The sequence below is a fragment of the Streptomyces ruber genome, from assembly GCF_014648075.1.
GTDB lineage: Bacteria > Actinomycetota > Actinomycetes > Streptomycetales > Streptomycetaceae > Streptomyces > Streptomyces ruber.
Genome location: NZ_BMQK01000010.1, coordinates 171,168 through 228,838 on the forward strand (window position 1 = coordinate 171,168; position 57,671 = coordinate 228,838).

A 57,671-nucleotide genomic window follows, 5' to 3' on the forward strand; every position below is an offset into this window, starting at 1 on the left:
CAGGACCGGGGACTGGACGTACAGGAAGAAGCAGGCCCACACCAGCGGCAGGGTCCAGGTGAGGATGCGGATGGCGCGGGTGCGGCTGTTGACGTCCTCCCACTTGACGACGCCGAGCATGCCGAGGGTGTTGGTCCACAGGCGGGGCACGGAGGCGGTGGAGCCGATCAGGGTGGAGAAGAGCACGGCGATCGCGCCGACCAGGAAGAGGTACTCGGCCCAGGGGCCCATGGTGTCGGTGTAGATGCGCGACAGCGTGGTGATCATCTCGTTGCCCTCGGGCACCAGGCCCTGCGGGTGCAGCACGGCCGCGCCGATGACGTAGAAGGACAGGGTGCACACGACGCACACGGCCAGTCCGGCCAGCACGTCGAGGCGCATGACCTTGATCCAGCCCTCGGCGCGGCGGGCGCGCTCCTCGGTGCCGTCGTCGGGGCCGGTCCAGCGGGCGTAGCCCTTCTCCATGCACCAGTAGGTGTACGTCGTCATCTCGTCGGCGCCGACACCGGTGATGCCGAAGACGGCGAGGGCGATGCCGATGGTGCCGGCCGGGATCTCGAAGCTGAAGCCGCTGCCCAGTTCGGCGGAGCCGAAGCCGAACTCGGTGGCCGGCAGGCCCACCGCGAGGCTCACGGTGATCAGGGTGAAGACGATGACGGAGACCACGCAGGCGCGTTCCACCAGGCCGTACTTGCCGGACTGGAGCAGCAGGACCGCGGCCAGGGTGACGACGAGGGCCCACAGCGCGAGCGAACCGGCGCTGAGCGGTTCGCCGATGACCGGCCAGAGCACGGAGCACGCGGCGGCCGTACCGCCGATGATGCCGCCGCGCTGGAACATCTTGGCGAAGTCCATGCCGATCCACAGCCAGTTGATCCAGCCCAGGCGGCCGACGCGGGGGCCGACCTCGCGGTAGCCCTCCAGGGCGGTGCGGCCGTTGAGGATGGTCCAGCGGGCGAGTTCCATCTGGACCCAGACCTTGACGCCGGTCGACACGATCACCAGCCACAGCAGGGCGAACCCGGCCTTGGCGCCGAGCGCGGTGGTGGTGATCAGCTCTCCGGAGCCGACCACGGCGGCGGACAGCACGAAGCCGGGGCCGAGGTGGCGCAGCCGGTCACGGAAGGAGGCGGGGGCCGGCCGGGCGTCCTCGGGACGCAGGGCGTACGGATCGGCCTGCGCCGGCGCCGCGGAGGGCGTGGAGTCGATGGTCGACATGGGCGGTGTTCCTTTGCTGGATCCGGCGCCGTCGCCGGAGCGGAAGGGGGGCACTGCGTGCGGCTGTACGGGGGTGTGGCGGCGTTGCTGCATGTGGGCCCGGGGGTCCACCGGAGGGCTGGGCGCGGGCCGGGTCGGCCCGCGCCGTGGTTCGGGCGGGCCGGTCGGTCCCGCTCGGTGAGCCGCCGCGCGGGCCGGGTTCGCCCGCGCCGTCGCTCGGGCTCGCCGACCGGTCACACCCGGCGAGCCCACCGCACGGGCCGGACCGGCCCCCGCCATGACTCGGGCGGGCCGGCCGGGGTGAGCCGGTGAGCCGCCGCGCGGGCCGGGTTCGCCCGCGCCGTCGCTCGGGCTCGCCGACCGGTCACACCCGGCGAGCCCACCGCACGAGCCGGACCGGCCCCCGCCATGACTCGGGCGGGCCGGCCGGGGTGAGCCGGTGAGCCGCCGCGCGGGCCGAGTTCGGCCGCGCCGTCGCTCGGGCTCGCCGACCGGTTGCACCCGGCGAGCCCGCCGCACGAGCCGGACCGGCCCCCGCCATGACTCGGGCGGGCCGGCCGGGGTGAGCCGGTGAGCCGCCGCGCGGGCCGGGTCCGGCCGCGCCGTGGTTCGGGCGGGGCCGGCCGGGGTGGGCCGGACCGCGACGCGGGTGCGTACGGGCCGGTCGGTTCCGCGCCGCGGCGGCGGCTTACGCGGGGTTGACCGGAGCCTGGCCGGCCAGGACGCGGAGTACGTCCTCGGCGACCATCAGGCCCATCGCGCGGTTGGCCTCCGGAGTGCAGGCGGCCATGTGGGAGGTGAGGGTGACTCCTGGTGCCGTGCGCAGGGGGTGGCCGTGCGGGAGGGGTTCGGCCGCGAAGGCGTCCAGGGCGGCGGCGGCCAGGTGGCCGGAGTGCAGCGCCTCGGCGAGCGCGGTGTCGTCGACGAGGTCGCCCCGGGCCGCGTTGACCAGTACGGCGCCCCGCTTCATGGTGGCGAGGCGGGCGGCGGTCAGCAGCGGCTCGCCGGCGGGCGGCAGGTGCAGGGTGACGACGTCGGCGCGGCCCAACAGCGTGTCCAGGTCCGCCGGTTCGGCACCCGTGACGGTCACGGCGTCACCGGGCACGTACGGGTCGTGGGCCAGGACGCGCATCCCGAAGGCCTGGGCGTAGCCCGCGACGAGGCGGCCGATCCGGCCGAAGCCGACCACGCCGAGGGTCTTGCCGTGCAGTTCGGGCCCGAAGTGCTTGGGCCAGCCGCCCGCCATGACGGCCGTGTGCGAGGCGGTGATGCGGCGGGTCGCGTCCAGGATGAGCCCGAAGGCGTACTCGGCGACGGCACGGGAGTTGGAGCCCGGCGCGCACACCACGGGGATGCCGCGTTCGCGGGCCGCGTCGAGGTCGATGGTGTCGGTGCCGACGCCGTGCTTGGCGATCACCTTCAGGCGTGGGGCGGCATCCATCACCTCGGCGGTGACGGGGTCCATGCCGGCGATGAGGGCGTCGGCGTCGGCGATCCAGCGGGGCAGTTCGGTGGTCGGGAGCGCGGTCTCCTCGTACGGACGGAGCGGGCCGGCGCCGCCGTCGGCGAGGAGTTGCCACGGTTCGGCCGCGTGCCGCGCGAAGGTGGGCGTGGTGATGAGCGTGGTGCGGCCCCGCTCGCTCGGGTGCGGAGTGGTCATGACGCGGTGCCCCGGGCTGCCTCGAGGTGCGCGGTGGCGACCTGCTGGAGGTGGACGACGTCGGCGGAGACGGTGGCGAAGGTGTAGCCCTCGGCGAGGCGGCGGGCGGCGCTCGCGCCGTCGGCGGTGTGGATGCCGGCGGCGATCCCGGCGGCCTCGGCGGCCTTGCGGATCCGGGTGAGGGCCGCCTCGAACTCCTCCGTCACGTCCGGGTCGGTGGAGGTCCTGCCGCCGATGGCGAGGCGCAGGTCGGACGGGCCGACGTAGATGCCGTCGAGGCCGGGGGTGGCGCAGATCTCCTCGACGTCGGCGAGCCCGTCGGCCGTCTCGATCATCGCGAGGACGGCGGTCTGCTCGTGGGTGTCGGCCGGGTTCGGGCCGATGCGGAGCTGGGCGCGCATGGGGCCGTAGGAGCGGCGGCCGTGCGGCGGGTAGCGCACGGCGGCGACGGCGTCGGCGGCGTCCCGGGCATTGTCGATGAGCGGCACGATGACGGCGGCGGCCCCGGCGTCCAGGGCGCGGCCTATACAGGTGAGGTCGTTGGCCTCGACGCGGACCATGCCGACGGCGGTGGAGCCGCGGGTGTCGGTGGCGATCAGGTTGTTGAGCAGGCCCTGGTAGCCGAAGAGGCCGTGCTGGGCGTCGAAGGCGAGGTAGTCGTAGCCGATGCGGGCCAGGCGCTCGGCGGCGACGGGCGAGTCGAGCAGCGACCAGTAGCCGATGAGGCGCTGCCGGTTGCGCAGGGCGGTGGTGAATTCCGCGGCGGTGGTCATGACGGGGGTTCCTCCGGAGGGTACGGGTTCGCGGCTCGGCGGTCAGCGGCTCGGCGGTCAGCGGTTGTAGGCGGGCATGGGGCCGCGCAGGGCGGCGCCGACGGCGTCGCAGGCCTCGGTCACGTCGGCGGGGAGCGGACCCGCCTGGGCGGCGGCGATGTTGGCGCGCAGGTGCTCCACCTTGGAACCGCCGAGGAGCAGCGCGTCGGTGGAGGGCCGGTCCAGGAGCCAGCGCAGGGCGAGTTCGGTGAGCGGGACACCCGCGCCCTCGGCGATCGCGGTGAGCTGCGCCACCGCGGCGAACAGGTCCTCGTTCCAGTACCGCTGCCTGTACATCGCGGCGAGCCTGGAGTCGCCGAAGCGGCCGGTGGCGGGGTCGGCGTCGAAGCGGTGCCGGCCGGTGAGCAGGCCGCCGCCGAGCGGGTTGTAGACCATGGTGCGCAGCCCGCTGACGGCCGCGTACTCGGTGTACTCCTCCTCGATCCGGCGGGCGAGGAGGTTGTGCAGCTGCTGCGCGATCACGGGGCGCGGGGCGCCGGTCTCGTCGGCGGTGCGGGTCAGCTCCGCGATCTGCCAGGCGGCGTGGTTGGAGACGCCGAGCGCGCGGATCTTCCCCTCGGCGGCGAACTCGGCGACCGCGGCCAGGGTGTCGGCCAAGGGCGTACGGCGGTCCGGCTGGTGCAGGTAGAAGAGGTCGACGTGGTCGGTGCCGAGCCGCTTCAGGCTGCCGTCCAGCGCCGCGCGCAGGCCCGCCGGGGAGAGCGGGGCGTGCTCGCCCTGGTCCGGGTGGGGGATGCCGGCCTTGGTGGCGAGGACGATCCGGTCGCGGCGGCCGGGGAGCAACTCGGCGAGGATGCGCTCGCTCTCGCCGCCCGCGTAGCCGTTGGCGGTGTCGACGCCGGTGATCCCCGCGTCGAGGGCCGCGTCCAGCATGTCCGCCGCGCCCGCGCGGTCGACGGTGTCGCCGAACGTCATGGTGCCCAGGACGAGGCGGGACAGCGGGATCGGGAGAGGCGGGAGTTCCGTCCCCTGCGGGCCGGGGCGAGTGCCGGTGCCGGTGCTCACGAGTGGTTCCTTCCGGTACGGGGGCCGTGCCGGACGCCGCCCGCCCGGCGGGTGGTGGGCGACGGCCGTTGTCGCGTGGAGGAACGCTCGCATGGTTGCGCGTTATGCGCAATACCCCTCGCGCGAATCGCGCAGCCTGTGCCATCATCGAGCGCATCGGCGCCGCGGCCGACGACCGTGGCTCCTCCGCGTTCGGGGTTCGGCGCATCACCGCGCCCGGCCATCGCGTACGGGGTCCGGTCTGAGGAGGTTTCCGTGAGCCCTCACAAGGGCGTGCCACCGGTCATGGCGCTCGCCGACGACCTGTCGGGCGCCGCGGAGGCGGCCGCGCTGCTGCGGCTGCCGGTCCTGCTGGCGCTGGACCCCGCGCAGGCGCCGTCCGCCGGTGACGGGGAGGCCGTGGTGGTGGACCTCGACTCGCGTCATGTGCCGGGCGCGGCCGCCGCCGAGGCCGTACGGACCGCGTCGGCCGGCCGGCCGGACGGTGTGACCTGGTACAAGAAGTCCGACTCGCTGCTGCGCGGGAACGTGGGGGCCGAGGCGGTCGCGTACGCGGAGGGCGCCCGGGCCGTCGTCACCGCCATGGCCCTGCCCGTCGCCGGGCGGGTGGTGCGCGGGGGCGTGGTCCACGTGGACGGCGTACCGCTGCACGAGAGCGGCGCGTGGCGCGCGGAGGAACGGGCGGCGCCCCGTTCCGTCGCCGAGGCCCTCGCCCCGCTGCCCACGGCCGGGGTGCCGCTCGACGCCGTACGGCGGGGGCCCCGGGCCCTGGCCGGCGAGCTCGCCGCGGTGGCCGCGCGCGGACGGCACCCGGTGTGCGACGCCGAGACCGACACGGACCTGGACCTGATCGTCGGCGCCGCGCTGCTGCTGGGGCCGGAGTACCGGCTGTCGGGCAGCGGCGGCCTGGCCGCCGCCCTGGGCCGGCGTATCGGGACCACGGCCCCGGAGGCGGACACCGGCGCCACCGATCGGCCCCTGCTCGTCGTCGCCGGGAGCGCTGAGCCCGGCATCGTTGCGCAGATCGCGCGACTGAAGGCGCTCGGCGCGCACCATCTTCCCCTGGCACCCGAGGAGTTGACCGACGCGGCGCCCGTGCCGCTGCCGCCGCTCACCTCCGACGGCGTCACCGTCCTCTCCATCGACGGGTCCGGCGGCATCCGGCCCGGGACGGCGCGGCGCCTCGTGGCCGGCCTCGCGCGCACCGTCGCGGCCCTGGACGGGGCCCCCGACCTGGTCCTCACCGGCGGCGAGACCGCCCGCCGGGTGCTGGACGCCACGGGGATCACCTCGCTGCGCCCGGTCGGCGAGATCCACCACGGCGCCGTCCACTCCCGTACCGCCGACGGCCGGTCGGTCGTCACCCGCCCCGGCAGCTTCGGCGGCCCCGACTCGCTCCACCGCATCGCCACCGCACTACGGCCGCACCTCCCGTCCCCGTCCCCCGTGTCCCCGGCCTCCCCCGCCTCCCCCGCGTCCCCGACCGCGTCCGCATCCTCGAGCCAAGGAGTCACACCGTGAACCCGCAGCAGCCCCTCCCCCTCATCGGCCTCACCATGGGCGACGGCGCCGGCATCGGACCGGAGGTCATCGTCCCGGCCGTGCTGGACCCGGTCACGCTCGGCCGCTGCCGCCCCGTGGTGATCGGCGACGCCGCACGGCTGCGGAAGGCCGCCGCGATCCTCGGCGTCACGTGCGAGATCGTCGCCGTCGACGCCCCGGCGGAGGCCGAGTTCACCTCCGGCCGCGTCAACGTGATCGACCTCGGCCTGCTCCCCGAGGACCTGCCCTTCGGCAAGCTGTCCCCGGTGGCGGGCAACGCGGCGTACGAGTACGTCAGGCGGGCCGCCGAGCTGGCGGTGGCCGGTGAGATCGACGGCATCTGCACCGCCCCGCTCAACAAGGAGGCGCTGCACGCCGCCGGGCACATGTACCCCGGCCACACCGAACTCCTCGCCCACCTCACCGGCGTCGAGGAGGTGTCGATGATGCTGTCCACCGAGAAGGTGAAGGTCATCCACGTCACCACGCACATCGGTCTGATCGACGCGGTCAACCGCATCGAACCGGGACTGGTCGAGCGGACCGTGCGCCGCGGCCACGAGGCCCTGGTCCGGGCCGGCAACCCGAATCCGGTCATCGGCGTGTGCGGCATCAACCCGCACGCGGGCGAGAACGGGCTGTTCGGCTACGGCGAGGAGGAGGAGAAGATCGTCCCCGCGCTGGAGAAGCTCCGCGCCGCGGGCGTCGACGCCCGCGGCCCGCTGCCCGCCGACACCGCGTTCTTCCTGGCCTCCCGCGGCGACTACGACCTCATCGTGGCGATGTACCACGACCAGGGCCACGGCCCGGTGAAGGTGCTCGGCATCGAGGCGGGCGTCAACCTGACCGTCGGTCTGCCGGTGATCCGCACCTCCGTCGACCACGGCACCGCGTTCGACATCGCCGGGACCGGAAAGGCCGAGGCCGGTAGCATGCTCGAGGCGCTGCGGCAGGCCGCCGACATGTCCACCGCCCGCTGAACCCGCAGACACAGAAGGACACTTGATGCCGCCCACCGCATCCCAGGCCCGGCGCGAGGAGATCCTGCACCTCGCCACCACCACCGGCCTGGCGAGCGTCGAGGAACTGTCGCAGCGCTTCGGCGTGACCGCCTCCACGATCCGCCGCGACCTGGCCCGGCTGACCGCCGACGGCCGTCTCGCCCGGACGTACGGCGGCGCGATGGCGCTGGCCGCCCACCCGGAGGCCTCGCTGCGGCAGCGCACCGGTGAGGCGTACGAGCAGAAGCGGGCGATCGCCCGGTGGGCGGCGGCACAGGTGCAGCCGGGCGAGACGATCCTGCTGGACGCCGGGTCGACGGTGGGCGCCCTCGCGCACGAGCTGCGCACCGCGAAGGACCTCACCGTGGCGACCACCGGGCTGACGGCGCTGCACGAACTGGCGGACGTCGAGACCGTCCACGTGGAGTGCCTGGGCGGCACGCTCCGCCCGCTCAGCCAGGCGTTCGTGGGCCCGCTGACCGAGGCGGCGCTGGAGCGGATGACCTTCGACCGGGTCTTCCTCTCCGCGGACGGCGTCACGGCGGACGGCGGGATCAACGAGGCGGACCTGCGCCAGACCCGTCTGAAGGAGCTGATGGCCCGCCGGGCGGCCCACGTCTACGTGCTGGCCCACGCGGAGAAACTGGGCCGCGCGCCGTTCCACGCCTGGGCCGCCCTGCCCCCCGGCTGGACCCTGGTCACCCACGAGGCGGCGGGCCCCGGCCAGGTGTCGGCCTTCACCGACCGGGGCATCCGCGTGGTCCGGGTCCGGCCGGCCGAGGAGCCGCGGGACCCGGGCGCACCGATGACGCCATAACCGAACGGCGCGAACCCGCCCGCCCCGCCCCGTCCCCTCGGCGCCCCGCCACGGTGCCTCGGGTGCTAATGAACGCCGCAACACCCGACGTCCGGGCGGGGCGTTCCCCTGTCACACCTGCCGGGCGGCCGCGGCCGGTCCCGGGCGGGCCACCGGCGGAGGCGGCCGCCGGGGCCGCGTTCGAGCCCGGCCGGGCCTCCGCCCGGCCGGGAAATCCCGCCGACGGCGACGGCGTACCGGGTACGGTCACGCTGCGAGCCGCCACTTTCGTCCGGCTCCTCCCGAAGGGGGTCGTCATGCGCTGCCTGGTCGTGTGTTGTGACGGTACGTGGAACACCTCGACACAGCCGTCCGTGACCAACGTCTTCCGGCTGTACAACGCGCTCGACACGACGGACGCCGAGGGCAACGAGCAGCCCGCCGTCTACCAGTCGGGCGTGGGCACGAGGGGCGGGCTGCGGGCCTGGCTGCACGGCGGGATCGCCGGGGCGGGCCTGTCCTACGACATACAGGACGTGTACCGCTGGCTGACCACCAGGTACGAACCCGGCGACCGGATCGCGCTGTTCGGCTTCAGCCGGGGCGCCTACACCGTGCGCAGCCTCGCCGGCATGATCGCGACCTGCGGCCTGCCGGACCTCGGGGGCCGGGACGACACCGGCATCCGGACCACCGTCCGGCGCGTGTACGACGAGGGATACCGCCGGTCCCGGCGCGACTCGTCCTGGCGCGACGGACTCGACTTCCTGTACGACCCGCGCACCGCCGCCGCGCCGTTCCCCGTGCACTTCATCGGGGTGTGGGACACGGTCGGCTCGCTCGGCATCCCGGACAACCTCGGTTCCCTCGACCTGGGGGGCGCCCCCGGGCGGTACGCGTTCCACAACACGCAGCTGGACCCGCGCATCCCGTACGCGCGGCACGCGGTGGCCCTGGACGAGCACCGGGGCCCGTTCACGCCCGCGCTCTGGGACGAGAGCCAGAAGGGGCCGCGGCAGGACCTCCTGCAGGCGTGGTTCCCGGGGAGCCACATGGATGTCGGCGGCGGTCACCCCGAGACGGGCCTGAGCGACGGCGCGCTGCTCTGGATGGCCGAGGCGGCGCGGGCGGCCGGGCTCGGCTTCGACAAGGCCATGCTGACGCAGATCACGCCCGACGCCAGGGACGTACTGCACGAGGACGAGCGCAGCTCCTTCCGTCTGCTGGCGCCGCTGTACGACCCGCTGATCGGCCCGCTGCTCCAGCCGTTCTTCGCGACCCGGCCGCGGGCGGTCCCGCTGATCGACGCCGGGGCGCGGACCGGCACGGTGCACGCGTCCGCGTACGAGCGCCGACTGGGCAAGATCCTCACCAGCCCGCCCTACCGCCCCGGCCGGGTGCTGGGGGTGGGCGACGAGGAGACGGCCGAGGTGTCCGCCCGCAGCCCCTGGAACGCGACCGGGCTCTACCTCGCACCCGGTGACTACGAGTTCACCGCCGAGGGCGAGTGGCGGGACGCGCTGGTCTGGTCGGGCCCGGAAGGCACGACGGGACGGGCCCGCTTCAACCCCCTCGGCGAGGGGCTGCGCCTCCTCGGTACGCTCCTCCGACTGCGCCGGGAGGACGACCTGCCGTGGATGTCCCTCGTGGCTGTGGTCGCCAACGGGAACGGCTCCGCACCGCACCAGCGCATCGCCGTCGGCAGGCGGGCCACCGCCCGTGTGGAGGTGGACAGGGGCGGGTACCTGTACGCGTTCGCCAACGACGCCTGGGGGTTCTACGGCACCAACGCCGGAAGCGTGCGCCTCACGGTGACCCGCACCGCGTGAACGCGGCGGCCCCGTTCCCGGCCGCGCCGAGTGGGAACCCGCACTGCTCGTACGCCACACTCGAACGGGAAGGGCAGACCGTGACCAGCATTCCGGTGCACACGCTCAACGACGGCAGGAAGCTCCCCGGCATCGGCCTCGGCACCTGGCCGATGGACGACGGCCAGGCCGAGCAGGCGGTCGCCGAGGCCCTGGAGCTGGGGTACCGGCTCGTCGACACCGCGGCCGACTACCGCAACGAGACCGGTGTCGGCCGCGGTGTCGCCCGTGCCGGTGTCGCCCGCGAGGAGATCGTGGTGACGACGAAGCTGCCGGGCCGCCACCACGGCTACGAGGAGACGCTCGCGTCCTTCGAGGAGTCCCGCCGGCGGCTCGGCCTCGACTACGTCGACCTGTACCTGATCCACTGGCCGCTGCCCCGCGTCGACCGTTACGTCGACTCCTGGAAGGCCATGGTCAAGCTGCGCGAGGACGGCCTCGTCCGGTCCATCGGCGTCTCCAACTTCACCCCCGGGCACATCGACCGGCTGGAGAAGGAGACCGGCGTCCTGCCCGCCGTCAACCAGATCGAGCTGCACCCGCTCCTCCCCCAGGACGAGCTGCGCGCCTTCCACGCGGACAAGGGCATCGTCACCGAGAGCTGGAGCCCGCTCGGCCGGGGCGGCGACCTGCTGGAGGACCCCGCGATCGGCCGGATCGCCGAGGCGCACGGGGTGACACCCGGGCAGGTCGTGCTGCGCTGGCACGTGCAGCTGGGCGCCGTACCCGTCCCGAAGTCGGCGAGCCCGGAGCGGCAGCGGCAGAACCTCGACGTGTTCGGCTTCGAGCTGGACGCCGACGAGGTACGGGCCGTCGCCGACCGCACCCGGCGGCGCCTGGGCGGGGACCCGGAGACGCACGAGGAGTTCTGAGGCGGCGCCGGACTCCGGTCCTCGTCGCTGCGGAGACGCTGTACCCGGAACGGCGGACATGGCGGAAGGACCGCGTGTCCCCCCGATGGCAGCGCGCCGCTCACCCGGCAGACGGTGAAGAGCGCCTTCGAGCTGCCCTGGCCGGCCGCGTTCACCGCGGGCCGGCCCACCGTGCTGCACGGCCGTTCCCGGAGCGGTGCCGGGACCGTGCGCCGGGTGGACGTCAGCGCCGACTGCGGCCGAGCTGGCGGCCGGCCCGGCTGCGCGACACGCCCCGGCCGGGTGTCCGGGTGCGCCGGGAGACCGGCTGGACCCCGGGCCCGCCCGGCTCGGTGGAGCTGCCGGCCCGGGCCACCGACGGCACCGGACGCACCCAGCCGGAGCGGTCGGCGCACAACACCCAGGGCCGTCTGTTCGACGCCGTGGTGCGGCACCCGGCCACCGCCGGCCGGGACCCGGGCTGCACGCTCCTCAGACCACCCGGCCCGTCGGCTGCGGCGCCGGGTCGTAGGCGGCCGTGCGCACGACGTCCCGCAGCCGCACGGCCGCCGTGACCATGTCCCGGTGCGTGGTGTACAGGGCGTTCACGCCGAAGCGCAGGAGGTCGGGGGCGCGCATGTCGGCGATCACTCCCTGGTCCGCGAGGGCCTGCACCAGCCCGTAGGCGTGGGGGTGGCGCAGGGCTGCCTGGCTGCCGCGGCGCGCCGGGTCGGACGGTGTCACGGCCTCGAAGCCCAGAGGTGCCAGCAGTTCGTCGGCGCAGCGGAGGAACAGGCCCGTCAGGGACAGGCTCTTCTTCCGCACCTCGGCCAGGTCGACGCCCTCGAAGGCGGTGAGTGCCGCTTCCAGGGCGAGCAGGGACAGGACCGGCGGGGTGCCGATGCGGGCCCGGGCTATGCCGGGTGCCGGGGTGTAGTCCGCGGCCATGGCGAACGGGTCGGCGTGGCCGGTCCAGCCGGTCAGCGGGGTGACGAGGTCCCCGTGGTGGCGGCGGGCCACGTACAGGAACGCGGGGGCGCCCGGGCCGCCGGAGAGGAACTTGTATCCGCAGCCGACGGCGAGGTCGACGCCGAGGTCGTCGACGCGCAGCGGGAAGGCGCCCGCGGCGTGGCACAGGTCCCACAGGACCAGGGCGCCCGCCCGGTGCGCGGCGCCGGTCAGCGCCGCCATGTCGTACAGCTCGCCGGTGCGGTAGTCGACGGGCGAATAGCTGACCACGGCGACCCGGTCGCCCTCCGCCGCGAGGAACGCTTCGAGGTCGGGCGGGGAGACCCGCCGTACCTCGAGTCCCTCGCGGCCGGCCACCGACTCCGCCAGGTACCGGTCGGTGGGGAAGTGACCGGGGTCGGTGACCAGCAGCGGCCGGCCGGGCCGCAGCGCGGCGGCGGCGGTGAGCGCGGTGAACAGCTGCACGCTCGTGGAGTCCCCCGCCACCGTCTGCCCGGGTGCGGCCCCGATGAGGCGGCCGACGGCGTCGCCGACCCTCAGGGGCGCGTCCCACCAGCCGTGCGTGTTCCACGACCTGATCAGGTCGGCGCCCCACTGCCGGTGCACGGCGTCGGTGAGGACCGGCGGCACCGCGGCGGGCAGGGGGCCGAGGGAGTTGCCGTCGAGGTAGACCAGGCCCTCGGGGAGCAGGAACCGTTCGCGGAGGTGGGCCAGGGGGTCGTCGGCGTCGAGCCGCGCGGCCTCCTCGCCGAGCGGGGCGGGGACGGTGGTCGTCGTCATGACGGCACCGCCTCCCTGACCGCCCGCGCCGGGCGCCGGGGGCCGAAGCCCGCCGTCATGTCCCGGAGGGTGTCGGCGACGGCCTGCGCGCCGGGCGCGCCGGGCTCGATGAGCGTGTAGTGGCCCGTGCCGGGCAGCACGACCGTGCGCAGGTCGCGGTGGACGGCCGCGTAGTCGGCGAACTGGGTGAGCGGCACCTCCTCGTCGGCGGCCCCGTGCAGCAGCACGGTGGGCACCCCGGTCGTGCCCGCGCCGCGCAGCAGGGTGAGCGGGTCGACCGCGGCCAGGCGCTCCTCGAACGCCTCCTCGCCGCCGAGGAGCTGGAGGGCCGCCCCGTCGCTGAGGCCGTCGCGCCGGGTGGCGGTGAGGTCGGTGAGCGGCGCGAGCGCGAGCACGGCCGTCGGCAGGGAGCGCGTGTGCCAGCGCGAACCGGCGGGCAGCAGTCCCCGGGCCGCGCACCACAGGGCCAGGTGGCCGCCCGAGCAGTGCCCGGCCAGGACGTACGGCCGGCCCTGCGGCAGGGTGTCGACGATCCTCGCCACGTCGTCGAACGTCTCCGGGTAGCCGCCCGCGCCGCCGGACCTGCGGAAGCCGGGGAGCAGGACGTCGAAGCCCTGCCCGGACAGCCAGGCGGCGAAGGGCGTGAGGTGCATCCGGTCGTAGCGCCAGTACCCGCCGTGCAGCAGGATCACCAGTGGCGCGTCCGGGTCGGTGGACGGCCAGGCGTCGTAGGTCTGGTGGGGGTGGTCGCCGTAGCTGTCGTGTGCCGGGGCCAGCACCGGCCGCAGGCTCAGGACCCGCCGCTCCTCCTCGGCGGCGAACGCGGAGATGACCCTAGACGGCACCGCGGGCCTCCCACAGCTCGGGGAAGACCGGGCGGGCCGCGCGCTTCTCCAGCCAGGCGAGTCCGGCGGAACCGGCGCTGCCGGGTTTGGCGCCCATCGCCCGGCGTACGACCATGACGTGGTCGAAGCGCCAGCGCGCGACCAGTTCCGCGATGCCGGTGAGCGCCTCCCCCAGGCCGAGCAGCGGGTGGAAGGGCGAGCCGGCGTAGATCTGCCGCCACACCTCGACCACGCCGGGATCCGGGACGTACGGGCCGGCCACGTCCCGGTTGCGGACGTGTTCGGGCACCGGCAGGCCCCGCCGGTGCAGGAAGCGGAGCACCTCGTCGTAGAGGGACGGGGCGTGGTACGTCTCGTTCAGCGCGTCGTGCACGACGGGGTCGCCCCGGTGCAGGTCGAGCATTCTGGTGTCCTTGTCGCCGAGCAGGAACTCCATGTGCCGGTACATCGCCGACTGGAAGCCGGACGCCTTGCCGAAGGCGGCCCGGAAGCCGTTGAACTGACCGGGCGTCAGCTCGGCGATGGGCTGCCAGGAGGCGTTCAGGGCGGTGTGGGCGCGGCGGCTGCGGGTGAGCGCGGCCAGGGCCTCGTCCAGGTCGTCGCCGGCCAGCGCCCGCCCGGCCGACCGCCACTCGTGCACGATCAGCGTGAACCACAGTTCCTGCACCTGGGTGGTGACGAGGAAGCCCATCTCGTCCGCGGCCTCGGTGAGGGGCTGCTGGAGCGAGTTGAGGACGGACGCGTGCACGTACTCGTCGTAGGGGCTCGGGCCGTGGAAGGGCCGGGTCAGGGCGTCGTCCGCGGCCGGCTCGGCGAGGGCGGACGTGCTGTTGTTCATGACATCTCCTTGTGCTGCCGTCGGCCGGGAACGGGGTGTGTCGTCGGCTGACGGGGGTCAGACCCCGAGGTGGACGCCGCCGGAGGCGTCGATCCACTGGCCGGTCACCCAGCGGGCGTCGTCACTGGCCACGAAGGACACGACGTCGGCGATGTCGGCCGGCTGCCCCAGCCGGTCGAAGACGGAGGCGGACGCGTACTTCTGCCGGATCTCGGGGATCCTGAGCGTGGGGTTGATCTCCGTCTCGGTGTATCCGGGCGCGACGCTGTTCACGGTGATGCCGCGGGGGCCGAGTACCTGGGCGAGGGTCAGGGTGAGGTAGTCCAGGGCCACCTTGGTCATGCTGTAGGCGACGATCGGGGGGAAGGCGATGCGGGTGACCGCCGAGGAGATATTCACGATCCGGCCGCCGTCGCGCAGCCGGCCGAGGCCGCGCTGGATGATGAAGAAGGGCGCCCTGGTGTTGATCGCGAACACCCGGTCGTAGTCCTCCTCGGCGACGTCCGCGAAGGGGCGCGGCAGGGTGATGCCCGCGTTGTTGACGAGGATGTCCAGGCCGGGGCCGGCGTTCTGCTCGGCGAGGGCCCGGTCGTAGGCCTCCCACAGCGTGTCGGCGTCACCGGGCACGCCGAGTTCCGCCCGGACGGCGAAGGCCCGTCCGCCCTCGGCCTCGATCTCCTTGACCGTCCGCTCGGCCGCCGCCCCGTCGTGCCCGTAGTGCACCGCCACCAGGGCGCCCTCCCGGGCCAGGCGCCGGCTGACGGCCTGGCCGATGCCGCGGCTGCCGCCGGTGACCAGGGCGGTCTTCCCCTGGTGCCGCTTGCCGGTGCTCTCCGTCTGCTCGGTGGTCATGGTCTTCTCCTTGTCGGGTCGGTGGGTCACGCGTCGAAGTCGAGCGTGACCTCGGCGCTGCGCGGGCGGGCCCGGCAGACGAGCGTGTAACCGGCGTCGATGTCGTCGGTGTCGAGGGCGTACTGGTGGCTCAGCGCCACCTCGCCGGACAGCACCCTGGCGCGGCAGCTGCCGCAGATGCCGTCGCGGCAGGCGTACGGGACGTCGGGGCGGGCCCGCAGCAGCGTGTCGAGGAGCACCTCGTCCCCGGGCCGCGCGGTGACGTCGCTGCGGCGTCCGTCGAGCAGCGCGGTGATGCGGGGCCCGACGCGGGTCTTCCCCGCCGTCCGCACCGGCTCGCCGGTCCCGGGCTCGGGCGGCGCGTCGCCCGGTGCGCCGTCGGTGGTGAACAGCTCCGTGCGGACGGCCGCCGGATCGGCGCCCCACCCGGTCAGCGTCCGCCGGACCGCGGTGACCAGGCCGGCCGGACCGCACAGGGCGTACGTCGTGGCGGGTCCGGGGCGGGCGTCCAGCGCGGTGAGCAGCCGCCGCAGCCGCGGGGCGTCGACGCGTCCGCTGACCAGGTCGCTGCCGCGGTCCTCGCGGGTGAGGACGTGCAGCGCGGTGAACCGGTCGAGGTGGGTGTCCTTGAGGTCGGTGAGTTCGTCGGCCAGCAGGGCGCCCGCCGCCGTGGGCACCGCGTGCAGCAGGGAGACGCGGCAGGCGGGGTCCTCGCGCAGCACGGCCGCCGCCATCGCGGCCAGCGGGGTGATGCCGGAGCCGCCCGCGACGAGCACGTGGTGTGCGCCGGGGAGGTCCGGCAGCGCGAAGGCGCCGGTGGGCGGGGAGAGTTCGAGGAGGTCGCCCGGGGCGAGGACGGTCGTGGCGTGGGCGCCGAAACCGTCGGGGCCGCCGCGCTTGATCACCAGGCGGAACGCGGCCGGGTCGGCCGGCGGGGGGCACACCGAGTAGCTGCGGCGCAGTTCGCCGCCGGCGCGCCGGTGCCGTACGACGACGTGCTGGCCGGGCCGGTGGGCGAAGGTGTCGCGCAGGCCGGCGGGGACGTCCAGGGTGACCGCGACCGCGTCCCCGGTCAGCGGGCGCACCTCGGTGACCTCCAGCCGGTGCCAGCCGGTGCGCCGTGCCGGGGGCGCGGTGGTGAGGGTGGTGGCGGTGTTCACGGTGGGCCTCACAGCGCGGTCAGGTGGGGGAACGTCTCACGGCACGCCGTGCAGCGCCGCACCGACTGGCAGCGGGTCGCGCCGAAGGTGCTGTGCGGCCGGGTGGCCCGCGATCCGCAGTGCGGGCAGGGCACGCCGCCCAGTTCGACGGGGACGGGTCCGCCCGGTGCGGCGGGCGCGGCGGGGACCGGCGGGGCGATGCCGTGGGCCGCCAGCCTCTCCCGTCCGGCCGGGGTGATGCGGTCCGTCGTCCAGGGCGGCGACAGGACCGTGCGTACGCGCCCGTCGGGGTGCCCGCAGGCGGCGAGGACCTCCTGGACGGCGGCGGTGATGGCGGGCAGCGCCGGGCAGCCCAGGAACGTCGGCGTGATCTCCACCTCGAGCACCCCGTCGGCGCCCGGGGCGACGGAGTGGACCACGCCGAGGTCGCCGAGGCCGATCATCGGCAGCTCCGGGTCCGGCACGGCCTCCACCCGCGCCCGCACGTCCGCCGGGGAGCGGCGCTCCTCCGTCCGCGTCGGCGCGTTCACCAGGTGCCTCCGGGGAACTGGCGGTGCACCGACTGGAGTTCGGCGACGAGGGGGCCGAACTCCTCGGTGTGCAGGCCGGTGCGGCCGCCGCGGGCCTCCCAGCCCGGTGCGGGCACGGTCAGTCCGGCGCGGGTGACCACGTCGGTCACCTCCTGCTCCCACAGCGTGCGCAGCGGGCCCGGTGAGGGCACCGTCCCGGCCGCGACGAGACGGCGCAGCACGTCGTCCTCGTCGAACAGCTCGGCGGTGTACGGCCACACCCGGTCCAGGCCCGCTTGCATGCGCCGGGCGCTCTCGGGCGTGCCGAGCCCCAGCCGCAGCGTCCAGTTGTCGGCGTGCAGCCGGTGGAAGGCCACCTCCTTGGCGGCCCGCGCCCCGAACCCGGCCGGCTCCGGGTCCGCGCAGCCGGCCAGGGCCTCGTAGTACAGGACCGCGTAGTGCGTGTACGCGAGCTGCCGGGCCACCGTCACGGCGAAGTCCCCGTTCGGCAGTTCCGTCAGGAGGGCGTTGGTGAACTCGCGGTCCGAGCGGGTGAACGCGAGGTCGTCCTCCGTGCGGCCGGTCCCGTCGCGCCGGCCGGCGAGCGTGAGCAGGGTGCGGGCGTGACCGACGAGGTCCAGGGCGATGTTGGACAGCGCCAGGTCCTCCTCGATCGTCGGGGCCCGCGTGATCCACTGGCACAGCCGCTGCCCGAGGACGAGCGCGTCGTCGCCGAGCCGCAGCAGCTGGACGGCGAGGTCCGGGTCGGTGCGGAGGGCTTCCGGGACGGCGGGCGCCGTGTCACTGGTGAGGGTCACCGTCGGCTCCCTCCACGGTCAGCGGGGCGAACTGCTCCGGGTACCGGTACGGCTTGTGCCGGGCGTTGCTGAAGTAGGGGTCGCGCTCGTCGGGGGACACCGCGTGCACGGAGTCCGAGCGGACCACCCACAGCGACAGCGGATCGCCCCGGCGGATGTACAGGTCGCGGGCGCGGCCGAGGGCCATGGCCGCGTCGTCGGCCCGTACGGAACCCACGTGCTGGTGCGCCAGGCCCCGGCGGGGCCGCAGGAAGACCTCCCAGGACGCCGGGGCGCCCTCCCCCCGTTCCGTGACCGTGCTCGTGCTCGTGCTCGTGCTCGTGCTGGTGCTCGTGCTGGTGCTGGTACTGCTCATGCGTGCTCCTCCGTCCGGCCGGCGGCCTCCTCGCGGGCGGCGTACGCGGCGGCCGCCTCCCGTACCCAGGCGCCGTCCTCGTGCGCGGCGCGGCGGTGCGCGACGCGCTGCCGGGCCCAGTGCGTGTTCTCGCCGAGCGCCCTGCGGTACACCTCCCAGTCGACCGGGGTGAAGTCGTAGTGGCCGCGCTCCTCGTTCCAGCGGATCGCCGGGTCCGGCAGGGTCAGCCCGAGCCGTTCGGCCTGCGGGACGACGGCGTCGACGAAGCGCTGGCGCAGCTCGTCGTTGGTGTGGCGCTTGATGCCCCAGGCCATGGCGCGGCGGGAGACCGAGGCGCCGATCGCGGCGGTGCGCGCGTCGGCCCCGCCCGTCGTGGTGTCCGGCGGGCCGAACATCAGCGCGACGGCGGGCAGCCACCAGCGGTCCACCGCGTCCTGGGCCATCCGCTTCTGCTCCTCGGTGCCCTCGCACAGCGCGCGCATCAGGTCGTACCCCTCGCGCACGTGGAAGGCCTCCTCCAGGCAGACGCGGCGCATGGCACGGGCGTACGGGCCGTACGAGATGCGGGTCATGGGCGCCTGGTTGATCACGGCCGCGCCGTCCGTCAGCCAGGCGACGGCGCCGGTGTCCGCCCAGGTGAGCGCGGGGTGGTTGAAGGTCGCCGCGAAGCGCTGCTGTCCCCGGTGCAGGGCGTCCAGCAGGTCGGCGCGGTCCACGCCCAGCGTCTCGGCCGCCGAGTACAGGTAGAGGCCGTGGCCCGCCTCGTCCTGCACCTTGGCGATGAGCACCGACTTGCGGTGCAGGGACGGGGCCCGGGTCAGCCAGGCGCCCTCCGGCTGCATGCCGATGATCTCGGAGTGGGCGTGCTGGGCGAGCTGGCGGAGCAGCATGCGGCGGTAGCCGTCGGGCATCCAGTCGCGCGGTTCGATCGTCTCGCCGGCGGCGATGAGGGCGTCGAAGTGCGCCTGCAGTTCCTCCATCTCGTCCCGCTCCGTGGTCGGCGCCCCGGCAGTGGCCTGCTGTGCGCTCATGCCGCATCACCCCTCGGCGTTCGGATCCGTCTCCCGGAAAGAGGCCGTGCGCCGGTCCCGCTATCCCCGCCCGCACGAGAACGGCGACGTGACATGGATCACTCGATCTTTTCCGGTGTGCCGGGGAGTGCGGAGCGCCCCGCGCTCCTCTGGTTCGGGTGACACACCGCACCCGCACGGCGGCCGGCACGCCGCAGCGAAAGGGGAACCCATGAGCACCATCAGGGAGTTGCTGGTCGAACTCACCGGTACGGCCGAGTACGCGGAGGCCGTCGGCGACGACGTCGACCTCGCCTCCAGCGGGATCGACTCCGGCGATCTCGTGCGTCTCGTCCTGCTCGTCGAGCAGCGGCTCGGAGTGGAGATCACCGCGGAGGACATGGAGTCCCTGCACACGATCGCCGACTACGAGCGGTTCGTCGCCGAGCGTTCCGTCGCCGGTGCCGCCGGCGGTGTGTGATGTGGCTGACGCAGCTGCTGGAACGCAACCGCCAGTGCTTCCCGGACCGGGCCGCGCTGGTGGACGAGCACCGCAGCGTCACCTGGGCCGAGTTCCACGACCGCACCGTGGAGCTCGCGCACGGTCTCGCCGATCTGGGCATCGAGCGGGGTGACCGGGTCGCGGTGCTCTCCAAGGACCGTATCGAGGTCCTGGAGAGCTACTTCGCGCTCGCCCGGCTCGGCGCGCTGTTCGTTCCCCTGAACCACAGCCTGGCCGTGCCCGAGGTCGCCGACATCATGGAACGCGTCGGCGCGGTGGCCGTCCTCGGCGAGTCCGACCTGCTGGACCGGCACCCGACGCTGCCGCCGTCGGTGAAGGTCCGGATGGCGCTGGACAAGCCCGCGTTCGAGGCGCTGGGCACGATCGCCTCCGAGCGGGAGCTGCCCGACATCACCGACACCGACCCGATCGCCGTCCTGCACACCTCGGCGACCACCGGGCGGGCCAAGGGCGTCACCGTCGACTCCGGGTCGTTCCGCGCCATCGCCCTCGGCTGGCTGGTCATGGCCCGCCCCGCCGACGACATCGTGATGGTCAACTGCTGCCCGCTGTACCACGGCAGCATGGTGGTGTCGCTGACCTACCTGGCCGCCGGTGCCACGGTGGTGCTGATGCCCGGCTTCACCCCGCAGCGCGCCCTCACCGCGGTGGAACGCCATAGGGCCACGCACATGTGGCTGGTGCCGCAGATGCTGCGCTTCCTCCTCCAGGCGAAGGGTTCCCGTACCACGGACCTGTCCTCGCTGCGGGAGATCCTGTACGGCGCGGCCCCGATGCCCCTGGACGTGTACGCGGAGGCCGTGGAACGGCTCGGCTGCGGCTTCCGCCAGGTGTACGGCATGACCGAGGTCGGCGGACCCTTCGTCACCCTCGGCCCCGACGAGCACCCCGCGCCGGGCGACGTCACCGCCCGCATCCCCTGCGGGCGCGTGGTGCCCGGCATGTCGGCCCGCACGGTGGACGGGAGCGGCGCCGAGCTGCCCCGCGGGGAGATCGGTGAGGTCGTCGTGCGCGGTCCGGGCGTCATGCAGGGCTACTGGAACGACCCCGAGGCCACCCGCGAGATCACCCTCGACGGCTGGATCAGGACGGGTGACCTGGGCTTCGTCGACGAGGCGGGCCGCATCCACCTCGTGGACCGGACCAAGGACGTCATCATCCGGGCCGGCCAGAACGTCTACCCCTCGGAGATCGAACGCGCCCTGCTGACCCATCCGGCGGTCCGGGACGCCGCGGTCGTCGGCATGCCCGACGAGGACTACGGGGAGGTGCCGCTGGCGTACGTGGTGACGGAGGAGGACGGCGACACCGACGCGGCGCGGCTCCTCGCCCACGTCAAGGAGCTGCTCGCGCCGTACAAGCGCCCGCGGCGGATCGAGTTCATCGAGCGGGTGCCGCGCAACCCGGCCGGCAAGATCGTCAAGAAGCTGCTCCGGGTGTAGCGTCCCGCTTCTCACGGTCCTGGCCGGCCACCACATGCGTGTGGTGGCCGGCCGGGACCGTGTCCGTGTGTGGATGTACGGACGCCGGGAGCACGCCGCCGCGCCCGGCCGGGGTGCGCGACGGCCGCTCCGGCCCCGCTCCGGCCCCGGGCCGCCCACGCCGGAGCCGCCGCCACGACGATGCCGTCACGGCGGCGGCTCGAGTCACCGGCCGGGCGGCCTGCCGCTGTTCCCGCCCGGTCCGGACGCGTCCGCGTGTGCGGCAGTCCCAGGACCGTCAGACAGGTGACGGGCCGGCCGCGGCGTCAGCGGTCGGCCCGCCCGGCCGGGCTCCCCGCCGCTGCTGCCGGCCCGGCCGGGACACGTCCCGTGTCCGCGCGGGGACGCGTAGGGGGCAACCGCCCTGGCGGTCACCCCCCGTACCGTCACTCCTGCGCGTTCACCAGCACCGCCATGTTCCCCGCCGGGTGCCGGTTGTCGTGGATGAGCTGGTGGGCCAGGCCGATCTCCTCGAAGCCGAACGTCCGGGACAGGCAGGGGTCGATGTGCCCCTGGTCGATCAGCCGGGTGATCTCGCGGGCCTCGCGGACGCTCGCGACGTGGGAGCCCTGCAGGCGCTTCTGGCGCATCCACAGGAAGCGCAGGTCCACGTCGCCGTTGTAGCCGGTGGTGCCGCCGCAGATGACGACCATGCCGCCGTTGTCGCACAGGTACATGGACGTCGGGATGGTGTCCGCCCCCGAGTGCTCCAGCACGATGCGCGGGCTGCGGCGCTCGCCGAGCACCTCCCAGAAGCGCCGGCCGAAGGCGCGCGCCCCCTCCAGCCAGCGGCCCGTCGCCTCCTCGTCGGAGGTGTCCGGCAGCCGGCCCCAGTGGTCGAACCCGCGCCGGTCGATCCACCCCTTGGCGCCGAGCTTCACGCAGTACTCGCCGCGCTCCTCGCTGGAGACGACCGCCACCGGTATGCCGCCGACGTGTTTCACGAGCTGGATGGCGATGCAGCCGAGACCGCCCGCGCCGCCCCAGATCAGCACCGGGTCGCCGGGCCGGACCGTGTGCGGTTCCCAGCCGAACAGCTGGCGGTAGGCGGTCGCCGCGGTCGCCATGTAGCAGGAGGCCGCCGCCCAGGACAGCCGCTTCGGCTTCGGGTGGAGCATGTAGTCGTCGACGACCGCGAACTGCGCGAAGGAACCGTAGTTCTCCTCGTACCCCCACACGCGCTGGGTGCCGGAGAAGGCCGGGTCGGCGCCGAGACGGATGTCCTCCGCCTTCTCGTCCCACCGGTTGGCGAGGACGACGACCTCGTCGCCGAGCCGCACGCCCCGTGCGTCCTCGCCGACGGCCCACACGATGCCGGACAGGTCGGAGCCGCCGATGTGGAAGTCCTCGGTGGCGCCCTGCTTCTGACGCGCGCCGATCACGTCGAGCGGTTCGCCCAGCGCCGCCCACACGTTGTTGTAGTTGATGCCGGCCGCCATCACCTTGACGAGCACCTGGCCGCGGCCGACCGGCGGGACGTCCACCACCTCGGTGCGGAAGGCGTCGACGGGCTGCCCGTAGCGCTCCCGGCGGATGAGGGAGGCGTACATCTGCTTGGGCGCGGTGCCGAGGGGCGGGGCGTCGCCGAGTTCGTACAGGTTCTTGGTCGCGGTCGCGATCGCGTTCACGGGTGGCCTCTCGTGACAGTGGTGGGGACGGTCAGGCGGAGCTCGGCCGCAGCGCCTTGGCGACGACCGCGCCGATGCGGGCGATGGGGTCCGGTTCGGTCATCTCGTAGTGGCTGCACGGCACCCGGTGGTCCTGGAGGGTGCCGTCGACGTGGGGCCGCCAGGCGTCGGCCTTGCCGGGCATCACCGCGAGGTCACCGGAGCCCGCGGGCCCTTCCGCGGCCTCCTCCCCGGTCTCCTCCTCGGCGCTGAAGAACAGCACGTCCCCGTGGTAGACGCCGGGGGCGAACTGCGGCGCGATGCGCAGGTTGTTGCGCATGACCTCGGCGATCGCCGCCGCCTCGGCGCGGGTGACGGGGGAACTCGTGGGGTCGGCCGCGGCGTTCGCCTCGATGCGGTCCAGGACCGCGCCGACGTCCGGCACGTCGGTGGCCGGCCCGGCGTCCAGGCCCGCCACCTTCGTCAGGAGGGCCGCCACCTGCTGTTCGGCCCCGTCGGGGTCGTGGGCGGTGCCGTGCGGCTGGGGTGCGTCGAGCATCGCGAGCATCTCCACCCGCTCGCCGCTCTCCTGCAGCGCGCAGGCCATCGCGTGCGCCACGAACCCGCCGTACGACCAGCCCAGCAGCCGGTACGGACCGTGCGGCTGCACCTCGCGGACGAGGTCGACGTAGTGGGCGACCATGGAGGCGGCGTCCGGGGCCGGCGGCGAGGTGCCGTCGAGGCCCGCGGCCTGGATGCCGTACACGGGCTGGTCGCCGCCCAGGTGGGGCAGCAGGCCCGTGTAACGCCAGGACACGCCCGCTCCGGGGTGGATGCAGAACAGCGGCGTGGCGCCGCCCTCGGCGCGCAGCGGCAGCAGGGGGCCGAGCGCGGCCGGCGGGCGGCTCGCGGGGTCCGCGCTGGCGCCTTCGTTCTTGTCGGCCGCCTCGAGCAGCCCCGCGACCGTGGGGGCGGCGAGCAGGGCCGCGGCGGGCACGTCGAGCACTCCGGTCTGGCGCAGCCGGCCCGTCAGCAGGACGGCGCGCATCGAGTCGCCGCCGAGGTCGAAGAAGTTGTCGAGGACGCCGATGCCGCCGATGCCGAGGGTCTCCTCCCACAGTTCGGCCACGGCCCGTTCTCGGTCGGTGCGCGGGGCCACGTGCTCGGTCGTGAGGCGGGGCCGCGGGGCGAGCGCCGTGACCGGGCCCGCCGCTTCGGGGGCGGCCGCCGTCCCGGGCTCCGTGCGGGCGCCGGGGGCGTCGATCCAGTGCCGGTGCCGTTCGAAGGCGTACCCGGGCAGCGGGACGCTGCGGGGCTCGCCCGGCACCGGCGGGAGCGCGGCGTCCACGCCCGCGCTCCACAGCCGGCCCAGGGCCTCGGCGAGGACGAAGCCGTCCGGGGCGTCGGCCTTGGCGTGCCGCATGGTGGTCACCGTGACCGGTGCGTGCTCCGCGAGCTGGGCGGTGGCGAGCTTGGTCATCGTGTCGCCCGGCCCGATCTCCACGAGGACGGGGGCGAGGCGCTCCCACAGGGCCGTGACGCCGTCGGTGAAGCGGACGGTGTTGCGCGTGTGGTCGATCCAGTGCCGGACGGACGTGGCCTGCTCGTCGGTGGTCCAGGTGCCGGTGACGTTGGTGACGTACGGGATGCGCGGCGGGCGCAGTGTCACGGTGCGCAGATGGCTCTCGAACGTCGCGAGGACCGGGTCCAGGACGTGGGAGTGGGCCGCGGCGGGGATGCGCAGCCGGCGGAAGGGGACGCCCCGGCGCTCGAGTTCCGCCTCGAACCGTGCGACCGCGTCGGCGTGTCCGGCGACGGTGCACGCGGCGGGCCCGTTCACCGCGGTCAGGGACAGCTCCTCGTCCAGCAGCGGCGTCACGTCCCCGGCCGGCGCCGCCACCCCGACGGTCGCGCCGCCCGCGGAGGCGATGAGCCGCATCCGCTCGGTGACCAGGGGCAGCATGTCCTCCAGGTCCAGGACGCCGGCCAGGCAGGCCGCGGTGTACTCGCCGAGGGAGTGGCCGATGAGCGCGTCGGGGCGCACCCCCGCCTCCATCAGGGTGCGGGCGAGCGCGTACTCGGTCACCACCAGGCTCATGAACGCGGCGGTATTCTCGGGTTCCGGCTGCTCGAACAGGGCGTCGCGGACGTCGGCGCCGAGGGCGGGCCGCAGGATGCGCGCGCACTCGTCGACGACGTCGCGGTAGACGCCGTGCCCGCGGTAGAGCTCCGCTCCCATGCCGGGGTACTGGGTGCCGCCGCCCGGCAGCAGGAACGCCACCCGGGCGGGTTCGTCGGTCAGGGGCGGTGTGGCGGGCACGGCGGTGCGCAGGGCGGTCAGGGCCTCCTCGCGGGAGGCGGCCGTGACCGCCAGGCGGTGGCGCAGCGCGGGCCGGTCCGTGCGCAGGGAGTGCGCGAGGTCGTCCAGGCGCAGCTCCGGCCGGCGTTCGAGGTGGCGGGCGACGGCCTCCGCCTGGCCGCGCAGGGCACCGGCGGTGCGCGCGGACAGCGGCAGCACCAGACGGCTTCCGTCCTCGGGCGCGCGGGGCGGGGCGGGTGCGGTCCGCGGTGCCTCCTCCAGGATCACGTGGGCGTTGGTGCCGCCGATGCCGAAAGCGCTCACCGCGGCCCGTCGGGGGTGGCCGTCCGCCTGCCACTCCTCCAGGGCGGTGGGCACCCGGAACGGCCCGGTGGCGAAGTCGATCAGCGGGTTGGGCTTGTCGAAGTGCAGGTTCGGCGGGATCTGCCGGTGTTCCAGGGCCAGGACGGCCTTGATGAAGCCGGCGATGCCGGCGGCCGCTCCCAGATGGCCGATGTTGGTCTTCACCGAGCCCAGGGCGCAGAACCCGCGGCGGTCGGTGCTCTGCCGGAACGCCTCGGTCAGCGCCGAGACCTCGATGGGGTCGCCGAGTTTGGTGGCGGTGCCGTGCGCCTCGACCAGACCGATGGTGCCGGCGTCGACCAGCGCCTGCGCCTGTGCCGCGAGGATCACCTCGGTCTGCCCGGCCGAGCTGGGCGCGGTGAAGCCCACCTTGCGGCGCCCGTCGTTGTTGACGGCGCTGCCCCGGATGACGGCGCGGATGCGGTCGCCGTCGGCGAGGGCGTCCTCCAGGCGCTTGAGGACCACCGCCCCGACGCCGTCGCCGGAGGAGGTGCCGGCCGCGTCCGCGGCGAACGCGCGGCAGTGACCGTCGGGCGAGAAGGGGCCGTCGGGCACGTACCGGTAGCCGAGCATCGCCGAGGGGTTGAGGGAGACGGCGGCGGCGAGCGCGGTGTCGCAGCGGTGGTCGAGCAGGTCCTGGCAGGCGGTGTGCACGGCGACCAGCGCGGTGGAACAGGCCGTCTGCAGGGACACGCTCGGGCCGGTCAGGCCCAGTTCGTAGGAGACGCGGGTGGCGAGCGTGCCGAGGGAGTTGGCGGTGGCCGCGTGCACGAGGGCCACCGACCCGGGCTGCCCGGCGAAGCGCGGGTGGACATGGCCCGGGTAGTAGCGGCTGTCGCCGCTGCCCGCGTACACACCGACCGTGCCCTCGCGCCCGGAGCCGAGGCAGCGGGCGTCCTCCAGGGCGTGGTGGGCCGTCTCCAGCAGCAGCCGCTGCTGGGGGTCCACCACGGCGGCCTCGGCGGGGCTGTAGCCGAAGAACCCGGAGTCGAAGCGGTCGATGCCGTCGACGACCGACGCCATGCGGACCAGGCCGGGGTCCTTCAGGTCGCGCGGGTCACCGCCCGCGGCGAGGAACTCCTCGTCGGTCACGGGCCGCACCGACTCCCGGCCGGCCGCCAGGTTGTCCCAGAAGGCGTCCAGGTCGTCCGCGCCGGGGAAGCGGCCCGCCATGCCGATCACGGCGACGGCGGGTACCTCCTCGTCCTCCTCGATCACCGGTGTGTCCTGCTCGTCCAGCGGGTCGGTGAAGTCATGCATGGCCCCGGTCCTTTCCGTGCCGCGCGGAGCGGCGTGCGCGGGCCGCGCGCTGTCGCTGTGCTTGTTCCTTGGCCTTCTGCAGAGCGCTCGGCCCGGTGTCGGGCTTCTCGTACGGTGTGTCGGTCCCGGCACCCGGCGCGGCGCCGGTCCGCGTGGTGAGGTGCCGGGCGAGGTCGCGCACGGTGGGGTGGGCGAACAGGTCGACGACGGACAGCTCGCAGCCGAAGGTCCTGTTGACCGCGGTCTGCGCGGTGACCAGGAGGAGGGAGTTGCCGCCGAGGTCGAAGAAGTTGTCGTCCCGGCCCACCCGGTCGCGGCCCAGCACCTCGCACCACAGCCGGGCCAGTTCGCTCTCCGTGCGCCGCAGCCGCTCCCCGGCGTCCGGGTCGGCCTGCCGCGCGGCGGAACCGGCAGAGCGCAGCACCCAGCCGTCCGCGAGGCCGCACGCCCGGGCGGCGTCGGCCGCCGCACCGTACAGGGCGCCCAGGTCGGTGCCCTCCTCCAGGGCGACGCGTGCGGCCGGCCGCCGCAACTGCCGTACCGGGCCCTCGACATGGCTGCGCACCCAGGGGGCGCCGCGGTCGGCGCCGATCAGCAGGTGCGGCTCGGCGACGGTGCGGGCCAGGTCGAAGGAGCGCAGTGCGGCAGCCGTGTCGAGCACCCGGTAGCCGCGGGCCTCGCCGAGCGCGGCGAGCCGGTAGCCACGGCTCATGCCGCGCTCCCGCCACATGCTCCAGGCCAGGCTCTGCGCGGGCAGCCCCCGGCCCCGGCGGTGCAGCGCGAGGGCGTCGAGGAAGGCGTTGGCGGCGGCGTAGGCGGCGTTCATGGCGCCGCCGAAGTAGCCGTTCACCGAGGAGAAGGTGGTGAAGGAGGTCACCGGGTGGTCGGCGGCGACACGGTGCAGCGTCCACGCGCCGTCCACCTTGGCCGCGAGGGCCCGGCGCCAGGACGCGGGATCCAGTTCCCGCACCGGCCTCTCGTCGCGGACACCCGCCAGGTGCAGCACCGACACCAGGGGTACGCCCCAGGTCCGGGCGGCCGTGTCCACCGCGGCGCGCACCTGGTCCTCGTCGGTGACGTCGGCGCTCGCGTACCGGACCTCCCCGAGGGCCCGCAGCCGTCGCAGCGCCTCGATGCGGGCGGCTTCGGGGCCCTGCTCGGCCAGGTGCCGCGGCCAGGTGTCCTCGGCGGGCAGCGGGGTGCGGCCGAGCAGCAGCAGCCGGGTGCCGGGCGTCTTGAGCAGATGCGCCGCGACCTCGCTGCCGACGCCGCCCAGACCGCCGCTGACCAGGTGGAACCCGTCGGAGTCGGGGAGTTCGGCGCGGGCCGGCCGGTCGGGCAGCGGGGCCAGGCGGCGTACGTGGCGGTGTCCGCCGCGCCGGGCGACCTCGGCGTCGGCCGACGGGTCCGCCGATTCGGCCAGCAGCACGGGTACGGGGTCCTCGGAGCCGGCGGGGCTGTCGGGGGCTCCGGGCGCTCCGGCCGATCCGGGCGCGAGGTCGAGGTGCACCCCGCGCAGCCAGGTGAACTCCTCCCCCAGCGACTTCAGCAGGGCGCCGGCCACGGCGTGCGCCGGGGAGGCGTCGTCCCCGGGCACGACCGCCTGGGCGCCCGCCGTCACGTACAGCAGGTCGACGGGCCGCTGCCGTCCGGGCCGGGCGGCGAGGGCACGGGCGAGCGCGAGGAGGGTGCCGGTGCCGGCGTCGTCCAGGGGCGAGGTCACGGTGGTGTGCAGCGCGCCCAGGTGCACGACGGCGTTGACCGGGCGCCGGTCGGCGTCCAACTGTCGCAGCAGTGCCGTGTGGTCGGCCTCCTCCGCGGGGCGGATCCCGTACCGCGCGGCGTCCGTCCGCTCGTACGCCGGTGCGTCGGTGACCAGCGTGCACAGTCCGCCGTCGGCCCGTACCCGCTCGGCGAGGCGCCCGGCGAGCTCGTGGGTGCGCGGGTCGCCGCCGGCCAGGACGAGGGTGTGCCGTCCGGCCGCCGCCGGGCGCGGACGGTGCCGCTCGGCCCGCTGCCACACCGGGCGCAGGAACCAGTCGGGCAGGGTGGCGGCGGTGCCCATCAGGAGCTGGGCCTCGCGGACCGCCTCGTCGAAGTCGCCCGCCTCGAAGCTCTTGCGCAGCTTGGTGCGCTGGATCTTGCCGATCTCGGTCTTCGGTATGGCGTCCGCGGCGACGGGGATGACGAAGGCGGGGCTGACGCCGATCTCCCGGGTCACCTTGCCGGCGATCTCGCGCAGCGCGGCGGCCGTGTCCTGGCCCGGGGCGAGACGGCAGAACAGCGCGAGCTCGTCGGTGACCGCCGACGGGTCGGAGCGCACCGCGACGGCGGCGTTGTAGCTCCGTACGACGGCGGGGAGTTCCTCGACGCAGGCCTCGATCTCGTGGCTGTAGTGGTTGACGCCGTTGACGATGATGACGTCCTTGGCGCGGCCGGTGATGTACAGCTCGCCGTCGCGCAGGAACGCCAGGTCCCCGGTGTCGAACCAGCCGTCCTCGGTGAACGCCTCGGCGTTCGCCCCCGGGTTGTCGTGGTAGCCGCTCGTCACGGAGGCGCCGCGGACCTGGAACCGGCCGATGTCGCCCTCGGCGAGCACCGTGCCGTCCTCGCCGACGACGCGCATGGCGAACCCGGGGTAGGGACGGCCGCAGCTGACGAACGACTCGTCGGAGCCGTCCGGTTCGCCGGGCAGCACGGCGTCGGTGACCACCGAGCACGTCTCCGACATGCCCCAGCCGGGGTGCATCACGTCCTGGGGCAGGCCGAAGGGCTTCAGCGCGCGCAGGAAGCGGCGCGCGGCGGAGGCCACGACGACCTCGCCCGCGTTCATCACCAGCCGTACCGGCGACAGGTCCCAGGTGCGGTCGCGGAAGCGGTCGGCCTGCTCGGCCAGCAGCCCGAAGGCGAAGTTGGGCGCCCAGGTGACGGTGGTGCGGTGCCGGTCGGCGAGGTCCATCCAGCGCACCGGGTCCTCCAGGATCCAGGAGGTCGGCGCGTGGATCTGGCGGCAGCCGAGGAACACGTCGCGCAGGTGGAACATCACCACGCCGGTGACGTGGTCGAGCGGGATCCAGTTCAGCGTGACGTCCTGCTCGCCGAGCCCGTTGAGCTGCGCGGTCGCGGCGGACCGGGTCAGCACGGCGTGGTGGCTCTGCCGCACGGCCTTGGGCAGGCCGGTGCTGCCCGAGGTCATCAGCATCAGCAGGAGGTCGTCCGGCCGCGCCTCGTACCAGTCGCGGTCCTCGGGCGCCTCGCGCAGGGCGTCGGCCGTGGTCAGCCGCAGTCCGGGCCAGTCGTGCCGGGCCGCGAGGTCGCGCAGGCCCGCCTCCTTGCCCCGCGAGCACACGATCCAGGGCCGGCCGAGCATCCTCCAGATGCCCTCCAGCTTGGCCAGCGCCGCCGAGGAGGTGGTGTAGGAGGCGGGGACGGTCAGCGGGACGGCGACGAAGCCGCCGAGGATGCAGCCCCACAGCGCGGCGAGGAAGTCCTCGCTCTCGTCGCACTGGAGGATGACCTGGTCCCCGGGGCGCAGTCCGGCCTTCCGCAGTCCCGCGAGGACCTGGGAGGCCTCGGTGACGAGGGACGCGTAACTGCGCCGGTTCTCGCTGCCGTCCGCGTGCACGTGCACGACCTCGCCGTGCGGGCTCTCCGCGGCGCGCAGCAGCGCCTGCGCCCAGCCGGAGACCGGCGGTTCGGCCAGCTCCGCCCCCTCGCTCAGCGCCGGGACGGCGGTGGCGGGTGCCGTGCCGGCGTGTTCGGCCGGGGTCTGTCCGGCGGCACGGCGGGGGGTGCCGACGTGGCGGCGGGCCGGCTCCTCGGGCACGTTCTCCACCGTGACCCGGACCTCGGTGACGCCGGGGACGCGGGCGAGACGCCGCTGCCAGGCGTCCGCGGCGACGCCGTCGACGAGGGGCAGGGAGCCCAGGGCCTCGGTGTCGAGGGTGCCGTCGGCGGTGCGGGGCAGGATGCCGACCGCGGTGACACGGACCGTGCCGCGGCCCGCGGAGCCGAGGAGCTGCTCGACGCGTTCGGCGGCGTCCGCGCGGCCGGGCACGACGTACAGGTGCAGGGGGCCGCCGTCGGGGCCCGGCAGGGCGGCCGCGTCGCGGATGCCGGGGACGGACAGCGCCGTGCGCTCCGCCTCGGCGGCGTCGGTGTCCGTCGTGGCGGCGGCCGTGCCGGGCGTCCGCCCGAACGGCGCCGGCGGTGCGGGAAGGGCGCGGACGCGGACGTCGGGGTCGGCGGACACGGCCCCGAGGACCTGGTGCAGGGCCTGGGCGAACGCCTCGGCCGTCGCGGTGTCGTACAGGTCGGTCGCGTACTCGACGTGCAGGTCGAGACCGTCGGGCGCGCCCGCGTCGTCGTAGCGCTCCAGGACGTCGACGAAGAGGTCGAACTTGGCGGTGCCGGTGGCGGTGGGCCGCAGCGGCACCTCCTGTCCGTCTAGGCGGAGCACGGCCCGCTCGTTGTTCTGCAGGGCCAGCATGACCTGGAAGAGCGGGTGCCGGGACGGGTGCCGGGGCGGGTTGAGCTCTTCCACCAGCCGGTCGAAGGGCAGGTCCTGGTGGTCCAGGGCGCTCAGGTCCGAGGTGCGCAGCCGGGCGAGGAGGGCGCGGAAGGCCGGGTCGCCGGAGGTGTCGGCGCGCAGCACCAGCGTGTTGGTGAGCAGGCCGATCACGTCGTCGAGAGCGGGTTCGGAGCGGCCCGCGACCGGAGTGCCGAGGACGACGTCCTCGCCCGCGCCGCACCGGGTGAGCAGGGCGCTGACCGCAGCGTGCAGCACCATGAACAGGCTGGCGCCCTCGCGGTCCGCGAGGTCCAGCAGTGCCTTGTGCAGCGCCGCGTCCACCGTCGCGGTGACGTGGGCTCCGGCGCCGCGCGCGGCCGCGGGGCGTGGCCGGTCGCCGGGCAGGGTGCATTCCTCGGGCAGGTCCGCCAGCGCCGTGCGCCAGTGGGCCGTCAGCCGCTCCAGGCGTCCCGGTCCCTCCGGCTCGGGGGCGAGCAGCGCGCGCTGCCACACGGCGTGGTCGGCGTACTGCACGGGCAGCGCGCTCCACCGCGGCGCCCGGCCCGCGCGGCGTGCCGCGTAGGCGGTGCCCAGGTCGTCGGCGAAGGGGCGCAGCGACCAGCCGTCGGCCGCGCTGTGGTGCAGCACGAGCACCAGCGTGTACTCCGGTCCGGTGCCGAACAGCGAGGCGGTGAGCGGGAGGTCGCGGGTCAGGTCGAAGCGGTGCCGCAGGGCCGCGGCGACGTGGGCGCCGGTCTCCTCGGCGGGGCAGTCCACGCGGTGCAGTTCCGGGTGCCGCTCCCCCGGCGGCAGGATGTGCTGGTACGGCACGCCGTCGTGCTCGGCGAACACCGTCCGCAGGCTCTCGTGCCGGTCGGTGACGTCGCCGAGGGCCGCGTGCAGCGCCTCGGTGTCGACGGGGGCGCGCAGCGGGACGACGAGCGGGATGTTGTACGTCGCCGCCCCGTCGTCGAGCCGGTTCAGGAACCACATGCGTTCCTGGGAGAAGGACAGCGGTACGCGGTCCGGCCGGACGACGTCGCCCAGGGCGGGCAGCGGACCGGCCGTGCCGTCCTGCGCGGCGAGCCGTCCGGCGAGCGCGGCCGGTGTCGGGCCGTCGAACAGGGCGGTGATGGGCACCTCGGCGCCGGTCTCCGCGCGCAGGCGGGCCAGCAGACGGGTGGCGAGGAGGGAGTCGCCGCCCAGGCCGAAGAAGTCGGCGTCGACGCCCACGGAGTCGCCGGGCAGGTGCAGCACGTCCTCGAACAGCCGGCAGAGCAGGGCCTGCGACCCGGTGGCGGGGCGGGTGCCGGCCGCCGCGGCGGCGGCGAAGTCGGGTGCGGGCAGGGCCTGGACGTCGAGCTTGCCGTTGGCGGTCAGCGGCAGCGCGCCGACGGCGACGCAGGCGGCCGGGACCATGTGCTCGGGCAGGCGGGTGGCGGCGTGGGCGCGCAGCTCGGCGGTGGACGGCGGGGTGCCTCCGGCGGCGACCGTGTACGCGACGAGCTGCTGCGCGCCGTTGTCGGCGCGGCGGACGACGACCGCGGCGCGGGCGACCCGCGGGTGGGAGGCGAGGACGGCCTCGATCTCCCCGGGCTCGATGCGGAAGCCCCGCAGCTGCACCTGCGCGTCGGCGCGCCCGAGGTGTTCCAGCGTGCCGTCGGCGCGGCGCCGCGCCAGGTCGCCGGAGCGGTACATCCGGCTGCCGGGCGGCCCGTGGGGGTCGTCGGGGAACCGTTCGGCGGTGAGGTCGGGCCGGTTCAGGTATCCGGCGGCCACCCCGGGTCCGGCCACGTGGATCTCACCGGTGGCACCGGTCGGCACCGGACGTCCCGCCGGGTCCAGCAGGTACACGCGCAGGTCCGCGAGCGGCGTGCCGACGACGCTGCCCCGGCGCGGGTCGTCCAGGTCGGCGCGGGTGAGGCGGTGGTGGGTGACGTGCACGGTGGTCTCGGTGATGCCGTACATGTTCACCAGGGCGGGCGCGTCCAGGCCGTACCGGTCGGCCCACGGGCGCAGCCGCTCGGGGCGCAGCGCCTCCCCACCGAAGATCACGTACCGCAGGGCACCGGCCGGGGGCCGGGCGGGGTCCTCGCCGGCGGCCGCCCGTTCCGTGTCCGCGTCGATCAGCTGCTCGAAGGCGGACGGCGTCTGGTTGAGGACGGTGACGCCCTCGCGGTGCAGCAGGCCGAGGAAGTCGCGGGGCGAACGGCTGACGGCGTACGGCACGACGACGAGGCGGCCGCCGTGCAGGAGGGCGCCCCAGATCTCCCAGACCGAGAAGTCGAAGGCGTAGGAGTGGAACAGGGTCCACACGTCGTCCGGGCCGAAGGTGAAGTGCTCCTCGGCCGCGGCGAAGAGCCGGACCACGTTGGCGTGCGGCACCGGTACGCCCTTGGGGCGTCCCGTGGAGCCCGAGGTGTGGATGACGTACGCGATGTCGGACGGGCTCGTCGGCCCGCCGCGCTCGGCGTCGGTGAGGTCGCCCGCCGGCCGGCCGGCGAGGTCCCGCTCGACCTGCGGGTCGCCGAGGCGGACCACGGGGACGGCGGTGCCGGGCAGCAGGTCCGCGGGGTCGTCGTCGGTGACGAGGAGGACGGGCCGCGCGTCCGCCACGACCAGCCGCAGCCGCTCGGCCGGGTGGCCGGTGTCCAGCGGGAGGTAGGCGGCACCCGTCTTGAGCACGGCCAGCAGGGCGGGCAGCAGGGGCACGTCCCGGCGCAGGGCGAGCGCCACCACCCGGCCGGGTCCGGCGCCCCGCTCGGCCAGCAGCCGGGCCAGGCGGTTGGCCCGGGCGTTCAGCTCCGCGTAGGTGAGGCTTCCGGCCCCGCCCGACACGGCGGTCCGCTCCGGCACCGCGGCGGCCCGCCGCTCGAACAGCTCCGTGAGGGTCCCGGCGACCGGGAAGGTGCGCGCGGGCGCGTCCTCGGGACGCTCGCCCGGCAGCAGCAGGTCCAGGTCGTGCAGCGGCAGTTCCGGCGCCGCGGTCGTCAGCCGGCGCAGCAGCAGGCGGAACCGGTCGCGGTGGAGGGCGAGTTCGTCCTCCTCGTACAGGGCGGGGTTGGCGTCGAGGGCCAGCCACAGTCCGCCGGGCTCGGTCGCGGGCCGTACGGATATCTGCAGGTCCTCGACGGCGCCGCCGGACAGGTGGTGCCAGGTGGCGGGGTGGCCGCCGAAGGTCAGGTCCTCGGTGAACGGGACGATGTTGAGGACCGGCCCGTACAGCCGGCGGCCCGTGCCCAGCAGGCCGAGGTCGCGGCGGATGAACTCGCCCCGGTACCGCTGGTGCCGCCGCAGCGCCTTGAGCTCGTCCGCGGCCGCCCGGGCGAGGTCGCCGACGGACGTGCCGGATGCGGCGGGCACGCGCAGCGGCAGGACGTCGGAGGCGGTGCCCGGGGTGCGCAGCGCGGCGCTGCCGGGGCGGCTCATGGTGGCCAGGCCGAGGACCAGGTCGTCGGCGCCGGTCATGCGGTGCAGGAACGCGAGGACGGCGGCGGTCAGGAGATCGGTGCGGGTGACCCCGAGTCGGGCCGCGGCCGCCGCGAGGGCCTCGGCCTCGGCGGGGGCGAGGTCCAGGGTGCGGCGCAGGAACGGGGCGGCGGGGGCGGCCGTCCGGCGCGTCAGACGGGCGGGCTCGGAGGGCAGTCCGGCCAGGCGCCCGGCCCAGTGGGCGCGGTCACGCTCGTACCGCTCGGAGGCGAGGTAGGCGGCCTCGTCCGCCCGGAGCCGGCTGACCGGCGCGAAGACGGAGGGGGCCGGCTGCCCGCCCGCGGCCGACGCATTGTACGTGTCGGCGAGCCGGCGCCCGAGGAGCTTGTAGCTGTAGCCGTCGAGCAGGATGTGGTGGGCCTTCAGGAACCAGATGTGCCGGTCGGCCGCGAGGGTGAGCAGGGCGTGCGAGAACAGCGGGCCCTTGTCCACGTCCAGGGGGGTCGCGAGGTCACTCCTGATCCACTGCCACGCGGCGGCCTCCGGGTCGTCCGCGCCGCTGACGTCGACGCGGTGCAGCGGCCAGTCGTCCGCGTCCGGTGCCGGGCGGCACCGGGGACCGTCGTCCGTGTCGAAGAAGCGCAGGGCGAACGTGTCGGCCTCACCGACGGTGCGCCGCAGGGCCGCCTCGAACAGGCCGGTGTCCAGGGCACCGTGGATCTCCACCGCCTCTCCGGTGTTGTAGGCGGCGCTGTCCGGGGCGAGGCGCTGGGCGTACCAGAGGCCCTCCTGGGCCCCGGTCAGCGGTCGACTGTCGTCCTCGTGGAGTGGCATGGCAGAACCCTCACGTGGCAAGCCGTGATCACACGGTCGGGGGGATGTCCGGTCGGGTCGGACGGGTGCGTTCGTCGGTCCCGGCCGGTCCGGTCAGCGTGATTCCGGGGCCGGCGTGCACAGGAGGGGAACAAGTGCACTGCTCGGGGTCGTTCGGCCCTGTTGCCGGTTCCGACGGCTCTTTACGTTGAGGGACCGGAAACGACCGGTCAAGCCCGCCTGTCCGGCAGGAACAGTATTCAGGGAATTCCCCTGAAGCATGCGCGGCGGACCGGGGCGAGTTCTAGGGAAAGTACGCGATTCGCGGTCCGAAGCCGTCCTTCGTTGGATTCGACGGCTCCCGGCGATGCACTCTTCCGGACAACACCGGGTTTCTTCGGACGGCCGGCGGTGACGACGGTTCACCGCCTCGGGTACGGAAATTGGTTGGCGAGAAGATGACTGACGGCATGCAACGTGAGCTGTGTCCGGTCGAGACGCTCTATGTGGGCCAGAGAAGCAGAGCCGTGCTCTCCTGCGCCCTGCGCGGACCCGTCGACGTGGCGGCGCTGTCGACGGCGTTCGACACCGTCACGGCCGGGCAGCCGACACTGCGGGCCCGGATCGTGCCGGACGGCACGGGGTTCGCGCTGCGGCTCCTCGGAGAGGACGACAGGCCGCGGCTGAGCGTGCGGACCGGCGATCTGGAGGAGGCCTACGCGGCCGAGCTGAACACCCCGCTGCCGGTCGGCGGTCCGCTGGCCCGCGCGGCGCTCGTCAGCGAGCCGGACGGCGACCGTCACCTGCTCGTCCTGCTGGTGGACCACACGATCACCGACGGACACAGCGCCATCGCCCTGCACAACACCCTCTGGGAGCGTTACCGGGCGATCGTCGAACGGGGCGCGGAGCCCCCGGTGGCCGTCTCCCCGTGGCCCCGTCCGGTCAGCCTTTCCCTGCCCCCCGCGGACGAGGCCGACATCGCGGCGTACCTGGAGCGTCGCAGCGAGGAGGCGAGGCGGCACCCGGTCGAGCTGGTCTCCTACGACGTGCCCCGCCCGGCGGCGGACGAGGGACACATCGAGGTGCGCCGGCTGACACTCGGCCTGGAAGCCACCACCCGCCTGCGGGAGAGCGCCCGCCGGGCGGGCGTGTCCGTCCACGCCCTGGTGAGCGCCGCGGTCCTGATGACGGCCCGCCGCCGGCTGGAGGGCAACGGCCCCCGGACACTGGGCTGCCTGTCACCCGTCGACCTGCGGTCGCGCCTGGCCTCCCCGGTTCCCGCCTCCGTCATGGTGGCCGCCGTCACCACCCACCTGCAGACCGTGGAGGTGTCGGAGGAGACGGAACCGCTGGCCCTGGCGCGTTCCGTGCACGCCCGGATCAACGACTTCATCACGCGCGGCGACCACTTCCGGGAAATGCGGATCACGCCGGAGATCCCCCGGAATCCGGCGCTCCAGACGGGCACCGTCATCGTCACCAACATGGGCGTCGTCCCCGGCCCGCGGCTCCCCGAGGGGCTGCGGGCGACCGACGTCCGGCTGGTGCCCGGGCGTGAGCAGTACTTCCCCCAGGCGGGCCGCAGCCCCGTCATGGCCTGCGTCGTCTCCTTCGAGGGCCGCCTCGCCATCGAGTTCCCGCACTTCACCGCATGCTTCAGCCCGTCCTTCATGCGGGCGTTCCGCGACGACGTCCTCGACGGACTGCTCGCCTTCGCGGGCACCGCCGAACCCGCGGGCGTACTCGCGGACGCGAGCTGAGCGCCGGCCCCGGTCCGGCGCACCTGCCCCACCAGCTGCCATGAGGAGTGTTCCCGCCACATGAACACCGTCAGTGACATCCCCTCGTTCCCGGCGCTGCTCGCCCGGGCCCAGGCGGGCGACGAGCAGGCGATGAACAGCCTGCTCGTCGGCATCGCGCCCTATGTCACCCGTATCTGCCGGTCCGTCGCCCGGGACGACGCGGCCGACGCCACGCAGGAGGCGCTCCTCGCCATCTACCGGGGCCTGGGCACGCTGCGCGAACCGGCGGCGTTCCACGGCTGGGTGCGTTCGGTGACCGTCCGTGAGGCCGTGCGCACCGCGAAACGGTTCGGCGCGGAGACGGCGTACTCCCAGGTGGACACGGAGCAGAAGACCAATCCGCTCGATGCCGTGTACATCAGCGACGTGCTCGGCCGGCTGTCCGACGCGCACCGCCAGGTCCTCACCCTGCGCGCGTACGGGCTGAACGAGGAGGAGATGGCGGAGACCCTCGACCTGCCCGTGGGGACCGTACGGTCCCGCCTGCACCGTGCCCGCCGCCGCTTCCAGGAGGCCTGGCAGCCCGCTGCCGCCTGACGGTGCGCAAGGCGCCCGTGCCGCCGGTGCCCGCGACGACCCGCGAGGTCGTCCGGCGCCGGCGGCACGGGCGTCTCGTCGTGGCCGCGCTGCCGCGACGGGCTCCTTGCGCGCATACGAGAACTGTTCGTCCCGCGGGGGCCGTGGCGATGTGCGGCGCCACGGTCCCCGCGGGACGAACATGTGGGTGTACGGCGGTCGTTACGCGATCAGCTCCGGCGGTACGCGCGGCGGCCACTGCCCCACCGTCAGCAGGCCCGCACCGTGCGCGCGCGCCACGAGTGCGGGACGGTTGGGCGCCTGGAACTTCCGCAGCAGCAGGCCGACGCGGTACTCCACGCCCTGGCGGCTCATGTAGAGGCGGGTGGCGAGCTGCACGGTGGAGGCGCCGCTCGCGACGCCCTCCAGCACCTGCGCGTCGAGCTTGCTGAGCGTCCGCCGTACCGACACGGCCGGCTCGGCGTCGACCGTGACCGTCCCGCCGGTGTCGTCGTCCGGGCGGAGCAGGACGACGATGCCGACCGGCTTCCCGGCCGTGCCCTTGACCGATATCCCGGTCAGTTCGGCCGAGAAGGTGCGACCGGCCCTGTCCCGGCCGATCACCCGCTCCGTGAAACGGTCGGAACGGCCCTCGGAAAGACCGGCGAACCGTTTTCTCAGGGCCGGGAGCGACATGGTGGGGAGGAATTCGTGGATGCCACGGCCGTACATCTCGGCCGGTGTACAGCCGAATCGGTGCGCGAATTCCGGCTCCGACGCCGCGATGGTGAGGTCACCAGGAGACACGTGTGCCGTGAAAGTGCGTCTGTGCGGCCTGCCCTCCGCGCCGTTCCGGCGGACGCCGGAAACCGGGACGGCATTCGGAATTCCCTTGCTGGTCGAAGCGTCGGTACTCTTCGCGGTCACCACGGACATACCGTCTTTCCTTTTGTACGGGAGCACCGAGGTGCTGTCTGCACGGGGGAGCACCGAGGTGCTGTTGCTCTGTGGAACCGTCCCGGCTCCCGGGCGCCCCGTACGAGGCCCCGGGAGGGGTTTCTCCGTCACGTCACGACACCGGGGCCGTGGCCGACCGTGTGCCGTGCGCCGCGTTCGCCCGGCGCGCCCGGGTGAGCCGTGTCGCTAGGGCCATTCGATCTCCTGGTTGACGGCCGCGGCGGAGCCGTCCCACTGTCCGTACGGGACGGCGACCGATCTGCCGAGGGACGCCATGCCGGTCGCCGGCGAGACCAGGGCCGTCACCGCGGTCGCGAACACTCCCGTCAGGACGACTGCCGCTGCCCGCGCGGTGAGCCTGCGCTGCCAGCCGGAATGAACGTGGCCGAGCACGAATACCTCCAAGAAACCAGGTGAGATGGGATCAGGGTCGGCCCTTGAAGAGTAAAGGTAGGCAACCTGCCTGACAAGAGTTTGCCTTAAATGATCAAGACCTTGCCAAGAGGGTTGCCAAGCGTCCGGACGGCTCCGACCTGCGAAGACAGGCATAAGCAACTGAGGGTACAAGTACCGCACCGTGATCGAGGTCGCCAGCTGTCGTAAGTCAGTTGCCAGGGTTGCCCCGACTTCCGTAAAGTGGGGGCAACTTCCGCACCCTGGCTGGCCGACAGCCCGGAACGAAGGAGTGCCGGAGACGCCAGAGGACAAGAGGTGGGAATGCTTGACCAGCCGCACTTCGGCCGCCGGTTGAGGCGACTCAGGCTGGAGCGAGGCCTGAGCCAGGCCCATGTGGTGGGCGAGGGCATGTCCACGGGATACCTGTCACGCCTGGAGTCCGGGGAGCGCCGGCCCACCGAACGGGCCGTCGCCTACCTCGCGGAGCGGCTCGGCGTCGATGTGTCCGTCCTGACCCGTCCCACGGACGGCTCGCTCACCGAGGTACTGGCCGGCGCGCTGTCGGCGCCCTCCAGCACGGACAGCGCCGACGCCCTGGCCCGCGCGCTCGAGGACGACGAACGAGAGGACCCCGCCGCCCGCTGGCAGGCCCTCTGGCTGCTCAGCCGCATCAACCGGCGCAACGGCGACCACGAGCGGGAGCTCGGCCAGCTCCTGGAGATCATCGAGCTGAGCGACCTGCTGGACTCGCCGGAGCTCCGCGCCCGGGCGTACATGCAGTACGCCCGGTGCCTGCGCGCGCTGGGCAAGATGCAGAAGGCGGAGCCGGCGGCCGTGCAGGCGCTCGCCATCGCCCGCGACGGGTCCTTGTCCGTGGCCGACACGATGGCCGCGCTCATGGTGCTGATCAGCATCGAGACGGAGATCGGCAGCATGGAGGCGGCCGGTCGGCACGTCGAGGAACTGGAGCGGGAACTGCTGCCGGCCGCCGCTCCGTCGCAGGCGGCCGAGGCCCTCTGGACCGCCGCCATGGTCAGCAACCGCCAGGGGGACCACACCGCCGCCCAGGCCAAGCTCGACAAGGCGCTCGACCTCCTCGACGGCAAGGACGACCTGACCCTGTGGACGAGGCTGCGGGCGGCGGCGGCCGCCGCCGCGCTGCAGATGGCCCCCGCCCGCGTGGACGCGGCCGAACACTGGCTGGGCGAGGCCGAGTCCGTCATCGAGCTGATCGGCACGCCGCTGCAGGTCCAGGAACTCCATGCCCTGCAGGCACACCTGGCGTTCCACAAGGGGGAGCTGGACGACGCCCGGGCCCGCTGCACCGCCCTGCTGTCGGACAAGGGCCTCCGCCTGTCCTACCGCGACCGGGTACGCCTGACGGTGCTGAAGGGGCAGCTGACGATCCTGGACGGCCGCATCGACGACGGGATCGCCATCCTGCAGGAGGTGGGACAACAGGCCGCCGACTCCAAGAACCTGGACCTGGCGGCCCACATCTGGCACTCCCTGGCGACCACGCTGACCGGCGTACGCGCCTCCGAGACCGCCGACACGACCCGGGACGACTGCGACGCCGGCTGCTAGGCACCGCGTACGCACCACGGCCCCCGCCGGCGGGATCGGCGGGGGCCGTGGTGCGTACGTGCCGGCGTGACGGTCACGGTGTGCCGGTGTGCGCGGGTTCGGGTGTCCTCGGCAGCGGCGTCCCGGCCGTGCTGGACGGTGTCCCGTGCCAGTGCCGGTACATGGCGTCCATGTGCGCGGCCGCGCCCTGCAGCAGCCTCAGGCCGATCTCGTCGACGTGGCGCCGCCGCCACGACTCGAGGTCGGTGCCCTTGGCCCACTGGTTGAACGAGCCGAGCGCCGGGCCGGTGTGGATCTGGTAGTTGGTCCGGTCGTCCCCGCCGTGCAGCGCCAGCCGTGCCGTGTACGCGAAGTACCAGCGGAAGAGCAGCGCCATCCGCAGTTTCGGGTTCTTCCCGGCCCGGTCCAGGACGTCCTGCCTGCCCCGTGCGCGGAGGTGGGCCCGGGTCTCCTCCCACACCTCCGCGAGGCTCCTGCGGAAGTAGGTGCGCTCCAGCAGGTCACGGGTCCTGTCCGGGAGGTCCTCCACACCGTCGTAGTGGCTGTAGAGCGAGAACAGCTTGTTGGCACGGGTCGGGAAGAACACCCCCTTGCGCAGCACCTGCACCTTGGCACCCATTTCGAACATGTCGCCGGCCGGGGCGTACTCGGTGTCGTGGATGTCGATGCCCTGGAGCATGTCCTTGACCGCGTCGCTGGTCGCCGCCTCCACCGTGCACTGGTTGACCGAGCCGGTGAGCACGTAGTCGGCGCCGAGCATGAACGCCGCCGCGACCGCCTCGGGCGTGCCGAGGCCGCCCGCCAGGCCCAGGCAGACGGGCTCGGTGTAGCCGTGGCGCCGCTGCGCCTCCGCGCGCAGTCCGCGCATGGCGGGCATCATCACCGTGGCGACGCCGCCGTCGGTGTGCCCGCCCGAGTCGGCCTCGACCGTGATGTCGTGGCTCATCGGCACCCGCCGTGCGAGCTCCGCCTGCTCCGCGCCCAGGGCGCCCTCCCGCACCAGCCGTTCGAGCACGGCGTCCGGCGCGGGTGACATGAACGCCTGCGCCACCTCCGGGCGGGACACCTTCGCGACCACCCGGTGGTCGCACACCGGCGCCCCGTCCGCGCCGCGCCGCAGACCGCGGGCCCGGTACAGGACCAGGGCCGGGGTCATCCGGATGAACGCCGACGCCTCGACGACCGTCACCCGCTGCCGCAGCAGCATCTCGACCATCGCCCGCTCGGCGGCGGGGTCGTCGTGGTCGGCGAGCAGGTTGACGCCGAACGGCTGCCCGTCCCCCAGCCGTGCCCGTACGGTGCGCACCGCCTCCTCGACGTCCGCGGGCGACGACCCGCCCGTACCGAGGAAACCGAGCATGCCGCGGCGGCCGAGGGCCACCACCATGTCCGGCGACGCGATGCCCCGGTACATGCCGCCGCCGACGTACGCGTAGCGCAGGCCCAGCCGACGCCGGAAGACGGCACTGCCGAGGTCTTCGGGGCGGAAGGAGGCGGTGGGCCGGGGGGTTGGGGTGGGATCGGGCGCTGGGGTGGAACCAGGTGCCGGGGCGGGCCGGGGTGTCGGGGTGGGTGCGGGTGCCGGGGCGGGTTCAGGTGCCGGGACGGGCTGGGATGCCGGGGCGGATGCGGATGCTCGTGCCGCGGGGCGCGGTGCGGTGCGGATCTGGTCGACCAGGCGGCCGACGACGCTGCCGCCCAGTTCGACGAACTCGGTCACGCCCTGGTCCAGCAGGTGGTGCACGCTCTCGGTCCACCGTACGGAGCCGGTGATCTGCGTGGTGAGCAGCTCCGCCGTCCGGCCGGCGGGATACGGGCGTGCGGTGGCGTTGGCGATGACCGGCACCCGCGGGTCGCCCAGGCGGAAGGCCCGCAGGTAGGCGGCGAACTCCTCCTGCGCCGGGCGCATCAGCGGCGAGTGGAAGGCGCCGGACACCTTCAGCCGCACACAGCGCACCCGGCGGTCCTCCAGGAACGTCTCCAGCGCGCCGACGGTCCCGGCCTCTCCGGACAGCACGTGCTGGGTGGGGGTGTTGTGGTTGGCCACGGCGAGCGTGGTGAAGCCGCCCTCCCCCAGCAGCTCGCGCAGACGGTCCTCGTCGATCCCGACCACGGCGACCATGCCGCCGCCGCGGGCCCGCGCCATCAGCTGCCCGCGCCGCTGGACCAGCCGGACCCCGGTCGCGAAGTCGAAGGCGCCGGCGGCGTGCAGGGCGCAGTACTCCCCCAGGCTGTGCCCGGCGAAGAACGCCGCCGCGTCCCCGTTCTCCTCCCGCCACCGGCGGTGGGCGAGGGCGCCGACCACGAACAGGGCCGGCTGGGTGTACTCGGTGCGGTTGAGCAGCCGGTCGGGGTCCTCCAGGCACAGCCGCCGCAGGTCGTACCCCAGGATGTCCGACGCCTGCCCGACGGACTCGGGGAAGGCGTCGAGGAGGTCGCGCCCCATGCCGCGGGACTGGGCGCCCTGACCGGGGAAGACGACGGCCTTCATGTCCCTTGCCCGCATGTCGCTTGCCTGCATGTCAGCGGCCTCCCTGGAGGGACAGCTCGGGGTCGGTCACGGTGTCGGCGGTGGAGGCGGAGGTGACGGTGGACGGTCGCGGGTCGTCCGGCGCGTAGAGCGTGTCGCACAGTTCCAGCACCTTCTCCAGGGCGTGCGGGGCGGCCAGCACGTCCGAGTGCGTCACGGTGTCGACGTCCGTCACCGTGAAGTCCCCGATGTTCCGCTCCCACTCCCGCCAGTACTCGGTCCCGTCCACGGGCGGCAGGCCGGACGCGGGGAACAGCACCATGTACTCCTCGTACTCGCCGAAGAACTCGCCGCCCTTGTTGCGCACGTAGTGGCAGGGCACCTCGTCCGGGCGGGGCAGCGGCCGCACCGCGTAGGTCTCGCCCTGCACGGCGTCGAAGTAGCGCGCCAGCTGGTGCACCCGCGCACGCAGCCGGGCCTCGGTACGGTCGACGCCGCGGGCCAGGGCCGCCTCGATCAGGGAGTCGAGGAACTCCTCCCGGCCCAGCGTCGTGTCGACCTCGTCGCGGCGCAGGATCGGGGACGCCTCGCCGGGCCCGGTCAGCCGGTTGTCCCCGAGGACGAGGTTGACCGCGCGGAACAGGCTGGTCTTGGCCCGTGCGTCGGCGTCGTCACGGCCGCCGAGCACCAGGGCGTTGGCCCGGTTGGTGGCGGTGCCGTCGAGCGTGTCCAGCATGACGAACGAGGACACGTCCTGCCCCTGCGCCTGGAGTTCGCGCACCATCTCGTAGGCGAACAGGCCGCCCAGCGAGAACCCGCCGATGTCGTAGGGGCCTTCGGGCTGTACGGAGCGGATGGCCGCGACGTAGTGCCGGGCCATGGCCTCCTGGCCGACCAGGATGTCCCCCGAGCCCGTCCAGCCCTTGGGCACGATGCCGTAGAAGGGGCGCCGGGAGCGGGCCGCGAGCGGGGCGTAGCCGCCGACGCCGCCGTTGCCGTCGTGGACCCAGAAGACCGGCCGGCCGTCCGTGACGCCGTTCATACGGACGAGGACGGAGGAGGCGTCCTCCGACTCCGGTTCATGTCCCGGTCCGGGCTCGGGTTCGGGTTCGGGTGCGGACGCAGGCCCGGACTCGGACTCGGGTTCCGTCGCGGGCCGGGCGTCACCGTCACCTGCGCCGCCGATCGCCTCGACGAGGTCCTGCAGCGTCTCGCTGTCGGCGAGGACCTCGAGCGTGAGCTCGGGGTCGATCTCGCTCTGCGCGCGGGTGAGGAACTGGACCTGGAAGATGGAGTCGAAGCCGTACCGGCGCAGCGGGACGTCCCGCTTCAGCTCGGCCGGGTCGAGTTCCAGCACGTCGGCGAGGAGCGCGGCGAGACGGTCCGCGGCCGGCTCGCTGTTCGAGGCCGGGACCGGAGCCGTGGCCGTGGCCGTGTCCGTGGCCGGGAGGAACTGCTCGCGTATCCGTGCGTGGTCTCCGTGCGCCACGATGACGTTGGGCTGTCCGGCCGCCCAGGCGCGGTACAGGGCGTCGAGTCCCGTGGCGGTGTCCAGGGGCCGCAGGCCCGCCTGTTCCATGAGGGTCACGGCCCGGGCGCCGGCCCGCATGCCTCCCTCCTGCCACAGCGGCCAGTTCACCGCGAGGGTGCGTCCCGGGCGGTCTCCCCGCTCGGCCAGACCGGCGCGGTGCGCGGCGAAGGCGTCCATGAAGGCGTTGGCGGCGGCGTAGTCGGCCTGGCCCGCGTTGCCGAACGCGGCCATGGAGGAGAAGCCGATGAAGCAGTCCAGCTCCGACGCGGCGCTCGCCTCGTCGAGGTGGAGCAGCCCGTCGACCTTCGCGGCGAGCACCTCGCGCAGGTCCTCCGCGGACTTGGCCGCGAGATACCCGTCGCGCAGCACGCCCGCCGCGTGGACGACGCCGTTCAGCGCCCCGTGCGCGGTCTCGACGGCGCGTACGGTCTCCAGGACGGCGTCGCGGTCGGCGACGTCCAGCACGCGGTACTCGGCGGTGGCGCCCGACGCGCGCAGGTCGGCGAGGAGTCCGTCGTGGGCCGCACCGGCCGGGCTGCGGCCGCACAGCACCAGGACGGGGTGCGCGACCCGCCGGGCGATGTCCCGGGCCACCGCGGCGCCGAGACCCCCGGCGCCGCCCGTCAGCAGGTAGACCCCGCCGTCGCGCCACGGCAGCGCCGCGGTCCGGTCCGGTGCCGGGAGTTCACGCCAGCGCGGCACCCGACGGCGTCCCCGGCGGACGCGTACGGCCTCCTCGGCCGGGTCGGCTCCCGCACGGCGCAGTGAGTCGGCCAGGCCCTCGACGGTGGGCCGCCCGTCGGTCTCGATCAACTGGGTGAGCAGCTGCGGGTGTTCGGCGCGGGCGGTGCGGAGCATGCCGCTCAGCCCGGCCAGCCAGGGGGTGTCCGCGGGGGTGACCACCTGCACCAGCCGTGTCCCGCGCGCGGAGTCACGGGCGAGGTCGCGGAGCAACGTGAGCAGCCGCCGGGCGTACTCCGTGTAGCGGGCCGCGACGTCCCCGTCCGCCTGCCAGGACTCACACGTCCCGTCCAGGGCTCTGGCCAGCGCCGGGACGGCGGCGTCGGACGGTTCCAGCTCGCACAGGACGACGTGCCGCTTCCCGGTGCATGCCTCCTCCGCCGTGGTGTCCTCCGCGTCCTGCCAGTCCACCCGGATCAGCATCGCGGATGTCTCCTGCGGCTCCCGTGTCTTCTCCGGCTCCCGCGCCTCCGTGCGCACGGTACGGGTGCTGAAGCCCAGCAGGCGCACGCACACCGTGCCCCGGTCGTCGCAGAGGTCGACGTCGAGCCGGCGCAGGGACGCGGCGGGGCCGCGGTCGTCGTCGGCACGGCGCACCACGGCCCAGCCCGTCGCCGGGGTGGGGCGGAGCACCTGCACCTCGCGCACCGTGAAGGGCAGGGCCGCCGCGAACTCCCCGGTTCCGCGGTCGTGTTCCCGTTCGCTCAGCAGCACGCCCAGGGTGGCCTGCAGCGCACCGTCGAGCATGCTCGGGTCGACCGTCAGCCCGGCGGCTTCCGCGGGCAGCCGCAGCCGTGCCAGCGCCCCGTCCGGCCCGTGGTGCAGGGTCTCGATCGCGCGCAGCGCGGGGCCGTAGTCCAGGCCCATGCGCGCGAACAGTCCGTAGCACTCGGCGGCGTCGCGCCGCTGCGGGCAGCCGGCGCGCAGGGCGTCGATGTCGTGCGTCTCGGCGGGGACCTCGCGCAGGGCCGGGTCGAGCTCCGCGGTGCCCTGGGCGTACACCCCGTCCGTGTCGTCGGAGCGCACCTCGAACGCCCGGACCGTTCCACCGCCGCCGGCGATGGGCCGGAGAGCGATGCGCAGGGTGTGCGGCGCGGTCACCCGCAGCGGACGCAGCCAGGTCACGTCCCGCAGGCGTACGCCGCCGGCGGGCGCGTCCGGCACCGAGCGGGTGAGCGCGTCGCGGACGAACTCCACATGGGCGGCGCCCGGCACGGTGGGGACGTCGAACACGCGGTGGTCGGTCAGGTACGGCTCCCGCCCGTCGAGACGGCGCGACCGCTCGTTCCCCTTCGGCTCCTCCCCGGCGCCGCCCGCCCGGTCGGCGACCCAGTAGCGCCGCAGGCGGAAGGAGTAGGCGGGCAGGGGGATGCGACGGGGCCGGCGTCCCGCGTACAGGCGCCGCCAGTCGAAGTCGCAGCCCGTGGTCCACAGTCTGACCAGCCGGTTGAGGTTGCCGCGGGCGATCCAGCCGTCGATGGCGCGGGCGGTGTCCTCGTCCGCGGTGAGCGTGGCCCATGCCTCCTGGCGGCCGGCCCGTCCGACGTGGACGCCCTGGGCGCGGCCGTCGTCCAGGAAGGAGGCGAGGCGGGCGCGCAGGTCGGTGAGCGAGTCGGTGACCAGGCCCAGCCGCTCCTCCATCGCGACGCGTCCCACCTGGAGGGTGTGGGCGAGCGCGGCGAGGTCGTCCGCGCCGACGTGGCCCGCGTCGATCCAGGCGACCAGGTCCCGTACCCGGGTGCGCAGGGTCTCGGGGTCCGCCGCCGAGAGCAGGACCGCCACGGGTTCGCGGTCCGCCGGGTCCGGTCCGGCGGGGGTGGGCGGGACGTACTCCTCCAGGACGACGTGGGCGTTCACCCCGCCGAAGCCGAAGGAGCTGACGCCGGCGCGGCGGGGCAGCTCACGTCCCTCCGCGTCCCGCGGCGCCGCCCACTCCTGCCGCTCCCGCACCAGATAGAACGGGCTGCCCTCCAGCTCGATGTACGGATTGACCCGCTCGCAGTGCAGCGACGCCACCAGCGTGCGGTGCCGCATCTGCAACAGCACCTTGATCACACCGGCCACCCCGGCCGCCAGCTCCAGATGCCCGATGTTCGTCTTCACCGAACCCAGACCCACATGCGCACCCGTGACGGACGCCCCGTGGGCCGCGTACAGCTCCGCGAACGCCGCCTTCAGCCCGTTCACCTCCACCGGATCACCCAGCGACGTGCCCGTGCCGTGCGCCTCGATGTAACCCACCGTCCGCGGATCGATCCCCGCCCGCGCCCACGCCCGCCGGACCAGCGCCGCCTGCGCCCGCGGATTCGGCGAGGTCAGCGAGTTCGCCCGGCCACCGTGGTTCTCGCTCGTCGCCCGGATCACCCCGTACACGTGATCCCCGTCCCGCTCGGCCTCCGCCAGCCGCTTCAGCACCAGCATCCCCACGCCCTCACCCCGCACATAACCGTCCGCGGCGTCCGAGAACGTCTTGCACCGGCCGTCCACCGCCAGCATCCCCGCCTTGGAGAAACTGATGTGACCGTCGGGGACGACGATGGTGTTGACCCCGCCGACGACCGCCATACCGCACTCGCCGCGTTCGATGGCGGCGACGGCGCGGTGCAGGGCGACCAGGGAGCTGGAGCAGGCGGTCTCGACCGGCTCGCTCGGACCGTGCACGTCCAGGAAGTAGCTCATCCGGTTCGGGCCGACCGACGGGACGCCGCCGGTGGAGGAGACGCTCTCGACCGCGCCGCCGGTACGTTCGACCAGGTTGCTGTAGCCGGTGTTGGTGGTGCCGACGAACAGGCCGAGGTCACTGCCCGCCAGGGAGTCGGCGGCGTACCCGGCGTCCTCCAACGCCTTCCACACGTACAGCATGAGCAGCCGCTGCTGAGGGTCCATCAGCAGGGCCTCCTTCGGCGAGATGCCGAAGAACATCGGGTCGAAGTCGGCCACGCCGTCGATGAAGCCGCCGTACTTGACGTCGGTGCGGCCCCGGTCGCGCTTCGGGTCGCCGTAGTGGGCCCGCCAGTCCCAGCGGTCCTCCGGGATCTCCGTGATGCAGTCGCGCCCCTCGCTGAGGTTGCGCCAGAAGGCGTCGACGTCCTCGGCCTGCGGGAAGCGGGCGCTCATACCGATGACGGCGATGGGGTCGCCGGTACGGTCCGGGACGGCGGGCAGGGCCGGGGGTGGGGTCGGCTGCGGAGGCGTAGACGGGGACGGGGGCGGGGGCGGAGCCGCGGCCGGTGTCCGGGTGGGGCCCAGGCGGGCCGCGACGGCCGGTCCGTGGTCCTCGACCAGGTGGGTGGAGAAGGCGCGCAGGGTGGGGTGCTCGAAGAGCACGGTCGGCATCAGCTCCAGGCCCAGGGCCTCGTTGAGCTGGTTCGCCAGCTGGCTCATGACGATGGAGTCGAGGCCGTACTCGCTGAGCTCGACGTCCGGGTCCAGTTCCCGTGCGTCGACCTTCAGCAGCGCCGCGACCTCGGTCAGCACGATGTCGGACACCTGGTCCCGCAGGTCCTGGGTGTCGGCTCCGTTCCCGGGGCCGGCCGCCGGCCGCTCCTGCCGCTCTCGCGGCTCCTGCGGCTCCTGCCGCCACGCGCGGATCAGGCGGAGCGCCTCGTCCTGGCCGATGCGTCCCTGGCGGATGCCGGCGTGCAGTTCGTCGAGTGATGCGATGGATGTACTCACTTGCTGGCTCCGTTCAGGCCGTTCAGGCCGTTCGATCCGTTCGAGCCGTTGAGGCCGTTCGGCCCCCGCAGACTCGTCAGACTCCGCTTGAAGTCCTCCGCGGTGAGGTTCTGCCGGGACACTGCGTCGATCAGGCGCAGCAGCTCCGCGTCGCCGTCCGCACCGGGTTCCGGCACCGGCACGGGGACCGGTGTCGGTTCGGGGGTCCGCCGGGTGCCCGGCGTGGCCGTACGGGCGCTGAAGCCGCGCAGCCGCACGCACACCCGGCCGTCGTCGTCGCACACGTCGACGTCCAGGCGCCGTACCGGACCGGGCCGGTCGTCGGCGGCGAACCGGGCGACCGCCCACCCCGAGGCGGGAAGGGCACGCAGCACCTCCAGCTCGCCGAGGGCGAACGGCAGAGCGGTGCCGGTGTCTCCCGTGCCGGTCTCTCCCGTGGCCGTGCCTCCCGTGGCGGCGGTGTCCGGGAACAGTCCCACGGTCGTCTGGAGGGCGGCGTCGAGCAGGCCCGGGTGCAGCACGTACGCCTCGCCGTCACCGTCGCCGTGCGGCCGTGGCGCCGGGGACAGTTGCAGGCGTGCCACCGCCAGTCCGGACCCGGCGTGCAGGCGGCGCACCGCCCGCAGCGCGGGCCCGTAGTCCAGGCCCCCGCGCGCATGGCGCTCGTAGAAGGCCTCGGCCCCCAGCACCTCGCCGTCGCACCGGTCGAGCAGGGCCGGTACGTCGAGCCGTTCCCCGGCGGCGCCGGCGGTACGGCGGCGCAGGCGCCCGTGGCCGTGGACGACGGGTTCGCCGTGGGCGTCACGGGTGCGCACCTCGTAGGTGAGGTCGCCGTCCGGCTGCGCCGCGAGGGTGAGGTCGACGTCCGTCGGCCGCTCCACGGTCAGCGGCCGGGCCCAGACCACCTGGCCGAGCGCCCAGGTGTCCTCGTCCCCGCCGGCCGCGAGGCGGGCGGCGGCGCGGGCCATCTCCAGCTGGGCCGCGCCCGGCAGCACCGGCACCCCGCCGACCCGGTGGCCCGACAGCAGGGGCTCACGGCCGGTGAAGTGCGTGGTGTACCGCTGCCCGCTCAGGTCCGAGGTGTTGGTGTGCAGCAGCGGGTGCAGCACCGGCTGCGTCCCGCGCGTCCCGTCCTGTGCGGAGCCGGTGGTGTCGATCCAGTAGCGCCGCAGCTGGAAGGGGTAGGTGGGCAGCGACACGCGCCGCGGCGGCCGGGAGCCGGTCCACCGGCCCTCCCAGTCGACGCGCCCGCCGTTCACCCAGGCCGTGAGCACGGGCGCCCACTCCTCGCGGCCGGCGCCGTCGGCCGGGGCGGCCGTCCCGGGGGCGTCGTCCGGCACGTCCTGACCGCGCCGGACCCGCCCGGTGAACACGTCCGGGCCGGTGCCGCCGCGCAGCCAGGACACCAGGTGCCGGCGCAGCTCGTCGACGGTCGAGGCCAGGCAGGCCAGCCGCTCCGCCATCGCGGTGCGCCCGGTCTGCGAGGTGTACGCGACCGACGGCAGGTCGCTGTCGCGGAGGTCGCCGCGTTCGAGCGCCGTCACCCACCGGGCGGCCAGGTCGCGCAGGACGTCGGCGTTGCGCGCCGAGAGCACGACGGGCAGCGCGGCCGAGGGGGCCGTGGGTGTCGTGGCCGGGGTGGGAGGGACGTACTCCTCCAGCACCACGTGGGCGTTCACCCCGCCGAGACCGAAGGAGCTGACGCCGGCGCGGCGGGGCAGCTCACGTCCCTCCGCGTCCCGCGGCGCCGCCCACTCCTGCCGCTCCCGCACCAGATAGAACGGGCTGCCCTCCAGCTCGATGTACGGATTGACCCGCTCGCAGTGCAACGACGCCACCAGCGTGCGGTGCCGCATCTGCAACAACACCTTGATCACACCGGCCACCCCGGCCGCCAGCTCCAGATGCCCGATGTTCGTCTTCACCGAACCCAGACCCACATGCGCACCCGTGACGGACGCCCCGTGGGCCGCGTACAGCTCCGCGAACGCCGCCTTCAGCCCGTTCACCTCCACCGGATCACCCAGCGACGTGCCCGTGCCGTGCGCCTCGATGTAACCCACCGTCCGCGGATCGATCCCCGCCCGCGCCCACGCCCGCCGGATCAACGCCGCCTGCGCCCGCGGATTCGGCGAGGTCAGCGAGTTCGCCCGGCCACCGTGGTTCTCAGCCGTCGCCCGGATCACCCCGTACACGTGATCCCCGTCCCGCTCGGCCTCCGCCAGCCGCTTCAGCACCAGCATCCCCACGCCCTCACCCCGCACATAACCGTCCGCGGCGTCCGAGAACGTCTTGCACCGGCCGTCCACCGCCAGCATCCCCGCCTTGGAGAAACTGATGTGACCGTCGACGCTGGGCATCGTCTGGACGCCGCCGGCGACGGCGAGTCCGGACTGGCCGTCGCGGAGCGCCTGCACGGCGCGGTGCAGGGCGACCAGGGAGCTGGAGCAGGCGGTCTCGACCGGCTCGCTCGGACCGTGCACGTCCAGGAAGTTGCTCATCCGGTTCGGCCCCATGGAGGAGACGGAACCGGTGGCGGAGTACCCCTCGACGACGGGCACGTGGCGGGCGATCAGGTTGCCGTAGCCGGTGTTGGTGGTGCCGACGAACAGGGCCATGTCACTGCCGGCGACCGCTTCGGCGGCGTACCCGGCGTCCTCCAGGGCCTTCCAGACGTGGAGCATCAGCAGCCGCTGCTGGGGGTCCATCATCTCGGCCTCCTTCGGCGAGATGCCGAAGAACATCGGGTCGAAGTCCCCGACGCCGTCCATGAAGCCGCCGAACCTGACGTCGGTGGTGTTCGGCTCCTTGACGGGGTCGCCGTAGTGGGCCCGCCAGTCCCAGCGGTCCGCGGGGACCTCACGGATGCAGTCGCGGCCCTCGCTGAGGTTGCGCCAGAACTCGGTGAGGTCGTCGGCCAGCGGGAAGCGGCAGCTGATGCCGATCACGGCTATGGGTTCGTCCGAGGCGTCGGCCGCGGCGGACGGTGCCGGTGCCGGTTCCGGCACCGGTTCCGGTTCCGGTTCCGGCACCGGTTCCTGTACGAGGACGGGGACGGCGGCCGGTTCCGGAGCGGGCGCGACCTGGTCGCCGTGCTCGTCGAGGAGGTGGTCCGCGACCTCCCCCAGCGTCGGGTACTCGAAGAACAGGGTGGGCGCCAGCGACAGGCCGTAAGTGTCGTTGAGGGTGGTCGCGAACTCCGTGAGGGAGATCGAGTCGAAGCCGTACTCGCTCATCTCCACGGCACCGTCGATGTCGTCGGCGGGCACCTCCAGGAGTTCCGACACCTGGGTGATCAGGGTGCGCAGCAGTGTCCTCCGCGCGGTCGCCCGGTCCGGTACGGCCGCTTCCGGAGCCGGAGCCGGAGCCGGAGCCGCGGGGTCGGCTGCCGTCTCCCTCCGCGCCGGGGCGAGCAGCGTCGCGTCGATGCGGGCGCGGTCGCCGTAGACCGCCATCACGTGCGGCAGGCCGGTGCCGTAGGCGCGGCAGAGTGCCTCCACGCCCTCACGGGCGGGCATCGGCAGCATGCCGGTCCGCTCGCGCAGGCCGCGAGCGGTCGCCTCGTCGACGGTCATGCCGCCGTCGGCCCACAGGGGCCAGCCCACCACGAGGGTGCGGCCGTGGCGTTCGCCCCGCGCCACCTGTTCGGCACGGCGTGCCGCGTACGCGTCCATGAAGGCGTTGGCGGCCGCGTAGTCGGCCTGGCCCGGGTTCCCGAACGCCGACAGCGAGGAGAACCCGATGAACCAGTCCAGCGGGAGGTCGGCGCCGGCCTCGTCGAGGTGGACGAGACCCGCGACCTTCGCCGCGAACACCTCCCGCACGTCCTCGGCGGTCTTCTGCGCGAGGTAACCGTCCCGGAGCAGGCCCGCGGTGTGCAGGATGCCGTCGAGACGGCCGTGTTCGGCGACGGTCTCCCGTACGAGCCGGAAGGCGTCGTCACGCCGGCTCACGTCCAGCGACCGGTAGTGGGCGAGGACGCCCGCCCGGTTCAGCTCGTCCACCAGGTCCCGCTGCCGGGAGCCGAGGGGCGAACGGCCGCACAGCACCAGGGTGGCACCCGGAGCCTGCCGCGCGATCGCGCGGGCGAACAGGGCGCCGAGGCCGCCGGCCCCGCCGGTGACGAGGTAGACGCCGCCCGGCTGCCAGGGGTGTCCGGGCCGTCCGGCGGCAGCGGCGGTGTCCTCCAGGGACCGCCACGTCGGCACCAGGCGCCGGCCACCGGTGTGGCGTACGGACTCGGTCGCCGGGTCGGCGGCCTCCCGGCGCAGGGTCGCGGCCAGCGCGCCGGCGTCGGCCGGGGTGTCCACCTCGATCAGCTGGGTGAGCAGCTTGGGGTGCTCCTGCCGGGCGGACCGCAGCATGCCGCCGAGGCCGCCGGTCAGCCGGTCGTCCCCGTGCGCGGGAACGACGAGCTGGACGAGGACACGGCCGTCGCGGGTGGCGGTCACCGCCTGGCGGAGGCGCGCCAGCAGCTCCTCGGCGCGGGCCGTGTAACGGAGTGCCGGGTCACCGGCGGGGGCCGGGAGGGCCGTGCAGGGGTGGCCGAGCGTGGACGCCAGGGCCTCCGGGTCGACCGTGTCGAGGCCGGCCAGCAGGACCTCGTGCCGGGCGAACCGCTGCTGCGTCACCGCCGCCGGTTCGGCGGGCTGCCAGTCGACGTGCATGAGGACGAGGGAGCCGTCGGCGCCGGGGGCGTTCGTGTTCCGCCCGTCCTGGCCGGTGCCGGTCAGGACGCGGGCCTGGAAGCCGAGGAGGCGTACGCACACCTGCCCGGAGTCGTCGCACAGGTCGATGTCGACGCGGCGTACGGCTCCCCCGCGGTCGTCCGCGGAGGGCCGGGCCACCGCCCAGCCGCTCGCCGGGGCCGGAGCGTGCACCCGTACCTCGTCGAGGGCGAAGGGCAGGGCGGCCGGTACGTCGTCACCGTCACCGCCGCTGCCGTCGCGGTCGGTCAGGGCGAGGCCGACGGTCGCCTGCACCGCCGCGTCGAGGACGGACGGGTGGAGGGTCCAGCCCGCTGTGTCTCCGGCGGTCCCGGTGTTCCCGGCGGCCTGCGGCACGCGGACGCGGGCGACGACGAGACCGGGTCCGGCGTCGAGCCGCTGCACGCCGCGCAGGGCGGGGCCGTAGTCCATGCCCATGCGGGTGAAGAGGCGGTAGCAGGCGTCGTGGTCCAGGCTCCGCGCGTCGCAGCGGGCGCGGAGCGCGTCGATGTCGAGGCGCTCGGGCGCCGGTGCCGGTGCGCGGTCGACGCGTCCCTGCCCGTGCGTCAGGCGTCCGCCGTCGTCCTGGACGGTGGCGACCTCGTAGGTGTGGCCGCCGTCCGCACGGGCGCGCAGGACGGTCTCGACCGTGGTGGGCCCGGTGATCCGGGCGGGGCGCGCCCAGACGACGTTGCGCAGCACCAGGCCGGAGGAGCCGGAGGACGTGAGCCCCTCGGACTCCGCGGCGGCGCGGGCCAGTTCCAGGTAGGCCACGCCCGGCAGCACCGGGGTGCCCTGCACCCGGTGGTCGGCGAGGAAGAACTCGGCGCCGGTCAGCTCGGTGCGGTGGACCGTGGCGCGGTCGCCGCCGACGGCGGGGGCGGGGGCGGACGCGGGCGCGACCCAGTGCCGGTCGCCGCCGAAGGGGTAGCCCGGCAACGGGACCGTACGGCGGCCGGTGCCGGCGAACAGGCCGGCGAGCGGGGGCGTGGCTCCCCGTACGTACGCCTCGGCCAGTTCGGTCAGGGCCGCGGGACCGCCGTCTTCGGCGGTGGGCGCGGCGAGGTCCGGGCGGCGGCGCCGGTCGGCCGGCTCCCCGGTGCGGACACCCTCGGCCTCGCCGTCGCGGAGCCAGGTCCGCAGCTGCCCGATCCACTGCGCGCGGTCGGCGGCCACGCAGGCGAGCCGGTGGGCGCAGTGGCGGCGGCCGGTGGCCAGGGTGTACGCCACGTCGCCCAGGTCGAGGTCCTCGTGCGCCTCGGCGTACGCCAGCAGGCGCTCGGCCTGGGCCCGGCGGGCGGCCTCGGTGTGCCCGGACAGGACGAGCAGCCAGGCGTCCCGGTCCGCGCGCCGGGGGCGGTGCGGTGCGGGGGCCTCCTCGATCAGTACGTGGGCGTTGGTGCCGCTGGCGCCGAACGAGCTGACGCCGGCGCGGCGCGGGCCGTCGTGCGGGGCCGTCCAGGGCCGCAGCTCCGTGTTGACGTAGAACGGGCTGCCCTCCAGCGTGATGGCCGGGTTGGCCTCGTCGAAGTGCAGGGACGGCGGGAGCTGCCGGTGGCGCAGCGCGAGGAGCACCTTGACCACTCCGGCGACGCCCGCGGCGAACTGGGTGTGCCCGAGGTTGGTCTTGACCGCTCCCAGGGCGCAGCCGCCCTCGGGCGCGTCGCCGAACGCCTGGCGCAGCGCCTCGAACTCGATGGGGTCGCCCAGCGGGGTGCCGGTGCCGTGCGCCTCGACGAACTGGATGCTCGCCGGATCCACCCCGGCGGCGGTGTGGACGCCACGCAGCAGGCGCTCCTGCGAGGTGGCGCTCGGCGCGGTGATGCCGTTGGTCGTGCCGTCCTGGTTCACTCCGGAGGCGCGGACGACGCCGTACACGTGGTCGCCGTCGCGCAGGGCGTCGGCGAGCCGCTTGAGGACGACGACGCCGGCGCCCTCACCGGGCACGAACCCGTCGGCGCGGGAGTCGAAGGTGTGGCAGCGGCCGCTCGGCGACAGCATGCCCGCGCGCGTCCCGTACTGGTACAGGCGCGGCGTGGACTGCACGAACACACCGCCGGCCAGCGCCATGGAGGTGGTGCCGAGGCGCAGGTCCTGGCAGGCGTGATGGATGGCCACCAGGGAGCTGGAGCAGGCCGTGTCGACCGACTCCGCGGGGCCCTGGAGGTCCAGGAAGTAGGAGATGCGGGAGGCGATGACCGAGGCCATGTTGCCCCACATCGTCTGCGGCGGCGCGTCCCGGCCGATGAGTTCGTGGTAGTCGCCGGGGAAGGCGCCGACGTACACGCCGGTGTCCCGCCCGTCCAGGCGCTCGCCCGCGTAGCCCGCGTCCTCCAGCGCGTGCCAGCACTCCTCCAGGAAGATGCGCTGCTGGGGGTCGGTGTACGTGGCCTCCTTGCCGGAGATGCGGAAGAAGGCGGCGTCGAAGCGGGCGATGTCGTCCAGGAAGCTGCCGTACTGGGGTCCGGCGTCCTCGCCCAGGGTCCGGGTCAGGTCCCAGCGGTTCGCCGGGGTGACCAGGTCGTCACCGGCGGCGAGGTGGGCCCACAGCGACTCGGCGTCGGGCGACTGGGCGTACCGGGCGGCGATGCCGATGACGGCGATGGCGTCGTCCTCCTCCGGCGGCCGGTTCCCCGGCTCGGCCGTGGCGGCGACGGACGGCGCCACCGGCGCGGACACGGGCGCGGCGGGCTCGGCGGCCGTGGCCGGCAGGGCCGCGCCCACCTCGGCGGCGTACCGGGTGACCAGGTACTCCGTCAGCCGGTCGAGGGTGCTGTGCTCGAACAGGGTGGTCGTCGCCAGGTCGAGGCCGAAGGCGCGGTTGATCTCACCGACGAGCTTCACGCCGAGCAGGGAGTCCACCCCGAAGTCGGAGAAGGACGCCTGCGGGTCGATCTCCTCGGGCTCCATCATCAGCGCGCGGCAGAACTCCGCGAGCAGCCTCTCCCCCACGGCCGTGCGCAGTGCGGCGGCGTCGGTCGCGGGCGCCGTCTCCGGCGCTGGGGCCGGGGCGGGCGCCGGGGCGGGCGCCGGCGCCGTCGCGGCCGCCCGCGCCACCAGCACCTGCTGGCCGAGGTCGAGGGCGTCCGCGGCGGGCAGCGTCACCTCGCCGAAGCCCTCCTCGCGCAGCACCCGCCGCCACGTGTCCGGGTACAGCGCCGGGCTGCCGGGCATGCGCAGCTCGTCGTCCCGGTACAGCCACCAGCCTTCGAGCAGGCCGAAGGTGAGGTGGGCGAAGACGTGGTCGTCGCTGATCTCGTTGAGCAGCAGGACGCCGTCGTCGCCCAGGAGGGAGCGCACGTTGCGCAGGGTGGTGCGGATGTCGGCGGTCGCGTGCAGCACGTTGGTGGCGACGGCGACGTCGTACCGGCCGGGCTCGAGGCCCTGCTCCCGCGGCGCACGGCTGATGTCGAGGATGCCGTACCTCAGGTACGGGTTGCCGGGGCCGTAGTTCTCGCGGGCGTGCAGCAGGAACGCCTTGGACAGGTCGGTGTAGAGGTACTCGTCGATGTGCGCCGCGTAGGGGCGCAGGCGCGGGAAGAGGGTGGCGCTGGTGCCTCCGGTGCCCGCGCCGATCTCGACGATCCGCAGCCGGGCGCCGGGGTCGGCGGCGAGCCGTTCCTCGATCCGGGCCACCAGCGCGTCGGCCACCAGGCGGTTGAACCAGTCGGCGACGTGGTTGTTCCGGTACAGGGTCTCGACCTGGGCGAGCGAGCCGTCGGGGAACATCACGTCGGTGGCGGCCGTGCGGCCCGCGAGGATGCCGGGCAGCGCGCGCAGCATGGCCTCGGCGAGGCGGGCCTGGGCGTTCAGACCCTCGTCGTCGCGCCAGGCGGGCACGGCGCGCTCCCACGCCTGCCAGGTGTCCGCCGGGTCCGCCACCGTGTCGGCCACGAACCGCTCGCCCGGCCGGCGCAGCCGCCCTTCGCGGACCAGCCGGTCCAGGGAGGCGTTCAGCCAGCGGACGAGGACGCCCTGCGCGCCGGTGCGGGCCACGGCCTCGTCCCGGGTGAAGGGCGCGCGCAGGTCGAGTCCGGCGGCGCCGAGCTGCACCTGGAGCAGGTCGGTGAGCAGGTTGTCCATGGTGGTCTG

General features: G+C 74.5%; 31 protein-coding genes and 1 pseudogene (2 of these 32 cut by a window edge). 11 read left to right on the plus strand and 21 right to left on the minus strand.

Going from position 1 to position 57,671, the window contains the following annotated elements:
- The 4 genes from IEZ04_RS21715 to IEZ04_RS21730 form a co-directional block, all read right to left on the minus strand.
- Positions 1-1,218, minus strand: the 5' portion of a protein-coding gene (locus IEZ04_RS21715; RefSeq protein ID WP_189218600.1) for an Nramp family divalent metal transporter. Its footprint begins 204 nt before the window's first position; the window shows 1,218 of its 1,422 coding nt (coding positions 1-1,218); the start codon lies at positions 1,216-1,218; its stop codon lies beyond the left edge, outside the window.
- Between the two features lie 688 nt (positions 1,219-1,906).
- A complete protein-coding gene (locus tag IEZ04_RS21720) occupies positions 1,907-2,878 on the minus strand; it encodes a phosphoglycerate dehydrogenase (protein ID WP_189218601.1) in 972 nt (323 codons plus the stop codon).
- Entirely contained in the window at positions 2,875-3,651 is a 777-nt protein-coding gene (locus IEZ04_RS21725) for an HpcH/HpaI aldolase family protein (RefSeq protein WP_189218602.1), read from the minus strand. The genes IEZ04_RS21720 and IEZ04_RS21725 overlap by 4 nt, the downstream gene beginning before the upstream one ends.
- 57 nt (positions 3,652-3,708) lie before the next feature.
- Positions 3,709-4,716 carry an aldo/keto reductase gene (locus IEZ04_RS21730; protein WP_189218603.1) on the minus strand — a complete coding sequence of 336 codons (1,008 nt, stop codon included), beginning with the start codon at positions 4,714-4,716 and terminating at the stop codon, positions 3,709-3,711.
- 255 nt (positions 4,717-4,971) lie between these two features.
- Between IEZ04_RS21730 and IEZ04_RS21735 the strand changes: the two genes are divergently transcribed.
- From IEZ04_RS21735 to IEZ04_RS35005, 6 genes and pseudogenes are all read left to right on the plus strand, one after another.
- Positions 4,972-6,237, plus strand: a complete 1,266-nt coding sequence (locus IEZ04_RS21735) for a four-carbon acid sugar kinase family protein (RefSeq protein WP_229821169.1) — start codon at positions 4,972-4,974, stop codon at positions 6,235-6,237.
- Complete coding sequence (gene pdxA / locus IEZ04_RS21740; protein ID WP_189218604.1) at positions 6,234-7,238, plus strand: 4-hydroxythreonine-4-phosphate dehydrogenase PdxA; 1,005 nt, start codon at positions 6,234-6,236, stop codon at positions 7,236-7,238. The genes IEZ04_RS21735 and pdxA overlap by 4 nt, the downstream gene beginning before the upstream one ends.
- 25 nt (positions 7,239-7,263) lie before the next feature.
- Positions 7,264-8,076, plus strand: a complete 813-nt coding sequence (locus IEZ04_RS21745) for a DeoR/GlpR family DNA-binding transcription regulator (protein WP_189218605.1) — start codon at positions 7,264-7,266, stop codon at positions 8,074-8,076.
- Between the two features lie 296 nt (positions 8,077-8,372).
- Positions 8,373-9,884 carry a T6SS phospholipase effector Tle1-like catalytic domain-containing protein gene (locus IEZ04_RS21750; RefSeq protein WP_189218606.1) on the plus strand — a complete coding sequence of 504 codons (1,512 nt, stop codon included), beginning with the start codon at positions 8,373-8,375 and terminating at the stop codon, positions 9,882-9,884.
- Between the two features lie 80 nt (positions 9,885-9,964).
- The gene (locus IEZ04_RS21755) at positions 9,965-10,795 is read left to right on the plus strand and encodes an aldo/keto reductase (protein ID WP_189218607.1); all 831 of its coding nucleotides are present in this window, start codon (positions 9,965-9,967) and stop codon (positions 10,793-10,795) included.
- A gap of 78 nt (positions 10,796-10,873) precedes the next feature.
- Positions 10,874-11,238 (plus strand): annotated as a pseudogene (locus tag IEZ04_RS35005) (sulfite oxidase); the annotation flags it as partial.
- 28 nt (positions 11,239-11,266) lie between these two features.
- On the opposite strand, the gene kynU reads toward IEZ04_RS35005, so the two are convergent.
- From kynU to paaA, 9 genes are read right to left on the minus strand one after another with little or no spacing between them, the layout of a single operon-like run.
- The gene (gene kynU / locus IEZ04_RS21760; RefSeq protein WP_189218608.1) at positions 11,267-12,523 is read right to left on the minus strand and encodes a kynureninase; all 1,257 of its coding nucleotides are present in this window, start codon (positions 12,521-12,523) and stop codon (positions 11,267-11,269) included.
- A complete protein-coding gene (locus IEZ04_RS21765) occupies positions 12,520-13,368 on the minus strand; it encodes an alpha/beta hydrolase family protein (RefSeq protein WP_189218609.1) in 849 nt (282 codons plus the stop codon). Before IEZ04_RS21765 ends, kynU begins: the two co-directional genes overlap by 4 nt.
- On the minus strand, positions 13,358-14,206 hold the full coding sequence (locus IEZ04_RS21770) for a tryptophan 2,3-dioxygenase (RefSeq protein ID WP_189218610.1): 849 nt from the start codon (positions 14,204-14,206) through the stop codon (positions 13,358-13,360). Before IEZ04_RS21770 ends, IEZ04_RS21765 begins: the two co-directional genes overlap by 11 nt.
- A 57-nt stretch (positions 14,207-14,263) precedes the next feature.
- On the minus strand, positions 14,264-15,058 hold the full coding sequence (locus IEZ04_RS21775) for an SDR family oxidoreductase (RefSeq protein ID WP_189218655.1): 795 nt from the start codon (positions 15,056-15,058) through the stop codon (positions 14,264-14,266).
- Between the two features lie 26 nt (positions 15,059-15,084).
- Entirely contained in the window at positions 15,085-16,218 is a 1,134-nt protein-coding gene (locus IEZ04_RS21780) for a 2Fe-2S iron-sulfur cluster-binding protein (RefSeq protein WP_229821171.1), read from the minus strand.
- 8 nt (positions 16,219-16,226) lie between these two features.
- Positions 16,227-16,748: a 1,2-phenylacetyl-CoA epoxidase subunit PaaD gene (gene paaD / locus IEZ04_RS21785; protein ID WP_189218612.1), complete on the minus strand. Its 522-nt coding sequence runs from the start codon at positions 16,746-16,748 to the stop codon at positions 16,227-16,229.
- Entirely contained in the window at positions 16,745-17,545 is an 801-nt protein-coding gene (paaC, locus tag IEZ04_RS21790) for a 1,2-phenylacetyl-CoA epoxidase subunit PaaC (RefSeq protein ID WP_189218613.1), read from the minus strand. Before paaC ends, paaD begins: the two co-directional genes overlap by 4 nt.
- On the minus strand, positions 17,529-17,900 hold the full coding sequence (gene paaB / locus IEZ04_RS21795) for a 1,2-phenylacetyl-CoA epoxidase subunit PaaB (RefSeq protein ID WP_189218614.1): 372 nt from the start codon (positions 17,898-17,900) through the stop codon (positions 17,529-17,531). Before paaB ends, paaC begins: the two co-directional genes overlap by 17 nt.
- Entirely contained in the window at positions 17,897-18,880 is a 984-nt protein-coding gene (gene paaA / locus IEZ04_RS21800) for a 1,2-phenylacetyl-CoA epoxidase subunit PaaA (RefSeq protein WP_229821183.1), read from the minus strand. The genes paaB and paaA overlap by 4 nt, the downstream gene beginning before the upstream one ends.
- 262 nt (positions 18,881-19,142) lie before the next feature.
- On the opposite strand from paaA, the gene IEZ04_RS21805 reads away from it, so the two are divergent.
- Together IEZ04_RS21805 and IEZ04_RS21810 are read left to right on the plus strand one after the other, a co-directional pair.
- Positions 19,143-19,391 (plus strand): acyl carrier protein, encoded by a 249-nt coding sequence (locus tag IEZ04_RS21805; RefSeq protein ID WP_189218616.1) that lies wholly within the window; start codon positions 19,143-19,145, stop codon positions 19,389-19,391.
- Positions 19,391-20,875, plus strand: a complete 1,485-nt coding sequence (locus IEZ04_RS21810) for a class I adenylate-forming enzyme family protein (protein WP_189218617.1) — start codon at positions 19,391-19,393, stop codon at positions 20,873-20,875. Before IEZ04_RS21805 ends, IEZ04_RS21810 begins: the two co-directional genes overlap by 1 nt.
- Before the next feature lie 425 nt (positions 20,876-21,300).
- Here IEZ04_RS21810 and ccrA read toward each other — a convergent pair whose 3' ends face one another.
- The 3 genes from ccrA to IEZ04_RS21825 are packed head-to-tail and all read right to left on the minus strand — an operon-like array spanning position 21,301 to position 35,216.
- Positions 21,301-22,542, minus strand: coding sequence for a crotonyl-CoA carboxylase/reductase (gene ccrA, locus IEZ04_RS21815; RefSeq protein WP_268245681.1), 1,242 nt, complete (start codon positions 22,540-22,542; stop codon positions 21,301-21,303).
- 31 nt (positions 22,543-22,573) lie between these two features.
- On the minus strand, positions 22,574-26,443 hold the full coding sequence (locus tag IEZ04_RS21820) for a type I polyketide synthase (RefSeq protein ID WP_189218618.1): 3,870 nt from the start codon (positions 26,441-26,443) through the stop codon (positions 22,574-22,576).
- Complete coding sequence (locus IEZ04_RS21825; protein ID WP_189218619.1) at positions 26,436-35,216, minus strand: non-ribosomal peptide synthetase; 8,781 nt, start codon at positions 35,214-35,216, stop codon at positions 26,436-26,438. Before IEZ04_RS21825 ends, IEZ04_RS21820 begins: the two co-directional genes overlap by 8 nt.
- A 449-nt stretch (positions 35,217-35,665) precedes the next feature.
- Here IEZ04_RS21825 and IEZ04_RS21830 point away from each other — a divergent pair, with 449 nt between their 5' ends.
- Both IEZ04_RS21830 and IEZ04_RS21835 read left to right on the plus strand, forming a co-directional pair.
- Positions 35,666-36,958 (plus strand): phthiocerol/phthiodiolone dimycocerosyl transferase family protein, encoded by a 1,293-nt coding sequence (locus IEZ04_RS21830; protein ID WP_189218620.1) that lies wholly within the window; start codon positions 35,666-35,668, stop codon positions 36,956-36,958.
- Between the two features lie 60 nt (positions 36,959-37,018).
- Positions 37,019-37,537 carry an RNA polymerase sigma factor gene (locus IEZ04_RS21835; protein ID WP_189218621.1) on the plus strand — a complete coding sequence of 173 codons (519 nt, stop codon included), beginning with the start codon at positions 37,019-37,021 and terminating at the stop codon, positions 37,535-37,537.
- A gap of 201 nt (positions 37,538-37,738) precedes the next feature.
- Here the strand turns inward: IEZ04_RS21835 and IEZ04_RS21840 are convergent, their stop codons facing one another.
- Entirely contained in the window at positions 37,739-38,248 is a 510-nt protein-coding gene (locus IEZ04_RS21840) for a LuxR C-terminal-related transcriptional regulator (RefSeq protein ID WP_229821172.1), read from the minus strand.
- A gap of 411 nt (positions 38,249-38,659) precedes the next feature.
- Positions 38,660-38,878, minus strand: a complete 219-nt coding sequence (locus IEZ04_RS21845) for a hypothetical protein (protein ID WP_189218623.1) — start codon at positions 38,876-38,878, stop codon at positions 38,660-38,662.
- Between the two features lie 312 nt (positions 38,879-39,190).
- Between IEZ04_RS21845 and IEZ04_RS21850 the strand changes: the two genes are divergently transcribed.
- Positions 39,191-40,456, plus strand: coding sequence for a helix-turn-helix domain-containing protein (locus IEZ04_RS21850; RefSeq protein ID WP_189218657.1), 1,266 nt, complete (start codon positions 39,191-39,193; stop codon positions 40,454-40,456).
- 73 nt (positions 40,457-40,529) lie between these two features.
- Here IEZ04_RS21850 and fabD read toward each other — a convergent pair whose 3' ends face one another.
- The 3 genes in view from fabD to IEZ04_RS21865 are tightly spaced (at most 1 nt apart) and all read right to left on the minus strand, a layout consistent with a single transcriptional unit that may run on beyond the window.
- A complete protein-coding gene (gene fabD / locus IEZ04_RS21855; RefSeq protein ID WP_229821173.1) occupies positions 40,530-42,977 on the minus strand; it encodes an ACP S-malonyltransferase in 2,448 nt (815 codons plus the stop codon).
- A gap of 1 nt (position 42,978) precedes the next feature.
- Positions 42,979-48,873 (minus strand): SDR family NAD(P)-dependent oxidoreductase, encoded by a 5,895-nt coding sequence (locus IEZ04_RS21860; RefSeq protein WP_189218624.1) that lies wholly within the window; start codon positions 48,871-48,873, stop codon positions 42,979-42,981.
- Positions 48,870-57,671, minus strand: partial view of an SDR family NAD(P)-dependent oxidoreductase gene (locus tag IEZ04_RS21865; protein WP_189218625.1) — the end only. It continues 16,710 nt past the right edge of the window; the window shows 8,802 of its 25,512 coding nt (coding positions 16,711-25,512); the start codon falls outside the window, past its right edge — the gene reads right to left on this strand; the stop codon is at positions 48,870-48,872. The genes IEZ04_RS21860 and IEZ04_RS21865 overlap by 4 nt, the downstream gene beginning before the upstream one ends.

Coding starts and splice junctions, on each gene's coding strand:
- IEZ04_RS21835 (WP_189218621.1), top strand. CDS start 37,019: ATGAACACCGTCAGTGACATCCCCTCGTTCCCGGCGCTGCTCGCCCGG.
- IEZ04_RS21810 (WP_189218617.1), top strand. CDS start 19,391: ATGTGGCTGACGCAGCTGCTGGAACGCAACCGCCAGTGCTTCCCGGAC.
- IEZ04_RS21725 (WP_189218602.1), bottom strand. CDS start 3,651: ATGACCACCGCCGCGGAATTCACCACCGCCCTGCGCAACCGGCAGCGC.
- IEZ04_RS21840 (WP_229821172.1), bottom strand. CDS start 38,248: ATGTACGGCCGTGGCATCCACGAATTCCTCCCCACCATGTCGCTCCCG.
- kynU (WP_189218608.1), bottom strand. CDS start 12,523: ATGACGACGACCACCGTCCCCGCCCCGCTCGGCGAGGAGGCCGCGCGG.
- IEZ04_RS21745 (WP_189218605.1), top strand. CDS start 7,264: ATGCCGCCCACCGCATCCCAGGCCCGGCGCGAGGAGATCCTGCACCTC.
- IEZ04_RS21830 (WP_189218620.1), top strand. CDS start 35,666: ATGCAACGTGAGCTGTGTCCGGTCGAGACGCTCTATGTGGGCCAGAGA.
- IEZ04_RS21820 (WP_189218618.1), bottom strand. CDS start 26,443: ATGCATGACTTCACCGACCCGCTGGACGAGCAGGACACACCGGTGATC.
- paaB (WP_189218614.1), bottom strand. CDS start 17,900: ATGAGCAGTACCAGCACCAGCACGAGCACCAGCACGAGCACGAGCACG.
- IEZ04_RS21720 (WP_189218601.1), bottom strand. CDS start 2,878: ATGACCACTCCGCACCCGAGCGAGCGGGGCCGCACCACGCTCATCACC.
- fabD (WP_229821173.1), bottom strand. CDS start 42,977: ATGCAGGCAAGCGACATGCGGGCAAGGGACATGAAGGCCGTCGTCTTC.
- IEZ04_RS21750 (WP_189218606.1), top strand. CDS start 8,373: ATGCGCTGCCTGGTCGTGTGTTGTGACGGTACGTGGAACACCTCGACA.
- IEZ04_RS21770 (WP_189218610.1), bottom strand. CDS start 14,206: ATGAACAACAGCACGTCCGCCCTCGCCGAGCCGGCCGCGGACGACGCC.
- IEZ04_RS21850 (WP_189218657.1), top strand. CDS start 39,191: ATGCTTGACCAGCCGCACTTCGGCCGCCGGTTGAGGCGACTCAGGCTG.
- IEZ04_RS21825 (WP_189218619.1), bottom strand. CDS start 35,216: ATGCCACTCCACGAGGACGACAGTCGACCGCTGACCGGGGCCCAGGAG.
- IEZ04_RS21805 (WP_189218616.1), top strand. CDS start 19,143: ATGAGCACCATCAGGGAGTTGCTGGTCGAACTCACCGGTACGGCCGAG.
- IEZ04_RS21775 (WP_189218655.1), bottom strand. CDS start 15,058: ATGACCACCGAGCAGACGGAGAGCACCGGCAAGCGGCACCAGGGGAAG.
- paaA (WP_229821183.1), bottom strand. CDS start 18,880: ATGGAGGAACTGCAGGCGCACTTCGACGCCCTCATCGCCGCCGGCGAG.